At 38.2% G+C, this 57,671-nt stretch carries 55 protein-coding genes and 2 tRNA genes (1 of these 57 only partly in view); 26 read left to right on the top strand and 31 right to left on the bottom strand.

Annotated elements, in window-relative coordinates; translation table 11 throughout:
* The 4 genes in view from FKZ43_RS02655 to ahcY are tightly spaced (at most 44 nt apart) and all read left to right on the top strand, a layout consistent with a single transcriptional unit that may run on beyond the window.
* Positions 1 to 204: the final stretch of an LOG family protein gene (locus FKZ43_RS02655; protein ID WP_140944333.1), read on the top strand. 345 nt of this gene lie to the left of the window's left edge; the window shows 204 of its 549 coding nt (coding positions 346–549); its start codon lies off the left edge, out of view; it ends in the stop codon at positions 202 to 204.
* A gap of 44 nt (positions 205 to 248) precedes the next feature.
* Entirely contained in the window at positions 249 to 1,244 is a 996-nt protein-coding gene (locus tag FKZ43_RS02650) for a sugar nucleotidyltransferase (protein WP_140944332.1), read from the top strand.
* A 25-nt stretch (positions 1,245 to 1,269) separates the two neighbouring features.
* On the top strand, positions 1,270 to 2,439 hold the full coding sequence (gene metK / locus FKZ43_RS02645; protein WP_140944331.1) for a methionine adenosyltransferase: 1,170 nt from the start codon (positions 1,270 to 1,272) through the stop codon (positions 2,437 to 2,439).
* A gap of 26 nt (positions 2,440 to 2,465) precedes the next feature.
* Positions 2,466 to 3,743 carry an adenosylhomocysteinase gene (gene ahcY / locus FKZ43_RS02640; RefSeq protein WP_140944330.1) on the top strand — a complete coding sequence of 426 codons (1,278 nt, stop codon included), beginning with the start codon at positions 2,466 to 2,468 and terminating at the stop codon, positions 3,741 to 3,743.
* A 29-nt stretch (positions 3,744 to 3,772) separates the two neighbouring features.
* Here the strand turns inward: ahcY and FKZ43_RS02635 are convergent, their stop codons facing one another.
* The 5 genes from FKZ43_RS02635 to rpmH are packed head-to-tail and all read right to left on the bottom strand — an operon-like array spanning position 3,773 to position 6,956.
* Entirely contained in the window at positions 3,773 to 4,387 is a 615-nt protein-coding gene (locus tag FKZ43_RS02635) for a M15 family metallopeptidase (protein ID WP_140944329.1), read from the bottom strand.
* Positions 4,384 to 6,180 carry a membrane protein insertase YidC gene (gene yidC / locus FKZ43_RS02630; protein WP_140944328.1) on the bottom strand — a complete coding sequence of 599 codons (1,797 nt, stop codon included), beginning with the start codon at positions 6,178 to 6,180 and terminating at the stop codon, positions 4,384 to 4,386. The genes FKZ43_RS02635 and yidC overlap by 4 nt, the downstream gene beginning before the upstream one ends.
* A gap of 23 nt (positions 6,181 to 6,203) precedes the next feature.
* A complete protein-coding gene (yidD, locus tag FKZ43_RS02625; RefSeq protein WP_140944327.1) occupies positions 6,204 to 6,428 on the bottom strand; it encodes a membrane protein insertion efficiency factor YidD in 225 nt (74 codons plus the stop codon).
* On the bottom strand, positions 6,425 to 6,820 hold the full coding sequence (rnpA, locus tag FKZ43_RS02620; protein ID WP_140944326.1) for a ribonuclease P protein component: 396 nt from the start codon (positions 6,818 to 6,820) through the stop codon (positions 6,425 to 6,427). Before rnpA ends, yidD begins: the two co-directional genes overlap by 4 nt.
* Positions 6,810 to 6,956, bottom strand: a complete 147-nt coding sequence (gene rpmH, locus FKZ43_RS02615; RefSeq protein ID WP_140944325.1) for a 50S ribosomal protein L34 — start codon at positions 6,954 to 6,956, stop codon at positions 6,810 to 6,812. The genes rnpA and rpmH overlap by 11 nt, the downstream gene beginning before the upstream one ends.
* A gap of 117 nt (positions 6,957 to 7,073) precedes the next feature.
* On the opposite strand from rpmH, the gene FKZ43_RS02610 reads away from it, so the two are divergent.
* Positions 7,074 to 7,157, top strand: a tRNA-Ser gene (locus FKZ43_RS02610).
* Positions 7,158 to 7,160: 3 nt separating this feature from the next.
* On the opposite strand, the gene FKZ43_RS02605 is transcribed toward FKZ43_RS02610, so the two are convergent.
* From FKZ43_RS02605 to FKZ43_RS02595, 3 genes are all read right to left on the bottom strand, one after another.
* Positions 7,161 to 9,641 carry a M1 family aminopeptidase gene (locus FKZ43_RS02605; protein ID WP_140944324.1) on the bottom strand — a complete coding sequence of 827 codons (2,481 nt, stop codon included), beginning with the start codon at positions 9,639 to 9,641 and terminating at the stop codon, positions 7,161 to 7,163.
* A 58-nt stretch (positions 9,642 to 9,699) separates the two neighbouring features.
* A complete protein-coding gene (locus FKZ43_RS02600; RefSeq protein ID WP_140944323.1) occupies positions 9,700 to 10,839 on the bottom strand; it encodes a trans-sulfuration enzyme family protein in 1,140 nt (379 codons plus the stop codon).
* A gap of 61 nt (positions 10,840 to 10,900) precedes the next feature.
* Positions 10,901 to 12,370, bottom strand: coding sequence for a tetratricopeptide repeat protein (locus FKZ43_RS02595; RefSeq protein ID WP_140944322.1), 1,470 nt, complete (start codon positions 12,368 to 12,370; stop codon positions 10,901 to 10,903).
* 175 nt (positions 12,371 to 12,545) lie between these two features.
* Here FKZ43_RS02595 and FKZ43_RS02590 point away from each other — a divergent pair, with 175 nt between their 5' ends.
* Entirely contained in the window at positions 12,546 to 13,292 is a 747-nt protein-coding gene (locus tag FKZ43_RS02590) for a class I SAM-dependent methyltransferase (RefSeq protein WP_140944321.1), read from the top strand.
* A 9-nt stretch (positions 13,293 to 13,301) separates the two neighbouring features.
* The gene (locus tag FKZ43_RS02585; RefSeq protein WP_140944320.1) at positions 13,302 to 14,099 is read left to right on the top strand and encodes a YwiC-like family protein; all 798 of its coding nucleotides are present in this window, start codon (positions 13,302 to 13,304) and stop codon (positions 14,097 to 14,099) included.
* On the opposite strand, the gene FKZ43_RS02580 is transcribed toward FKZ43_RS02585, so the two are convergent.
* The 7 genes from FKZ43_RS02580 to FKZ43_RS02550 form a co-directional block, all read right to left on the bottom strand.
* On the bottom strand, positions 14,055 to 14,642 hold the full coding sequence (locus FKZ43_RS02580) for an archaemetzincin family Zn-dependent metalloprotease (protein ID WP_140944319.1): 588 nt from the start codon (positions 14,640 to 14,642) through the stop codon (positions 14,055 to 14,057). The two genes, FKZ43_RS02585 and FKZ43_RS02580, sit on opposite strands and share 45 nt — an antisense overlap.
* A 6-nt stretch (positions 14,643 to 14,648) precedes the next feature.
* A complete protein-coding gene (locus FKZ43_RS02575) occupies positions 14,649 to 15,998 on the bottom strand; it encodes a sigma-54-dependent transcriptional regulator (protein WP_140944318.1) in 1,350 nt (449 codons plus the stop codon).
* The gene (locus FKZ43_RS02570) at positions 15,982 to 17,589 is read right to left on the bottom strand and encodes a sensor histidine kinase (RefSeq protein WP_140944317.1); all 1,608 of its coding nucleotides are present in this window, start codon (positions 17,587 to 17,589) and stop codon (positions 15,982 to 15,984) included. Before FKZ43_RS02570 ends, FKZ43_RS02575 begins: the two co-directional genes overlap by 17 nt.
* A 142-nt stretch (positions 17,590 to 17,731) precedes the next feature.
* Positions 17,732 to 18,325 (bottom strand): glycine cleavage system protein H, encoded by a 594-nt coding sequence (locus FKZ43_RS02565; RefSeq protein ID WP_140944316.1) that lies wholly within the window; start codon positions 18,323 to 18,325, stop codon positions 17,732 to 17,734.
* Positions 18,322 to 19,500, bottom strand: coding sequence for an NrfD/PsrC family molybdoenzyme membrane anchor subunit (gene nrfD / locus FKZ43_RS02560; protein WP_140944315.1), 1,179 nt, complete (start codon positions 19,498 to 19,500; stop codon positions 18,322 to 18,324). The genes FKZ43_RS02565 and nrfD overlap by 4 nt, the downstream gene beginning before the upstream one ends.
* Positions 19,497 to 20,270 (bottom strand): 4Fe-4S dicluster domain-containing protein, encoded by a 774-nt coding sequence (locus FKZ43_RS02555; protein WP_140944314.1) that lies wholly within the window; start codon positions 20,268 to 20,270, stop codon positions 19,497 to 19,499. Before FKZ43_RS02555 ends, nrfD begins: the two co-directional genes overlap by 4 nt.
* A 15-nt stretch (positions 20,271 to 20,285) precedes the next feature.
* Positions 20,286 to 20,957: a glycine cleavage system protein H gene (locus FKZ43_RS02550; protein WP_140944313.1), complete on the bottom strand. Its 672-nt coding sequence runs from the start codon at positions 20,955 to 20,957 to the stop codon at positions 20,286 to 20,288.
* Between the two features lie 319 nt (positions 20,958 to 21,276).
* On the opposite strand from FKZ43_RS02550, the gene FKZ43_RS02545 reads away from it, so the two are divergent.
* Together FKZ43_RS02545 and FKZ43_RS02540 are read left to right on the top strand one after the other, a co-directional pair.
* Positions 21,277 to 22,383, top strand: coding sequence for a C-GCAxxG-C-C family (seleno)protein (locus FKZ43_RS02545; RefSeq protein WP_140944312.1), 1,107 nt, complete (start codon positions 21,277 to 21,279; stop codon positions 22,381 to 22,383).
* Positions 22,384 to 22,480: 97 nt separating this feature from the next.
* Positions 22,481 to 22,552, top strand: a tRNA-Gln gene (locus tag FKZ43_RS02540).
* A 6-nt stretch (positions 22,553 to 22,558) separates the two neighbouring features.
* On the opposite strand, the gene FKZ43_RS02535 is transcribed toward FKZ43_RS02540, so the two are convergent.
* From FKZ43_RS02535 to FKZ43_RS02525, 3 genes are read right to left on the bottom strand one after another with little or no spacing between them, the layout of a single operon-like run.
* A complete protein-coding gene (locus FKZ43_RS02535) occupies positions 22,559 to 23,479 on the bottom strand; it encodes a branched-chain amino acid transaminase (protein WP_140944311.1) in 921 nt (306 codons plus the stop codon).
* A 3-nt stretch (positions 23,480 to 23,482) separates the two neighbouring features.
* Positions 23,483 to 24,610: an N-acetyltransferase gene (locus tag FKZ43_RS02530; protein WP_140944310.1), complete on the bottom strand. Its 1,128-nt coding sequence runs from the start codon at positions 24,608 to 24,610 to the stop codon at positions 23,483 to 23,485.
* Between the two features lie 18 nt (positions 24,611 to 24,628).
* Positions 24,629 to 25,774, bottom strand: coding sequence for an aminotransferase class I/II-fold pyridoxal phosphate-dependent enzyme (locus tag FKZ43_RS02525; RefSeq protein ID WP_140944435.1), 1,146 nt, complete (start codon positions 25,772 to 25,774; stop codon positions 24,629 to 24,631).
* Between the two features lie 195 nt (positions 25,775 to 25,969).
* On the opposite strand from FKZ43_RS02525, the gene pyrR reads away from it, so the two are divergent.
* The 12 genes from pyrR to nadD are packed head-to-tail and all read left to right on the top strand — an operon-like array spanning position 25,970 to position 36,753.
* Positions 25,970 to 26,509, top strand: a complete 540-nt coding sequence (pyrR, locus tag FKZ43_RS02520; RefSeq protein WP_140944309.1) for a bifunctional pyr operon transcriptional regulator/uracil phosphoribosyltransferase PyrR — start codon at positions 25,970 to 25,972, stop codon at positions 26,507 to 26,509.
* Between the two features lie 57 nt (positions 26,510 to 26,566).
* Positions 26,567 to 27,490, top strand: coding sequence for an aspartate carbamoyltransferase catalytic subunit (locus FKZ43_RS02515; protein WP_140944308.1), 924 nt, complete (start codon positions 26,567 to 26,569; stop codon positions 27,488 to 27,490).
* 20 nt (positions 27,491 to 27,510) lie between these two features.
* Positions 27,511 to 28,815: a dihydroorotase gene (locus tag FKZ43_RS02510; RefSeq protein ID WP_140944307.1), complete on the top strand. Its 1,305-nt coding sequence runs from the start codon at positions 27,511 to 27,513 to the stop codon at positions 28,813 to 28,815.
* Positions 28,816 to 28,866: 51 nt separating this feature from the next.
* Positions 28,867 to 30,090: an ABC transporter permease gene (locus FKZ43_RS02505; RefSeq protein WP_140944306.1), complete on the top strand. Its 1,224-nt coding sequence runs from the start codon at positions 28,867 to 28,869 to the stop codon at positions 30,088 to 30,090.
* A 51-nt stretch (positions 30,091 to 30,141) separates the two neighbouring features.
* A complete protein-coding gene (gene trpD / locus FKZ43_RS02500) occupies positions 30,142 to 31,164 on the top strand; it encodes an anthranilate phosphoribosyltransferase (RefSeq protein WP_140944305.1) in 1,023 nt (340 codons plus the stop codon).
* Between the two features lie 3 nt (positions 31,165 to 31,167).
* Positions 31,168 to 32,349 carry a hemolysin family protein gene (locus tag FKZ43_RS02495; protein WP_140944304.1) on the top strand — a complete coding sequence of 394 codons (1,182 nt, stop codon included), beginning with the start codon at positions 31,168 to 31,170 and terminating at the stop codon, positions 32,347 to 32,349.
* Positions 32,346 to 33,137: an indole-3-glycerol phosphate synthase TrpC gene (trpC, locus tag FKZ43_RS02490; RefSeq protein WP_181180220.1), complete on the top strand. Its 792-nt coding sequence runs from the start codon at positions 32,346 to 32,348 to the stop codon at positions 33,135 to 33,137. The genes FKZ43_RS02495 and trpC overlap by 4 nt, the downstream gene beginning before the upstream one ends.
* Positions 33,128 to 33,754: a phosphoribosylanthranilate isomerase gene (locus tag FKZ43_RS02485; protein ID WP_140944302.1), complete on the top strand. Its 627-nt coding sequence runs from the start codon at positions 33,128 to 33,130 to the stop codon at positions 33,752 to 33,754. The genes trpC and FKZ43_RS02485 overlap by 10 nt, the downstream gene beginning before the upstream one ends.
* Complete coding sequence (gene trpB / locus FKZ43_RS02480; protein WP_140944301.1) at positions 33,751 to 34,944, top strand: tryptophan synthase subunit beta; 1,194 nt, start codon at positions 33,751 to 33,753, stop codon at positions 34,942 to 34,944. The genes FKZ43_RS02485 and trpB overlap by 4 nt, the downstream gene beginning before the upstream one ends.
* Positions 34,945 to 34,957: 13 nt before the next feature.
* Positions 34,958 to 35,464 (top strand): hypothetical protein, encoded by a 507-nt coding sequence (locus FKZ43_RS02475; RefSeq protein WP_140944300.1) that lies wholly within the window; start codon positions 34,958 to 34,960, stop codon positions 35,462 to 35,464.
* 21 nt (positions 35,465 to 35,485) lie between these two features.
* On the top strand, positions 35,486 to 36,169 hold the full coding sequence (locus FKZ43_RS02470; protein WP_140944299.1) for a hypothetical protein: 684 nt from the start codon (positions 35,486 to 35,488) through the stop codon (positions 36,167 to 36,169).
* Positions 36,169 to 36,753, top strand: a complete 585-nt coding sequence (gene nadD, locus FKZ43_RS02465) for a nicotinate-nucleotide adenylyltransferase (protein WP_140944298.1) — start codon at positions 36,169 to 36,171, stop codon at positions 36,751 to 36,753. The genes FKZ43_RS02470 and nadD overlap by 1 nt, the downstream gene beginning before the upstream one ends.
* On the opposite strand, the gene FKZ43_RS02460 is transcribed toward nadD, so the two are convergent.
* Positions 36,750 to 37,619: a hypothetical protein gene (locus FKZ43_RS02460; protein WP_140944297.1), complete on the bottom strand. Its 870-nt coding sequence runs from the start codon at positions 37,617 to 37,619 to the stop codon at positions 36,750 to 36,752. The genes nadD and FKZ43_RS02460 overlap by 4 nt on opposite strands.
* 143 nt (positions 37,620 to 37,762) lie before the next feature.
* Here FKZ43_RS02460 and FKZ43_RS02455 point away from each other — a divergent pair, with 143 nt between their 5' ends.
* On the top strand, positions 37,763 to 38,896 hold the full coding sequence (locus FKZ43_RS02455) for a PQQ-dependent sugar dehydrogenase (RefSeq protein ID WP_140944296.1): 1,134 nt from the start codon (positions 37,763 to 37,765) through the stop codon (positions 38,894 to 38,896).
* A gap of 1 nt (position 38,897) precedes the next feature.
* Here the strand turns inward: FKZ43_RS02455 and FKZ43_RS02450 are convergent, their stop codons facing one another.
* The 9 genes from FKZ43_RS02450 to FKZ43_RS02410 are packed head-to-tail and all read right to left on the bottom strand — an operon-like array spanning position 38,898 to position 48,919.
* The gene (locus FKZ43_RS02450) at positions 38,898 to 40,499 is read right to left on the bottom strand and encodes a PP2C family protein-serine/threonine phosphatase (protein ID WP_140944295.1); all 1,602 of its coding nucleotides are present in this window, start codon (positions 40,497 to 40,499) and stop codon (positions 38,898 to 38,900) included.
* On the bottom strand, positions 40,483 to 40,935 hold the full coding sequence (locus FKZ43_RS02445; RefSeq protein WP_140944294.1) for an ATP-binding protein: 453 nt from the start codon (positions 40,933 to 40,935) through the stop codon (positions 40,483 to 40,485). Before FKZ43_RS02445 ends, FKZ43_RS02450 begins: the two co-directional genes overlap by 17 nt.
* Positions 40,913 to 41,305, bottom strand: coding sequence for an STAS domain-containing protein (locus FKZ43_RS02440; protein ID WP_140944293.1), 393 nt, complete (start codon positions 41,303 to 41,305; stop codon positions 40,913 to 40,915). The genes FKZ43_RS02445 and FKZ43_RS02440 overlap by 23 nt, the downstream gene beginning before the upstream one ends.
* 11 nt (positions 41,306 to 41,316) lie before the next feature.
* Positions 41,317 to 43,329, bottom strand: coding sequence for a GAF domain-containing SpoIIE family protein phosphatase (locus FKZ43_RS02435; protein ID WP_140944292.1), 2,013 nt, complete (start codon positions 43,327 to 43,329; stop codon positions 41,317 to 41,319).
* Positions 43,326 to 45,194, bottom strand: a complete 1,869-nt coding sequence (locus FKZ43_RS02430; RefSeq protein ID WP_140944291.1) for a S8 family peptidase — start codon at positions 45,192 to 45,194, stop codon at positions 43,326 to 43,328. The genes FKZ43_RS02435 and FKZ43_RS02430 overlap by 4 nt, the downstream gene beginning before the upstream one ends.
* Entirely contained in the window at positions 45,191 to 46,258 is a 1,068-nt protein-coding gene (gene thiL / locus FKZ43_RS02425) for a thiamine-phosphate kinase (protein WP_140944290.1), read from the bottom strand. The genes FKZ43_RS02430 and thiL overlap by 4 nt, the downstream gene beginning before the upstream one ends.
* Position 46,259: 1 nt before the next feature.
* On the bottom strand, positions 46,260 to 46,679 hold the full coding sequence (locus tag FKZ43_RS02420) for a secondary thiamine-phosphate synthase enzyme YjbQ (protein ID WP_140944289.1): 420 nt from the start codon (positions 46,677 to 46,679) through the stop codon (positions 46,260 to 46,262).
* On the bottom strand, positions 46,676 to 47,527 hold the full coding sequence (locus FKZ43_RS02415; protein WP_140944288.1) for a DUF4905 domain-containing protein: 852 nt from the start codon (positions 47,525 to 47,527) through the stop codon (positions 46,676 to 46,678). Before FKZ43_RS02415 ends, FKZ43_RS02420 begins: the two co-directional genes overlap by 4 nt.
* Positions 47,528 to 47,533: 6 nt before the next feature.
* The gene (locus FKZ43_RS02410; protein WP_140944287.1) at positions 47,534 to 48,919 is read right to left on the bottom strand and encodes a cation-efflux pump; all 1,386 of its coding nucleotides are present in this window, start codon (positions 48,917 to 48,919) and stop codon (positions 47,534 to 47,536) included.
* An 88-nt stretch (positions 48,920 to 49,007) separates the two neighbouring features.
* On the opposite strand from FKZ43_RS02410, the gene truA reads away from it, so the two are divergent.
* Positions 49,008 to 49,790, top strand: coding sequence for a tRNA pseudouridine(38-40) synthase TruA (gene truA, locus FKZ43_RS02405; RefSeq protein ID WP_140944286.1), 783 nt, complete (start codon positions 49,008 to 49,010; stop codon positions 49,788 to 49,790).
* Here the strand turns inward: truA and FKZ43_RS02400 are convergent.
* Genes FKZ43_RS02400 through FKZ43_RS02390 form a run of 3 tightly spaced genes read right to left on the bottom strand, consistent with a single transcriptional unit; the run spans position 49,735 to position 51,730 of the window.
* Complete coding sequence (locus FKZ43_RS02400; protein WP_181180218.1) at positions 49,735 to 50,268, bottom strand: redoxin domain-containing protein; 534 nt, start codon at positions 50,266 to 50,268, stop codon at positions 49,735 to 49,737. The two genes, truA and FKZ43_RS02400, sit on opposite strands and share 56 nt — an antisense overlap.
* Before the next feature lies 1 nt (position 50,269).
* Positions 50,270 to 50,923 carry a DsbA family oxidoreductase gene (locus FKZ43_RS02395; RefSeq protein WP_235894665.1) on the bottom strand — a complete coding sequence of 218 codons (654 nt, stop codon included), beginning with the start codon at positions 50,921 to 50,923 and terminating at the stop codon, positions 50,270 to 50,272.
* Positions 50,924 to 51,730 carry a dioxygenase family protein gene (locus FKZ43_RS02390; RefSeq protein WP_140944284.1) on the bottom strand — a complete coding sequence of 269 codons (807 nt, stop codon included), beginning with the start codon at positions 51,728 to 51,730 and terminating at the stop codon, positions 50,924 to 50,926.
* Between the two features lie 83 nt (positions 51,731 to 51,813).
* Between FKZ43_RS02390 and FKZ43_RS02385 the strand changes: the two genes are divergently transcribed.
* The 3 genes from FKZ43_RS02385 (at position 51,814) to FKZ43_RS02375 (ending at position 57,487) form a co-directional block, all read left to right on the top strand.
* Positions 51,814 to 52,731 carry a serine hydrolase gene (locus FKZ43_RS02385; protein WP_140944283.1) on the top strand — a complete coding sequence of 306 codons (918 nt, stop codon included), beginning with the start codon at positions 51,814 to 51,816 and terminating at the stop codon, positions 52,729 to 52,731.
* Entirely contained in the window at positions 52,722 to 56,273 is a 3,552-nt protein-coding gene (locus FKZ43_RS02380) for a hybrid sensor histidine kinase/response regulator (RefSeq protein WP_140944282.1), read from the top strand. Before FKZ43_RS02385 ends, FKZ43_RS02380 begins: the two co-directional genes overlap by 10 nt.
* A gap of 74 nt (positions 56,274 to 56,347) precedes the next feature.
* Positions 56,348 to 57,487 carry a 2-oxoacid:acceptor oxidoreductase subunit alpha gene (locus tag FKZ43_RS02375; RefSeq protein ID WP_140944281.1) on the top strand — a complete coding sequence of 380 codons (1,140 nt, stop codon included), beginning with the start codon at positions 56,348 to 56,350 and terminating at the stop codon, positions 57,485 to 57,487.
* The last annotated feature ends 184 nt before the right edge of the window (positions 57,488 to 57,671 follow it).

Here is a 57,671-nt window from a genome sequence, read left to right as displayed (position 1 = left end):
GCGTGGGAGCTTATAAATAAAAATTTTATTTCACGAAAGCCACTCATCGCTGTTAGCTTTTGGACGCCGATAATCCAAACTATTTCCAAGCAACTTTTAAGCGAGGGCTCTATTGAAGGTGCAAGCTTAGTCAGAATTATTGATAGCGTTGATGAAATAGTTGAACATATAAAAAATGCACTTGCCATTGGAAATAAGCAGTAATTTTTTTATATTAAAACGGCAGTTTAAAAAAAGGGTTCTTAACAATGAAAGCAGTTATTCCAGTTGCTGGAGTAGGGACGAGATTGCGTCCTCATACTTATACGCAACCGAAAGTTTTGTTAAATGTCGCAGGTAAACCGATTCTTGGACATATAATTGACATGCTCGTTTCAAATTCAATAAAAGAGATCGCTCTCGTAATCGGCTATCTTGGGGAAAAAATCAAAAATTATGTTGAGTTAAATTACCCCGAGGTAAAATTTAACTTCGTTGAGCAAGATGAACCGCTTGGTCTTGGGCACGCAATATATCTCGCAAGTAGATATTTTGAAAACGAAGATGAGATTTTGATAATACTTGGAGATACTATTTTTGACTTTGATCTTTCAAAGTTTTTGAACAGTGAATTCACCACGCTTGGGATAAAGTCTGTTGAAGACCCGAGGAGGTTCGGAGTCGTTATGCTTGACGGTGATAAATTCGTGAAAAAACTTGTTGAAAAACCAAGTCAACCTGAAAGCAATCTTGCAATTGTCGGCATATATCTGATAAAAAACCCGAAACTTCTGAAGGAATCACTTGAAGAGGTAATAAAGTCAGAAATTAAAACAAGGGGTGAATATCAGCTCACGGACGCACTTCAATTAATGATCAACAAAGGCGAGAAGATAGTAACTTTTGAGATTGATGGATGGTATGATTGCGGAAAGCCAGAGACACTTTTACAAACAAATCGTTTTCTACTTGAAAGAAATGGAACCAACTTGAAAAAATTAGGGAGATTTGAAAATGTCCTCATCATCCCACCGGTTTATATCTCATCAACAAGCAAAATTGAGAATTCAATCATAGGTCCTTACACAACCATATCAGATGGGGTTGAAATTTCATCTTCAATAATTAGAAATTCAATTATCGGAGACGATGCAAAGATTTATAACGCCTTACTTGACTCATCAATCGTTGGAATTGGGGCGATGGTCAAAGGGGATTATAAAAAGGTCAACATTGGGGATTCCTCTGAAGTTGAATTTTACTAAAATCAAAAACCAAAAAGGAGGATAAATGGGAAGGCTATTCACCTCTGAATCAGTTGCCGAAGGACATCCGGATAAGATTTGCGATCAAATATCCGATGCTGTTCTTGATGCTTTCTTGACATATTATCCCGAAGCAAGGGTAGCCTGTGAGGTCTTTGTAACAACGGGGCTTGTAGTGATCGGTGGGGAGATAAAAGCGCCCGAAGATGTTAGAGCTAAAATTGATTTTGATGACATTGCAAGAAATGTCATAAAAGATATTGGCTACGACAAATCAGAATATCAATTTGATTATCGCTCTTGTGGTGTTATAGTTACTGTAAAATCGCAATCACCGGATATAGCGAAAGGTGTTGACAAGGGCGGGGCTGGTGATCAGGGGATGATGTTCGGTTACGCTTGTAAAGAGACACCTGAACTGATGCCGATGCCTATAATGTTTGCGCATAAACTTATGAAACGACTTGCATATGTCAGAAAGAAAACAGACCTTATGCCATATCTTCGCCCCGATGGGAAATGTCAAGTTACAATTGAATATGACAACACAGGGAAACCAGTCCGCGTTGATACAATAGTTTTCTCAGTTCAACACGATGAAAAATACAAGGGTAAAAAATTAACTCCGAAAGATATCGCTAAGGACTTACAGGAATTCGTGATAAAGGATGTAATTCCGGAGGAATATCTTGACAAAAGGACAAAATATCACATAAATCCAACTGGTTCGTTTGTGATAGGAGGTCCGCATGGAGATACTGGTTTAACAGGAAGGAAGATAATAGTTGACACTTATGGAGGTAAAGCACCGCACGGTGGAGGTTGCTTCTCGGGGAAAGACCCAACAAAAGTTGATAGAAGCGCAGCATATGAAATGAGACATATTGCCAAAAACATCGTCGCAGCAGGGCTTGCTGATGAATGTTTAATTCAAGTTGCTTACGCAATTGGGGTTAAAAAACCCGTGGCTATATATGTTGATACAAAGGGAACAGGAAAAGTGCCTGATGAAATTATCGCCGACTTCATTTTGAAAAACCTTGACCTTTCACCAAGGGGAATCATTGATAGATTGAAACTTCAAAGACCGATCTATCGGAAAACAGCAGTATACGGGCACTTTGGAAGAAACGAACCCGAATTCACTTGGGAAAAACTTGATTATGTCCCGATGTTCAAAGAGCTCTTGAAATAAATTAAAAACAAAAGGAAATTTTCTAAATGGACGAACTTAAAGGCGTTTATAAAGTCAAAGACCTCAAACTTGCAGACGAGGGGCTTAAGCAAATAAGCTGGGCTGAAAGCAGGATGCCTGTTTTAATGGCTTTAAGAGAAAAGTATAAAAAGACAAAACCATTTAAAGGATTCAGAATCGCTGGATGTCTTCATGTCACAAAGGAGACAGCCGTTTTGATCAAGACATTTGTTGAATGCGGTGCCGAGGTTAGCTGGAGCGGTTGTAATCCTCTCTCAACACAGGATACAATAGCAGCAGCTCTTGCAAAACAAGACATATCAATTTTCGCTTGGAATGGTATGAGCGTTGATGAATTTTATTGGGCAATTGAACAAACACTTCATATAAAACCAAATTTAACTCTTGATGATGGAGCTGACCTTATTTTCACAATTCACAGCAAGCACCCTGAACTTATACCTGATATAATTGGTGGAACCGAAGAAACTACAACAGGCGTGAAAAGATTAAGGGCAATGGCTGAAGCTGGCGCTTTGAAATACCCAATCATAGCTGTAAATGACGCAGAGACAAAGTGGGACTTTGATAATGTCTACGGAACTGGGCAATCAACCCTTGATGGTATTTTAAGAGCAACAAGCATTTTAATAGCGGGGAAAAATGTCGTCGTAGCTGGTTATGGTCATTGTGGTAAAGGTGTCGCAATGAGAGCAAGAGGACTTGGCGCAAATGTCATAGTCACCGAAGTCAGACCTATAGCTGCTTTAAAAGCAGTCCTTGATGGCTTCACCGTTATGCCAATGAAAGAAGCTGCTAAAATCGGTGATGTCTTCATCACTGCAACCGGAGTAAAAGATGTGATCACAGAAGAACATTTCAAAGTCATGAAAGACGGCGCTATAGTTTGCAACACAGGACATTATGATGTTGAAATAAACCTTGTTCATTTAAAGAAAATGGCAAAAGGTGTAAGAGAAATAAGAAACCATGTTGAGGAATATCTCTTGAAAGATGGAAGAAGAATTTTCGTCTTGGCAAAGGGACGACTTGTGAATCTCGTAGCTGCAGAAGGTCACCCATCAGAGGTTATGGACATGTCCTTTGCAAATCAATTTATGGCTCAACTTCGTCTCGTTGAAATGTTCAAAAAGGGGAAGAAACTTGAACCAAAAGTATACGATATACCTCCTGAACAAGATGAAGAAATAGCGGAATTGAAATTGAAAACTATGGGGATCAAAATTGACAAACTGACGAACGAGCAGAAAAAGTATATAAAAGATTACAGCGCTGGTACATAATAAAAAGCCCCGCATTATGCGGGGCTTTTTCATTTAATCTCCTCAAGCGGAATATCAAGAATTGAAAACTTCTCCCACCCTTCACAATCAAAATGCCACCATTCCGTCGGAAGAGGTATAAACCCATATTTTTTCATAACATTCTCAAGAATAGTTCTGTTTTTTATCAAGGTATCGGGTAAGTTGTAATAATCTCTGTGCGCTTTTTCAGTGAAATCATCGTAACCCGTTGGCATTGGCAATTCGTTACCGAGCGAATCAACAAGTGTCAAATCAACAGCACAACCGCGATTATGCCTTGAACCTTTAGCTGGATTTGCAACATATCTTTCATCGGGAACGATTGACCATAAAATTTTTTGAACAGAAAGAGGTCTATAACAATCCCAAACTTTGAGCCCAAGCCCGAATTTCTCAAGATCGCGCTGAACAGAGTCAAGCTTCATCGCAACAAATTTTCTCAAAAAGCACTTTTCAACATTGTAAAGCTTTCTTCCCGTAAAGTTATTCGTCGTCGCATACCTTATCTCAACCTTTATCCTTGGATTTATCTTTTGAATATCAACAAGGACTGTGTCCTCAGGGAGAAATTGGGCAAACGCCAACCCATTGAAAGTAAAAATTAAAAACCACTTTATCCTCATTTGCTTTTCCTTTTTTTCTTCCCTGTTAGTTCGCTCATCGTCGGGATGTCAAACTTTTTAAAGATACCGCCTCTGAAAGGTCGCTTTTTATCTTGCGATGGCTTTAGATCAACCTTCGTGTACTTGTTTATATACCATTGATGAGCTATTGAAAGGACATTGAATGTGAAATAGTAAAGATTCAAACCGGAAGGTAAATTATTGAAAATAAGAAAGAACAGAACTGTCATTATAGTTGCTGTCACCTTCTGCCTTTGATCTGCGGTGGTTGAAAACATCCACTGCTGGATGAACATAGTAATAGCCATCAAAAGTGCAAGCCCACTTATTTGATGAACACCGAATATCGGAATATAAAATGGAAGCTTGATAATTGTATCCGGGACAGATAAATCCTTTATCCAAAGGATGAAGCCAGCTTGCCTCAATTCAATTGTCACCCTGAAAAGTGAAAACAAAGCATATAATATCGGCAATTGAAGAAGCAAAGGCCAACAACCGCTGAACGGATTAACACCATATTCACGATAAACTTTCATCACCTCTTGGTTCAACTTCTGTGGATTATCTTTATATTTCTCCTGGAGTTCCTTTAAAATTGGCGCTATCGCCTGCATCTTTCTCACTGATTTCATCTGAGTCAATGTCAAAGGAGTTAGAAGTATCTTTATCAAAATGGAGAAAATTATAATCACAACGCCATAATTCGGTATAAAAAGATGCAAAAACCTGAACAATGGAAGAAGAACAAACTCAGCAATAGGTCTTATCAACCACTTCAAACCCAAACTTATCATTTCTTCAAGACCTATGCCATATGATTTCAAAATCGTGTAGTCAAGTGGTCCGATGTAAACTGTAAAATAATTTTTTTGATATTTTTCACCCCTAAAAGGAACTTTCAAAGCGATGAGATAATTTTCTTTCACTCCATTATTTGGCAACGGGACTCTCCACCCCTCAAGGTATGCGCCATCTGCGATATCATTTGAAATTAAAGCGACCGCAAAATACTTGTTATGCGTTCCAACCCACCGAGTTACACCAGAATAAGAGCGAGAAACCCTCTCGCCGAACTTGCTTGCGTCAATGTTCTCATAAACATCACCAACTTTCGCCCAAGCATTAGCAAAGTATGATTCCTCAACGCTGTTCTCCTCTGTCAACTTTATCCCATTCTCCCAAACGAGTTGATATTCAAAATTAGCAATTATCTTCTCCATGTTCATGAGCTCAACTTCCGTGTCAAAGGAATACTTCCCGTTTTCAAATATAAATCGCTTCAAAATCTTACTTGTATCATTTATGTTCAACACAAACTCAATTTCCTTTTTCTCCCCTTTTTCCTTCAAAATCAAATTTTCCCAGTTTCTCGCTTTCGTATCAAAGTAAAAATCCCTTGTGTTGATTATTTTCCCATCCGTTGTCATAAAAACAACCGACAAGTCACCGCCCTTCTCCATCTCAACGAGTTGAACAGGATAACCGTTCCAAGTTTTAAATCTTTTCAGTTCAAATTTCTCAACAAGTGCTCCCTTTGACGAAATCACACAAGTATAAAAATCCGTTTCAACAAGTATTTTCTTTTCTTCTCCCTTTACAAGATGTGAGAAGTAAATACCAAGCGTATCTTCTCTTGGTTGCGCCTCGGCTATGTTTGAACTCTTTACCTGTGTTTTAAGCGTATCATTTTTTTTCTGTGGTTGTTGAGGAACTCTAGGCGCATTATACCACATCCAAACTAAAAGGACAAGCGTTATTAAAATCATCCCCAAAAGCGCATTTCTATCCATAGGGTCAAAATTTTTGTTTTTAATTATGGAACTTCATCAATTCCACCCGGATTGAAGGGATTACATCTTACAATTCTTTTCATCGTTAGCCAAAGCCCTTTTAAAAAGCCATACTTTGAAAATGCCTGAATGGAATAATCAGAACAAGACGGATAAAACCTACAACTCGGTGGAAAAAGTGGTGAAATGAAAAATTTATAAAACTTCACAAGGTGAATCGCTAATTTTGCGCCAAATTCAAATTTCATTCATTATACTTCAAAATTTTTTCAATCAAAGGCAGAAAATCACTTTCAAAATCAGCATACTTTAATCTTTTCAACATTTCCGCTTCACCGATAAAAATTAAAACCATATCAATCGCCATATTTCTCAAAGAAAGAAGGTCTATCAGCCGATGTTTGTTCAGCCGATAGACCTCACGCAGTAGTCTCTTTGCCCTATTTCTCAAAACAGCTTTTTTAACTTTTCGTGAGACAGCAAACGCAACCCTTGAAACGACATCACGAGCTGGACCGAAACGGAAATAAATTTTAATTAAGTTACCCGCCACTGAATTTGAATTTTTTATTATCTGAGTTATCTCAGCCGATTTTTTTATTATTTCTTTCTTTGAAAGCCCGAACCTTTTATCGCTCATCGCTAACAGTTAATTTCCATCTTCCTTTTGCTCTTCTTCTGGCGAGAATTTTCCTACCGCTTTTCGTTTTCATCCTCGCCCTAAATCCGTGGGTTCTCCTTCTTCTGGTATTGTGCGGTTGATAAGTGCGCTTCAACTTTTCCTCCGCTTTTTGTTTTCCTTGTGAAAATTCGCATTAAAATTACAAAAATTTAAAAAAAGAACAAAAACTTGATTTTGAACCCCGATTTTGATAAATTTATAACCGAAATTCGGAGGGTTAGCCTAATTGGTAAGGCGGCGGTCTTGAAAACCGCTGGGCTTCGCGCCCTTGGGGGTTCGAGTCCCTCACCCTCCGCTTCTACTTACTAAACTTTTCTTCCAACCTCGCTATAGAATCCCATATCGCTTGAAGCATCCGACCATCAAGCTCACGTGTCTGCGCAACTTTAAGATAATCAAGCTCTCTTTTATCACCTATATCACCAAGGACATTATAAACCACCATTCTAACAAAAAATTCAGGCGTGTTAACCATCCCGAAAATGAAATCCTTTATCCGCGGGTCTTTATCAGCAAAAAGAGCAAGTGTTGAAATCGCCGTTATACGAACCGATGGATGATTCCCGCGCATTGAGTATCTTTTTAAAATTTCAATCGCCTCTTTTTCAAACTTCGTATTCTTCATATCACTTAACCTTCTCAAAGCAGTAGTCCTAATAACCTCTTGATGAGAATCCATCCCAAGCGCATTCTTTATATACTTCATTCCATTTACCGAATCAATCGCAACAAGAGAATTAATTGCCGACGCAATCACATAATAACTCTTTTCACTTTTAACGACATCGTTTAAAAAACTGACAACGAAGTTAAACTTGAAATTTTTCAAAGCGTCAACTATACTTCTTCTAATTCTTGAATCGCCTTCATTTTTATAAAGTTCAATTAAAAATTTCGCCACATCTTCACCTTTCAACTTTCCAAGATTATTTATCGCCTCTTGCTTTATAGCATAAAATTCACTGCTCCTGCTTATTTTCTTCATAAGTTCAACAACATCAGCCTCATCAATCATTTTCCCAAGCTCCTGCACTGCAAGAAGACGGTCTATCATCTCGCTTGCATTTTGCGCTTGATAAATCAATTCCCCTTTTGATTTTTCAAAATACAACTCCTTCAAAATCCAATTCCCCTTATCAAATATAACCATCAACGGTTTATCATTAACCTCAAACTCAAAACTTTCCTTTCTCTTGTCAATGAAGATTCTAAAAATTTTACTCTCGTTTTTAGTTACTATCTCAACATCAACCGGTGTTTTGAAAACCTCCGGAGTTAAAGAGTCCGCTGGATGAATTTGCTCAACTTCAAGTTTTACAACCTTTTTTGAATCGTCATAGGTATATTTAACCTCAAAGCTCGGATACCCAGCTTTATAAAGCCACTGGTCAAAGAACCATTTCAGGTTATATCCTGTTGCTTCTTCAATTGCGATTTTAAAATCGTCGGTTTCAACATTTTGATAAGCATATTTATGCGCATAATAATTTATCGCCTTCCAGAAGAGTTCATCGCCGAGGATAAACCTTATCATGTTAAGAATAGCGCCACCACGCTGATAAATATGGGGTCCGAAAAGGTCTGTCGGGTCAAAATACCTGTTCCAAACGGTTGGTCTCTTATTTGTCATATCAGCAAATTTTGCGCTCCTTTGCATGTTGTATAAACTAAATTGAAATTCATCCTTCCCCCTGGCATGTTCAAAATAAAGCGCGGTGAAATAAGTCGCAAACCCCTCGTTTAACCAAGCGTGTTCCCAACTTCTACAAGTCAAAAGGTTTCCCCACCATTGATGAGCCAGCTCATGCGCAACAAGACCATCACTTGAAAAATCAAGATGAGCCCTCTCATCGTGTATCGTTGAACTCGTTAAAGTGGTTGCGGTCGTGTTTTCCATTCCCCCATAGATGAAATCTTCAACTATCGTCTGAGCATATTTGCTGTATGGATATTTATAGCCGATCTTCTCTGAGAAAAACTTCATCATATCTGGTGTCTTTTCAAACGAAAGTTTAGCGTATTTCGCATTTGATTTATAAACATAATATTCAAGCGGAATGTCAAGATAATAATCTTGAAGTTTAACATATTCTCCAACGACGATTGAAATCAAATAAGTTGAATGCGGTTTATCCATAAACCAGTGATATGTCTTCAAACCTTTTTTGACATCCTCATTTACGGATAAAAGTTTCCCGTTTGAAATCACAACAAAATTTTTCTTCACCGTTGCTATCAACTCACTTGTCGCCTTGTCGTTTGGGAAATCATAACAGGGAAACCAATAATGATTATCTTCGGGTTGACCTTGTGACCATATTTGATACGGCTTATCCGGATAAGCTGAATCTGGCTGGATGAAATACAGACCTTTGCGGGGATTTGAAACGAAATACTCAACAACTACAGAAAGAGTATCCTTGAAAGAATACGCCTTATCAAGATAAATTTTCAACTTTTGTGCAAGTGAATCAAAGTTAAACTTTAATTCCTTCCCATCGGGTAAATAAACTTTCTTTATTTTCATCTCAGCAGCGTCAAGAACAAATTCATTTAAATTGGGTCGCAAAGGGGCAAATTTTGTCGTAACCTTTCCGTCAACCGTTTTCTGCTTCTCGTCAAGATTCAGCTCAAGCTTGATGTGTATGACATCATAAGTTCTATCCCTGGTGAAATGTTCCGGTGGCGGGGTTGGTGACTTGTAATAAAACCTCGGTCTTTGAGAAAAAGCAGAAATTGAAAATAAAAGGACAAGTAAAATGACAAAAAATCTTCTCATAGTTTTGCCCGAAATTTATTTTTTTGAATGGTTTGACGGGATGATTTGAATTAATGTTTCAAATTTTTTCAAGCGCTTGTTCAAGGTCAGATATCAAATCCTCAACATCCTCAATTCCAACTGATAATCTTACTATTCCTTCAGTAAGTCCAAGCTCTCTTTTTTCCTCTTCGGGGACTGATGAATGGCTCATGCTCCAGGAATGGTTTACCAAACTTTCAACTCCCCCAAGCGATTCAGCAAGTGTAAAAATTTTCAAATTTTCAACAAATTTTTTGACATTATCTCTTGAACCAAGGTCTACCGTTACAACACCGCCGAAATCTTTCATCTGTCTTTGTGCGAGCTCATATTGCGGGTGTGAGGGTAGCCCAGGGTAAAAGACCCTTTTAACTTTGGGATGAACCGAAAGAAAAATTGCTACTCTTTTAGCGTTTGAACAATGCTGTTTAATTCTGACGGCGAGCGTCTTTATAGACCTCAAAAGAAGCCAACAATCAAATGGGCTCGGCACAGCCCCAAAAGCACGCTGTATATACCAAAGCGGTTTTTGAAGTTCATCCCTATTTGTTACAACAATGCCACCGACGACATCACTATGCCCGTTTAAAAATTTCGTACTGCTATGTATAACTATATCACAACCCAGTTCAAGGGGTCTTTGCAAATACGGCGTCATAAAAGTATTATCAACAGCGATCAAAATTTCACGATTAAATGAGTCGCGAAGCTCAGCTAACCTTTTTAAGTCAGTAAGATAAAGGAATGGATTTGAAGGAGTTTCAGCAAAAATTAGTTTCGTTTCATTTTTGAGTTCTCTCTCAACATTTTCAACCTGTGTCATATCAACAAAAGAAAACTTTATCCCCCATTTTTGCATCTCTTTGAAAACCCTTAAAGTTCCTCCATAAATGTTTTTTGTCGTGATAACATGGTCACCGGGTTTAAGAAGTTGCATTACCGCCGTTACAGCAGCAACACCAGAGGAAAAAGCGAAACCATACTTTCCATTTTCAAGTTTAGCGATGTTTTCTTCAAGCATTTTCCTATTCGGATTTTGTGTCCGAGAATAAACAAAGGGAGCCTCTTCATCAAATTTACGAGCGTAGGTTGTAGCAAGATATATCGGCGGTATAACCGAGAACGATTCTTTATCTGGTTTTTGCCCCCAATGGATTGCATCGGTTGAAAATCCCATTTTCAAGCCCACATTTCTTATAAAAATCGGGCGGGCGAAAAATCACCCGCCCAAAAAATTTTCATTTCTTATTCCTCAGCTCATCCGCTTTCTTAAAAGCTGCTTCTGCCTTCTCAACATCTCCAAGATTAGCATAAATCTTCCCTATCAAATCCCAAATGAAAACATCATCCGGATCAATCTCTGTTAACTTCTCAAGATAAGGCAACGCCTGTCTGAACTTATCTTTCGCCATATCTTCATACTTTTTCTGCTCTTCAAGATTTTGCTTTAAAGCGAGGTCCTCAGCTTGTTGTTTCAACTTAACCCCCCAGTTAACATACGAAGCCCCGAGGTTATATATCGCCTCTTTATAATTTGGGTCAATTTCAACAGCTGAGCTGAACTCTTTTATCGCTTCCTCAAATCTTTCCGCTTTAAGCAACAAAACACCATAGTTATAATGGAAATACTTGTTTTCGGGATGGGCTTCAACTGATGAACGAAACGCCTCAAGTGCCTCATCGCTTCTTCCAGCGTTTATGTAAGCATTTGAAAGAAAAGCAAGTGTCTCCTCATCCGTTGGTTCAAGATTTCTCACTTTGTTAAAGATATCAATCGCTTTGTCATACCACTCTCTGGCTGCGTAAAATTCAGTTGAATCTAAAACAACCGAAACACTCCCCTCTTGATATGTTTCGCCAGCATAAGTGATTGACTTTACAACATCGTTTTCAAGTTCAACTGTAAGTCCATATTTTTGATAAATCCACTTTTCAACCTTCGGCTGTGACGGTGCTGGTCGTCTGGGTCTTTTCTCCCTTGGCTGTGGTTGTTCCTGTTTAATCACATTCACAACATCGGGATTCCCAAACGCTGACCTCACAACATCTGCATTAACCCCTACACTTATGCTCTTCCTGTTTTCAGGGTCTTCAAACTTCATCGTATGACGATACGCAAAATCATAATAAATTTTTCCTAGCATCTTCATAGCATCGGTATCTTTTTCCCCCGAAAGCTCAACCGCCTTTTGCAATGGCTCAACTGCCGACGGAATGTCCTCCTTTGAAAGATAACTATAAGCGAGATTCTTATAAGCAGAAGCACTATCAGGGATGATCAATGTTGCGGTCTTGAACGCCTCAATCGCTTTCTCAATATACTGAACAGAGTCACGATTGTTCTGGAACCTTCCAAAATAAACAACACCAGCATTAAAGTTATCAACCCAATATTTCAGCTTGAAATTAGCTATATCCTTTTCAAACCTGTTTGAAATTTCAAGCGACTTATTGAACGCTTCAAGCATCCCTTCGTAATTTTTTTGCTCACCCCTGACATATCCAAGCAAAAACCAGGCTTCGTCATTTTTGGGATTGTTTTCAACCTCCTTCAATAACTGCTTCTCAGCATTCACCCAATCCTGCCTTTGAATGTAAACCTTAGCCCCAGTGACTTCAGCGCTTGCGCACTGGAAACCGGTAACCGATATGTAAATTAAAACAAGAGCGAAAACGGACAAAACCAAAATTGACTTTACTTTTGACATGTTTGAGTTCGCAAATTAATTTTTAAAATTTCTTTGTTTCAAATATATTAAAAAACAAGCGATTTTTCAAGAAAAGTGACACATAACCTTGACCCAAAACGGAAAATTTGAAACACAAGAAAACATTAAACCCGTATCAGAATTTTATGATGAATTATCTCTGGAATATGCCGATATGACCGAAATTTCAAAAAGAATTGAAAGTGAAACGAAGGTCTTTGAAAAGATAATATTTGAAAAAAACATCAAGAAATGCCTTGACGCTGGATGCGGAATTGGGCTTCACTCCATAATCCTGTCAAAACTTGGCGTAGATGTCGTTGGAATTGACCTCTCCAAAGGGATGATTTTAAAAGCACAGGAACTTTCCGAAAAGTTTAACTCAAAAGCAAAATTTGAAACGCTTGATTTTCTCCAAACGAAAGACAAATTCAAAGACGAATTTGATCTCGTTATCTGCCTTGGAAACACTTTGCCTCATCTCTTAAACGAAAGGGACTTATTGCTTGCACTGAGAAATTTCCACAATGCGCTGAAAAAAGGCGGGCTGTTAATAGTTCAAATTTTAAACTATGACAAAATCATCCAGAACGAGGAAAGAATCATAAACATCCGTGAAACGAAAGATAAAATTTTCATACGGTTTTATGATTTTGAGCCCACTATTATTGGCTCACCAAGTTTGAAGGTATTTGAAATAAGGAGGGACTTTTTGAAATTTAATGTGTTGATCATCAACAAACTTGAAAACTACTCGCACAAAATTATAACAACTCGGATAAAGCCAATAAAAAGCGAAGAACTATGCCGAAAACTCAGCTTGGTTGGCTTTAAAGATGTTGAAATCTTTGGAAATCTTATGAAGGACCCTTTTGAAGCTAAAAGTTCTAAAAACATCGTCGCATTTGCAAACAAAATTTAATTACAAACCATGGTGATTTTCCCTAAGGAACACGGCTCTTGGGCGATCTTATTAGTTCCATTTGTCATAGGTGCGGAAATCGGCGGTGGCTTTGATATAAAAACTGCTCTTTTCCTTATTTCTGTATTATCAATTTTTCTATCTTACCAGCCAGCAACAATGATAGCAAAATCAAAATTGAAAATCTCAACTGAAAATCTCAAGGACGCTATAAAATCGCTCTTTTTATTTTCTCCATTTGCCCTGATTCCCTCATTCATTTTGATCTTTTACTTCAAGCTCTACGGACTTCTAATTTTCGGGCTTATCGGCTTGCTTGGATTTGCAGTGCAACTTATCCTTTCAAAAAGGAACCTTGACAAAACGCAGGGCGGGCAAATCTTCGCTATGTCCTTACTCGTTCTCACAGCACCATCAGCTTATTATGTTCAAGTGGGAAATTTTGATTTAACAATGTTACAACTTTATCTATTGAATTTGATTTTCTTCGGAAGCGGAATAATCTATGTCAGAATGAAAATTTTGGCTCTCGCAACGAAAAAGGATAAGTTTTCCCTCTCAGAGAAACTTTTCATAGGAAGATACAACATAGCATATCACATTACAATTTTAATCCTTCTTGCAACTCTCTTGATCAAGGGCTCAATTGGTCCTTTGATATTTGCATCTTTTTTGCCCGTTATAATCCATTCAATAATGGGAACTCTCTTACTTGAAAGAAAAGTTAAATTCAAACGGCTTGGTTGGATTGAGACGATTTATTCAGTTTTGTTCGCCGTCTTGATGATAATTGAACTGGGAAGATAAAGCGAGATCTACCTTATGCTTGCAATTTCTGCAAAATCTATCACTTTTTAAATCAACCTCCTCAACCGTGCTTGAAGAGTGCATCACGCAAAGATAATCTTCACAATGCAAAAGACCAAAATTGTGTCCCAATTCATGGAGGACTTCCTTAATTAATCGTTCCTGCGTCAATTTTTTATTCTCTGGTAACCCATAAGCGATTTCATTCAATCTGAAAGTTGAAACTACAGAAACCTTACCACCAAGTTGCGCCTCACCGAAAACATAAGTTAAAACTGGAATAAACAAATCAACTGAAATTACCCCAACGACTTTGCCGTTAAAATCTTTGAACCTGTCGGAAAGTAAGGAGATTATCTTTGTTGAGTTGAACTGTCCGCGTGAATTATCATAGGCAAAAGAAAGATTGATATGGTTTGTATTTTCAAGCAGAACATCACAAAAAAACATTTCCTTGAGCGCTGGAAGTAGCCCCAAGACAAGTGAAAAATCAACGGGATATATTGGGACGACCAAAATTTTAAGTCTATCAGCCGAAGGCATAAAATTTTAATTGACCCTGTTTCGCTTTAAACTATACTTTTCAATTTTATGATACAGTGTCACGCGATCTATTCCGAGTATTCTCGCCGAGCGTGATATATTCCAATTTGTCTTATTCAAAATTTTCAATATATGTGCCCTTTCAACTGCTTCAAGAGTTTCGTCTTCCGGTTCTATTTCATCACATGGACGAATTGGTAAATCCTCGGGTCTTATAGCTGGGGGTTTTGCTAAGACCATCGCCCTTTCTATAGCATTTCTAAGCTCGCGGACGTTCCCGGGCCAATTATATCTAATTAATAAATCCATCGCCTCTGGCGAAATCTCCGTCACCGGCTTGTGCATTATAGCAGAGAACTTCTTAAGATAATAATTTGCTATCAAAGGTATATCAGAACGTCTTTCCCTAAGCGGTGGGACAAATATCGTGAATACATTGAGACGATAATAGAGGTCTTCTCTGAACTTTCCTTCCTTGACCAGGTTTTCAAGGTCACAATTTGTGGCACATATAACCCTGAAATCGCTTGTGATGACCTCATTCCCCCCAACCCTCGTAAATTGTTTCGTCTCAAGAACCCTTAAAAGTTGCACTTGCATTTTCAAACTTATAGTTCCAACCTCGTCAAGGAAAACTGTCCCACCGTCTGCAATTTCAAATTTCCCTTTCCTTCTGTAAAGCGCGTCCGTAAAAGCTCCTTTCTCATGCCCAAACAATTCACTCTCAAGCAAAGTATCTGGAATTGCGCCACAATTAACTGATATAAACGGGAAGTATCTCCTATGACTATAAGAGTGAATCAACCTCGCTATCAACTCTTTACCAACGCCACTTTCCCCTCTAATCATAACAGTTGTATCAGTTGGCGCAACTGCTTTTGCAAGTTCAATCACCCTTTTGATCTCCTGGCTTTCGCCAACAAGTTCATCTGGCATCATAAGTTCAGAGACCTGTTCTTTCAGCTTAACGTTTTCATTCATCATCTTCTTTTGCTTTATCACATTCTTAACAAGATGAGAAAGATAATCGGGGTCAATTGGTTTAGTTACATAATCGTAAGCTCCCTCTTTCAACGCCTTGACAGCTGAATCAACTGAAGCAAACGCCGTTATAATAATTATGATCGCCGTTGGGTCAATTTCTTTTACTCTTTTCTGAAGTTCAAGTCCATCCATCCCTGGCATTTTTATATCAATGAAAATCACATCCCAAGGACCTTCATTCATCATTTTAAGTGCCTGCGCTCCATTTTCCGCAACCCCAACCCTATAACCATCTTGAATGAACCATTTTGAAAGTGAATCTCTAACTATAAATTCATCATCAACAATTAAGATGCTAAATTTCTCGTTCATATTCAGGGTTTAATTTTTTTGGCAATACAATTGTAAAAGTAGTTCCAAAATTTACCTTTGATTCAACCGATATTTGCCCGCCATGCCTTTCAACGATTCCGTAAACCACAGCTAAACCAAGCCCTGTTCCCTTCCCCTCTTTCTTCGTCGTGAAAAACGGCTCAAAAATGTGCGGTAACACATTCTCAGGAATCCCCACCCCCGTATCAATTACCTTTACCTGAATTTTATCACTGTTAACTTCTTTTAACTCAATCCTTAAAGTTCCTCCCTCTGGCATTGCCTCAATTGCGTTTATCTCCATTGCTAGAAGCATCTGCTCTATTTGTTGTGCATCACAATAAACGATAACAGGATGCTCTGGCATATCCAACTCAAGCCGGACATTGTTCATTTCAAGATGATGCGAAATCAACGCGATACTTCTTTTGATAATCTGTCCGATATCTTCATCTTTAAACTCGCCAACTCTCTGCTTTGAAAACAAGAGTAAATTTTTAACTATATTTCCACACCTTGATGTCTCATCAATAATTATTGATAACTCGCTTAAAATCTCATCTCTTTCCTCTTCAATTTTAGAATTATTCTCCAAGCGCCTTTTCAAAAGTTTCGCATAAGTTAAGATACCTTCAAGTGGATTGTTAAGCTCGTGTGCGACCGTAGCTGCAAGTTTTCCAAGCGAAGCCATTTTTTCAATATGCACCATATAAGCATAAGCCCTCTGAAGCTCTGCTGTTTTTTCATTCACCTTTTGTTCAAGAAGTTTAGCCCAGCCCAAAAGTTCCTCATGTGCGCGCTTCAATTCCTCCGTCATCTTATTGAATGACTTCGCCAAAGTCCCAATTTCATCGCTTGTATCTATATCAATCCTGTGATCAAGATTTCCGCTCATTATCTCAAGAGTCCCTTGTATTAACTTTCTTAATGGAGCATTAACGAATTTCAAAGTGAAAATAAAAACAAGCAATGAAATGGCAAGAAGCATAAATAAACCACTTGCATATTGAATCATGCTTAATTTGACTGCATTAGCTTTGGCACTCTCAAGGGAAAAAATCACATCAAAAACGCCAAGTATTGTCTGCTCCTTTTTATGAACATGACAATCAGATGTATAACATGATTCTTCATTTCGTATGGGATTTATCGCCCCTAGAATTTCATGTCCTGTCCGAGAGTGAAAAACCCGTGTAAGTTGCGATGATTCAGCTGGAACTTTAATTTTATCACCGATATGACAGACATTACATGCCTCGCTTTCCATAGAGACAACTTTCCCAACTTCAGTAGGTATGGTTGAAAATGTTATCTCACCTTGCTTGTTGTAGATTCTAATTGCTTCAATCTCTGATTGCTTCCCAAGCATATTTATAATTTGGTAAATATCTTCCCTTTTGTTATGTAACATGCTATAATGGGTTGCTCGCTTTATAAGGTCGCTTGTCATTAAAGCATTTTTCCTCACTATGGACATGTATTGACTTAACTGCCATCTAACGATCAAAATTGAAGAAATCACCGTGACCCCAAAAACAATTACAAAAATCAAAAGAAACAACTTAAAGGTAAGTGAATGAAAAACTTTCATTTTCACTAAAAATTATTTTCACTACCATCTAAATTTATTACAACCCTTATGCCATTAAAAAATCAATAATTTTCAATCAAATTTTAATGTCATATTGTGACTTTATTGTCATATACCGAATCATTTTGTCTCGAAATTCACCTTAAAACTCAAAAACCTTCCGGGCTATTAAAAGATATCTTTTTGGACCAAGCAAATCTTTTAATGTAACTATCGCCACACCGCCATTTTGAACCATCATCTCGTCACCGCAATGCCTGTCAATAAATCTCATCACTTCCCTTTTGAATTTATCAAGTTTATTATTGAAAAATTCAGCAAACTCAATACTATCCATCAACCATTTCAAATTTTCCCCTTTATCAAGTTCAATCTCAAAAAGCCAACCGTCAACATATGGGTCTTTATTTAAAATGTCTGGCTCAGTTAGAATTCTTTCATTTAATTTAAACAAATTTCCCTTTGCTGGGGAACGAATTGAAAAAATGCCATCCCTGTGTTTCACCCAAGCACATGGCGTATCAACACCAACTCTGACCGGAATATTTGGATAGATCACCTCAATTAAAGGAAAGAAAAGACAAACGAACGGCTCGCTCAATCCAACACTTATTATATCACCTTCAACCTTCACCCAAGTCAACAACCTCGTATAATACCTATCCTCCGGAAACTTCTTATTTTTTAAACTTTCAACACAATTAAAAACGATATTTTGCACTTGTTCCGAAATCATTCTTTGAAGACCTCCTTTATCGGTATTACGAAATATCCCTCAAATCTTTCTTTCTCTTTAACCTCTTCCGGGAAAACCGGCAAAGTTTTAGCTATAAATCTAAATGCAGCAAAACCAAGTGAAACCATAAACATAGTTATCACTATCTCAGTCCACTTGGGGAAATATCTAGCTTGTGTATAACTTTCAAGTGCGGTAATACTAACATTTAATCTATTAAGGATAAATCCGAGAACTGTTGTCAGCTGAGCGTAAAACAACCATTTTTTACTTTCTCTGACTTTTGAATTTGCCAATAAAACTATCGGCAGAATTACCCCAAGCAAGAACTCAAGCCAAAACATCACCGATTCATAATTGAATGCGAAAATATACTTGAAAAGTTTATAATTGACTATATCCTCCACCTTAAGCACAAAATAGACCATCAACGCCACGGCGCTGACTTTACCTAGCCTTGACAAAATGTGAATTTCAATTTCTCTTTTAAAAGCCCTTGAACTTAAATAAGATTCAATTGTCACCATCGCTGGACCAACAGCGACAGCAGATAAAAAGAAAAGATACGGCAAATTGCTTGAATACCATATGGGATGCAGTTTTTCAGGGACTATTAAATAAAGCGAGCCAAGTGATGATTGATGAAGGGTTGAGAGAATAACCCCAGCTACAACAAGAGGTATTGTCAAGTTATGTATTATCTTTTTAGGCTTTACGAGGCGAAGTTTTTGGAACAACATCGGGCTAAACTCAAGGGCAAGCACTGTTGTGTAAAGCATAACACACCAAGCAACTTCAAACATCACCGATTCTGGATTCCACATAATTATCGGATGCCATATATTCCATGGTTTGCCAAGGTCATAAATTAAAGCGACGATAACCAAGATATAACCAAGGAAAGCGGTTAAAATTGCTGATGGTAATATGCTTTTATAATCCTCAAGGTTAAATATATAAACAGCTGAAGCCATTACAAAACCGCCAGCTGCAAGTCCTACCCCACAGAGAACATCAAAACCTATCCATAATCCCCATGGGAAATTATCACTTAAATTTGTCACCGCTCCAAGTCCTTTTGTGAATCTGACAATCGTAACATAAATCCCAAGCGCTAAAATTATCCAAAAAACGACAGTCCAAAATTTTAATTTTGGTGGTTTTACTTCTTTCATTTTTCATCCTCTTTTTTGTTTCCTTCTTCCATCTCCTTTAGCTTGCGTTGTAGCTTTTGAACTTCATTCCTTCTTTTCGTTATCCACCATATACCAAAGAGTAAAGTTCCGCCCCAGAAGATATAGTTTGGAATTTTAGTCATAATCTGTTCTGTGAAGTGTGAGAGTGGAATCTCGGGCAAGTTTGGATTAAAGCCAAACTTATGCATCGGTCTATCGGCAATATAAAGCACAGATGTTCCACCCACTTCTTTGACCCCGAAAATATGAGGATAATAAACTTCGGGATTTTCCTTTATTCTTCTCCTTGCTTCTTCAATTAAATCATCTTTTAAACCAAAAACCCTTGCCTCTGCTGGGCATGCTTCTACACAGGCAGGAACCCTTCCTTGCTTCATCCTATCATAACACATATCACACTTAGTAACCCTTGGGTTAGGTTTGTTCCATTGATACTTCGGTATATTAAATGGACACGCCTGCATACAATATCTACAACCAATACACTTCGTTGCATCATAAATGACAGGTCCAATGTTAGTTTTTTGGAAAGCTCCAACAGGACAAACAGACGCGCAAGTGGGTTTCTCACAATGCATGCACAAACGTGGAAGGTAAACACCATTATGGTCTTCAACAGCGGTATTTTGAATAGCCGAAAGCTGGTGTGACTCTGTTAATGGATTACCCCAGCGTTCAGCACACGCTTCTTCACAAGCATAGCACCCTATACAACGAGTTACATCAACAAGGATTCCATATTTTTGCATTTCAAAAACTCCCTTTTAATTTTTAAACTCAATAAATTCCCTCTTGAATTTTTCCCATACATCGTTATCAAATCCCTCTAAGACACCTTTGATAATAAGTCCACCGTCAGCAAGCGTTGGTTCAACGGTTGGAGAAAACCTTGGTGCTTCACGGCTAATGAATTCCCTGAATCTTTTTAACTCACTCCTCAACCATCGGCTCGCTTCACTACCCACAAAAAGATTTTTCAATTCCACTGCTATATCATCTGGCTCAATCATAACGATCCAACCTTTAAGATACGGGTCTTCCAAAATTTCACTTGGTCTTTCAAGAACCTCAGTATTTACAGCTGTAATCTTACCGCTAATTGGCGAACAAAAAGTCAACTCCCTCCCATCTTGTCGTATTTTAAACAAGGCATCTCCACTTTTTACCCTTTCCCCAACTGGTAAAACTTCAATTGAATCCACCCTACCTAGAACCTTCGCTATAAAATCATCAACGCCGATATAAATTTTACCCGAGAAAAGAAGCTCAATCCAAGTATGAAACTTGCTAAAAAAGTAACCTCTTGGAAGAATAAAACTATCGGGACTTAATACAACCTCCCGAATAAGGGCTTCGCGTTTTCTTTCAGCCCTTTGAACAAAGTAGTCAATCATCAAACAGACCAAAATTGTTGCTATTACAAAAAGTGCTACCATGGTTTAATCCTGATTTTGTTTTTTCAATAAGTTATTTATGCAAAAGATATGCCACTGTTTCTTCGTTCGTAAAATCAATAAATAAACAACACCCAAGAAAGGGTCCCGTTGATTTATTCTACATACCACGAAAAGATGTTAAATAAATCTTTGATAATTAATCAAAAAATTTATGTTAAAAAACTCAACATATCTGATAAAAAAGTCAACACAAAAACTCCCTACTTTGTATAAAAACAAAAGAAATTCAAAAAATTTCCATGGCATAATTTTTGCAATTCAGATGAGTGCATTTAAAACAAAAATAGTTTAGTTCGCAATGAAAGGGAAATTAACACGTAAAAAATTTCTTGAACTCACAACAAAAGGGGCAATCGGAACTGCACTTGCGGTTTCAGCTGTTAAGTTGTCAAAAGCTGAAACTAAACAAACTTGGCCCTACCCATATCAACAACTTGACCCAGAGTATGTAAGAAAACTTGGACATCAATTCTATTGGACAGGAAAGGGTTGTTCCTACGGGGCATTTCACGCGATTGTGAAAGCATTGGCTGAAAAAATTGGCGAACCATTTTCATCCTTTCCAACCGATATGCTAATCTTTGGGCATGGTGGAGTTGCGGGATGGGGCGGAACTTGCGGAGCGTTGATAGGAGCTGCTGCTGCAATTCAGCTTGTTTGTGACAAAACAACCGCTGATAAACTAATCCATGAGCTTCAAGGTTGGTATACCCAAACGCTCTTCCCGTCGGACATAAGCAACCAATATGCCCAAAGTGGACAATTTTTCGTTCATAAATATGATAATCCACTACCTCAATCAAGTTGCGGTTCTGTGCTCTGCCATATTTCAGTGACCAAATGGTGCGACGCCTCGGGTTATAACTCAAGCTCAACTGAAAGAAAAGAAAGATGCGCTCGCTTAACTGGAGATGTTGCTGCTTACGCTGTAAAACTTTTGAACGACTGGTTCTCGGGTCAATTCCAAGCAACATATCAAGAACCGGGTACAATCTCCGGCTGCATGGCTTGCCATGGGACGGCTTATAAAGATGATGTGAAAGCAAAGATGGAATGCACCCAATGCCATAAACCGAACTGGGCTCACCCCCAAACCAAAGTTGAGCAACTCTCAGAGGTCGCATTTATGTTCCGCCTCGGTCAAGCATATCCAAATCCATTTAATCCAACAACAAACATTGAATTTTCAATACCGAAATCATGTGATGTTCGGCTTGAAGTCTATGACTTGAGCGGAAAGATAGTAAGACGCTTAATTGATGGCATAAGATATGAACCCGGCGTTTATAAAGTAACTTGGGATGGAACGGATGACCACGGAAATCGTGTAGCAAGTGGAGTTTACATCTATAGAATGACCGCTGGAAATTACACAGCAGCTAAAAAGGTTGTTTTAGCAAAGTAAGGGGATAATGTAAAAACTAATTAGCCCCGACATATGTCGGGGCTTTTTTATTAACTTGAAAATTTAAGCCCTTTTGATTATATTTTTTAATGAATACTGCCCCGTGGTGTAACTGGCAACACGCCTGACTCTGGATCAGGTAATCGAGGTTCGAATCCTCGCGGGGCAGCTTCCCTTATTCAACCCAAGTTAACCATCCATATTTATCGTTTCCATTTTCTACTATGTCAAAGAAAGCGCCTTGAATTGCCTTTGTCACCTCACCTGGCTTTCCACATCCAATTTTAATTCTATCAACACTTACAACAGGGGTTATTTCAGTTGCTGTTCCAGTCATAAAAATTTCATCGGCGATATAAAGCATCTCCCTCGGTATAAGCGCTTCACGGACCTCAAAGCCGAGGTCTTTAGCAATTTGAATTACAGACATCCGTGTTATCCCGGGCAATATCCCAGTTGAAATAAATGGCGTGTAAATTACACCATCCTTAACTATGAAAACATTTTCACCGCTTCCTTCACTTACAAAACCATGATAATCAAGCGCAATTCCCTCTGCATATCCATCTACAACCGCCTCCATTCTGATAAGTTGAGAGTTCATATAGTTTGCCCCAACCTTTGCCATCATAGGCAGTGTATCGGGCGCAGGTCTTCGCCAGCTTGAAACTTTAACATCAACACCATTTTTTATTGCTTCCTCTCCAAGATATTTACCCCACTCCCAAACAGCTATGACTACATCAATTGGACAATTCAGCGGATTAACACCAAGCTCATAATAACCGCGAAACACTATCGGACGAATATAACACGCTTTCAATTTGTTAACCTTGATTGTCTCAATAACAGCTTGCATGAGTTCATCAAGTGTGTAAGGAATTTCAGCCCTGTAAATTTTCACTGAATCATAAAGTCGCCTCAGATGTTCTCTAAGGCGAAAAACCGCCGAACCTTTTTTCGTGTTATAGCATCTTATGCCTTCAAACCAACTTGTCCCATAGTGAATGACATGGGACAGAACATGGATTTTTGCATCATCCCAATTGACAAATTTTCCATTCATCCAGATCTTCTCTACTTTTGGTAGTGGCATGGCTTATTTGAGTTTTTTTGTGTATATGCGGTATTTTTTATAGGGGGTTGACCCCAAATTTTCTGCAACTCTTTTCATCGGTTCATTATCTTCAAGAACCCAACCAAGCTCAGCAGCAGTGTAACCAAGAGCAATGCCATTTTTAATTGTATAGTAGTAAAACGCTGCATCTATCCCCGAGAAACGGTATTCGTGAATTAACCCCATTATCAGAACGCGAATCATTGTAATTTTTTTCATATATCTAATCAATTTGAAAATCCCAAACGGGAACAATCTTCCGTTGAGATGTTTCAACGCTTGATTTATATCTGGAATTGAAAGCGAAAAACCAATCGGTTTGTCGTTCACCTCGGCAAAAAGAGCGATTTCAGGGACAACTATTTGTTTCAAGCCCTTTGCAATATGATTTATCTCATCGTCCGTTAGAGGAACAAATCCCCAATTTTTACTCCAGGCGTTGTTGTAAACCTCTTTAACTTTTTTGACCTCTTCATCAAAATTTTTCAAATCAACTTGTCGTATTTTCGCATTTCTCCTTTTCAAGACGAGTTCAACCCCTTTCTCAAGCCTTTCCATAACTTTTGGTGTCAACATCTCTTGTGAAATGTAATAGGAATACAAATCCTTTGCTTTCTCAAAACCATAACTCTCGCAAAGTTCAGGATAATAATCATAATTGTAAGGCATCATAACACAGGGTGGCTTGTCAAACCCTTCAATCAAAATACCACAAGAATCATTCGTTGATGGATTTACAGGACCCCTTATCTCATCAAGACCTTTTTTAATTGCCCATTTCTCAACTGTTTCAAAAAGTCGTGAAGATACCTCTTTATCATTCACGCTCTCAAAAAATCCAAAAAAACCGATATTCTCGTTATGAAACTGATTATGATTGTGATTTAAAATTGCAGCTATTCTTCCGACAACCTCACCATTTTTGTAAGCAAGGAAAAATTCCGCCTCGCTATGTTTATAAAACGGATTCTTTTTAATATCAACAAGGTCTTTTTGTTCAATTAAAAGTGGCGGGACCCATTGGGGATGGTTTTTGTAGAGTTGGTAGGGGAATTTGATAAATGTTAAAATATCTTTCCGGGTCAAAGCCCGGCGTATTTCAATTGCCATTTTTTCACCTTTTATTTTTTAATCAATCAAAGCTAGTTCTTTCCCAACCTTTTCAAATTTTTCAATTACTATGTCAAGGTGCTTATCCTCATGAGTTGCCATAAAGCTTAACCTTAAAAGTTGCATCCCTTGTGGGACCGCTGGACTTATGACCGCATTGACAAAAACGCCGTTATCAAAAAGTAATCTCCAAAACTTAAATGTCAATAGGTCCTCACCTATGACGACCGGGACTATCGGTGTCTGCCCGTCAAGTACTCTAAAACCAAGGTTCTTCAGCTCACGTCTTACCTTATTTGCATTGTAATGAAGTCGTTCAATTCTTTCTGGTTCGGACTTTATTATCTCAAGTGCTTTCAAAACAGCAGCGACTTGTGCCGGGGTCATACTTGCACTGAAAATTAAAGCAGGGGAGTGATGCTTAATGTAATCAATCACTGGCTTTTCACCAGCTATGAAACCACCCAAAGAGGCGAAACTTTTACTGAAAGTTCCCATTATAATATCAACTTCACTATCAAGCCCGAAATGATTCGCGGTTCCGCGTCCACCCTTGCCAAGGACCCCAAGCCCGTGAGCATCGTCAAGCATTATTCTCGCGTTATACTTGCGAGCTATTCTGACAAGCTCTGGCAAATTAACTATGTTCCCACTCATACTGAAAACCCCATCAGTGACTATCAATTTGCCAGCTTCAAGAGGAAGTTTTGAGATGACTTCCTCAAGATGTTGCATATCGTTGTGCCTATACCTAACTAAAACATCACTACCCCACAAACCCTTTGATATCAAGGTTCCCTGAACTATGCTTGCGTGATTATCCTTGTCTGATAAAACATATTCATCTTTTCCGATCAACGGAACAATTGCGCCTTGATTTGTTTGAAAGCCAGTGCTGAAAAGAAGAGCCGCTTCTTTCCCGACAAACTCAGCAAGTTGCTCTTCAAGTTTGATATGAATATCAAGCGTCCCGTTTAAATATCTTGACCCCGAGCATCCAGTTCCATATTTTTTAATTGCTTCAATTGCTGCTTCTTTAACGCGAGGGTCTGTTGTCAAGCCGAGGTAATTGTTTGAGCCAGCCATAACTATCTCCCGACCGTCCATCTTAACAATCGGACCGTAATTCTCATAAATCGGCTGGAAATAAGGATAAAGCCCCATCGCTTTAACTTCTTCGTGCCTTTTGAAGGCATAACATTTGTCAAAAAGATCCAATTTCTACCTCCATAATTAATTTTTCTCCTTCAATTTTACTTTAATATAACTCAAGCGATGGAAAAAATCAATGGGTTTTGGGGAGTTTGATTTTTTATTTGCAACTTTTTATCTTTACAAAAATTTTTATGGAGACGGTAGATGCGGGTGAAGGAAAAAATCATGGATGAAAACGATATTGAAAGAACTTTAAACCGCCTAGCTCACGAAATAATAGAAAGAAACAAAGGCACGAAAAACATCGCCATCGTAGGAATAAGGACAAGAGGTGAATTTTTAGCTAAACGTCTGGCGGAAAAAATCTCAAAAATTGAAAAAACACAAATCCCCGTCGGCGTCCTTGATATAACATTCTACAGAGATGATGTCCGACTAAAATTAAGACAGCCAGAGGTTAAAACAACAGAAATAAATTTCACAATTGACGACAAAGACATAATACTTGTTGACGATGTGTTATTTACTGGAAGAACCGTAAGAGCTGCGCTTGATGAGTTGATTGATTTTGGCAGACCCAAAACGGTTCAACTTGTCGTTTTGATAGATCGCGGTAACAGGGAACTCCCAATTCAACCCGATTTTGTCGGTAAAAAAATTAAAACGAACTTAAACGAGGAGGTAAAGGTAAGCCTACGAGAAGTGGACGGAGAGGACTCCGTCCTCTTAATTGAACACGATTAAGCCGAAACCGTTTGGTTTCGGCTTTTTTGTTTATTATAAACAAAACTTGGAAAAACTATGCCTCTTAAGAGTCGCCATCTTCTGGGTCTTGAAGGTATGCCGAAGGAAGATATTGAACTCATTCTCAATACAGCGGTCTCATTTAAAGAAGTTCTTGAAAGACCCATTAAAAAAGTCCCAACCCTGCAAGGGAAAACCATTGTAAACTTATTTTTTGAGAGCTCAACGAGGACAAGGATTTCATTTGAACTTGCTGAGCGAAGATTATCAGCCGATGTCGTCAATTTCACAACCGCTGGAAGCAGCATAGCAAAGGGAGAAACCTTTAAGGATACGATTAAAAACATTGAAGCGATGAAAATTGACATGGTTGTGATAAGGCATTCATCTTCAGGTGCTGCACATTTTCTTACAAAGATAATTGATGCGAATGTCATAAACGCTGGAGATGGAACTCACGAACATCCAACCCAAGCCCTTCTTGACATATTCACAATAAGAGAGAAGCTCGGTAAAGTTCAAGGCATAAATGTCTGCATAGTTGGAGATATACTTCATAGTCGCGTTGCAAGGTCAAATATATTCGGTCTTAAAACGCTTGGGGCAAATGTTTCAGTATGCGGTCCAGAGACGCTAATACCAAAAGAGATTGAAAAACTCGGCGTTGAAATTTATCATAACATTGAAGATGTGATTCCAAAAGTTGATGTCTTAAATGTCCTACGACTCCAACTTGAAAGACAAAATTCTGCCTTCATCCCATCGCTTCAAGAATATCACAAACACTTTGGCATAACCCGGGAAAAGCTTGAAAAAGCAACGAAACCAATTCTGATAATGCACCCAGGACCGATAAATCGCGGAGTTGAACTATCTTCAGATGTAGCCGATAGTGAACATTCTGTCATACTTGAGCAAGTAACTAATGGTGTGGCTGTGAGAATGGCAATTCTTTATCTGCTTGGGACGATGGGAAATTAAAAATAAAATTTCTCTACAAGATGAAAATTCTTTTCAAAAACGCACGCATAATAAACCCTGCACAAAAACTTGATGAGATTGCGGACATTCTCATAGTTGACGGAAAAATTGAAAAAATAGGTAAAATTGAGGAAAACGAAAATTTTCAGGTCTATGACTTCACCAACAAGATAATTTCGCCTGGATTTATTGACATGCATGTTCATTTGCGCGAACCCGGCTTTGAACATAAAGAAACAATTAAAACGGGGATTGAAGCTGGTGCGAATGGTGGATTTACAGCCCTTTGTTGTATGCCGAACACAAACCCAACAGCTGATGACCCAAGCGTAATTGAATATGTTAAGAAAAAATCAAAAGAAGCGCTCGGTGGAATCGTTGATGTTTATCCCATCGGAGCGATAACAAAAAGAATTGAGGGACTGGAGCTCGCACCCATTGCTGAACTTGTTGAAGCTGGTGCAATTGCTTTCTCTGATGACGGAAACTGCGTCCAAAATTCAAGCGTTATGAGAAAAGCATTTGAATATATCAGCATGTTTGACAAAGCTATAATCCAGCACTGTGAAGATAAAACGCTTAGTGGAAATGGACTTGCTAATGAAGGATACTGGTCAACAATTTTAGGTTTAACTCCATATCCAGACATAAGCGAAGAAATAATTCTGTATCGCGACTTGAGATTGTTAAGTTATCTCAAACCAAAGATAAAGAAAGAAAAATATCACATCGCACATATAAGTAGCCGTGGCTCCATTGAACTTCTAAAAAAATTCAAAGATGCAGGTTTAAACATCACCGCTGAAGTTACCCCCCATCATTTACTTTTGACAGACGAAGATATCTGGAAATCCAACTATGACACAAATCTAAAAGTTAACCCACCTCTCAAAAGTGGAGACGATGTTGATGCCTTGGTTGAAGCTCTTAAAGACGGTACAATAGATGCGATCGCAAGCGACCACGCTCCGCATGCGCCCGAGGAAAAAGAATCCGACTTTGCTTCAGCTCCATTTGGAATTATAGGACTTGAAACAACCGTTGGATTAATTTTAAGTGAATTTGTAAATAAAGGGATAATCACAATCCATAAAATGATTGAGCTTTTAAGCATCAACCCGAGAAAAATTCTAGGTCTTGAACCAGTAAAAATAAGTGAAGGCGAGAAAGCAAATTTAACTTTGCTTGACCCAAATTTAGAATGGATTGTGGACGAAAGAAAATTCAAATCAAAATCAAAGAATTCCCCTTTCATCGGCTGGAAATTGAAAGGCAAACCCCTCGGAATAATAAACAACGGTAAAGTTTTTTGGTCATCACTTTGAAACTTTTAGCTTGATTTTTTCATCTAAATTAAAAAAAGTTGGTGGTAAGCTATGAATATTGAAGATACAATCCTTTCAGCATATCACTCAATAAAGAGCAACCCGATGCGCTCTTTTTTGACGATTCTTGGGATAATAATCGGTGTTGCAGCTGTAATAGCTATGGTCGCTGTCGGTCAAGGTGCTCAATATTCCGTTCAGAAACAGATTGAGTCCCTTGGGACGAATGTTCTCGTTGTATTTCCAGGAGCTCAAACGCAAACGGGAAGGGTCAGAATGGAAGCTGGCTTCACAAGTAGATTAACTATAGAAGATGTTGAAGCGATAAAAACACAATGCGATGCGGTTGCATTTGCAACTCCTATAGTCAGAACGATGAGTCAAGTTATCTACGGAAACAACAATTGGCGTACTGGAATTTACGGGGTGAATACGGATTATTTTCAGATAAGGGCTTGGGGACTTTCGGCTGGGAATTATTTTACCGAACAAGATGTGAAAGCAGGGGCAAAAGTTTGCGTCATAGGACAAACGGTTAAAAATGCACTTTTTGGCGATGAAGAAGACCCCGTTGGAAAAATAATAAGAATAAGAAACGTCCCAGTTAAAGTTGTTGGCGTCCTTGAACCAAAAGGTCAAAATGTTATGGGACAAGATCAAGATGATATAATTGTTGCGCCATACACAACCGTAATGTCGCGACTTTCAAGATTTTTCTTCATCGGATCAATCCTCGTTTCAGCTGTAAATCAAAGTTTAATCCCGGTTGCACAACAGCAAATCACCCAAGTGTTAAGAGAAAAACATAAAATTCAACCTTGGCAAGAAGACGATTTTACCGTTAGAACGCAAACCGAAATCGCCTCAGCTGCAGAGGAGACCTCAAGGATTATGACCATTTTACTTGGAAGCATTGCCTCGGTTTCTTTAATAGTTGGCGGTATCGGTGTGATGAACATTATGCTCGTCTCTGTGACAGAAAGGACAAGAGAAATCGGCATAAGAATTTCAGTTGGGGCAAGGAAAAGAGATATACTTTTCCAGTTTTTACTTGAATCTGTTGTTTTAACTGCTACAGGCGGAATTTTCGGTATAATTTTGGGGGTGGTTCTTTCAAAGATAATATCAGGTTTTGCTGGCTGGCCTGTTTTCATTTCAGTTGGAGCGATTCTCCTTGCATTTGGATTTTCAGCTGGGGTTGGGATTTTCTTCGGTTTTTATCCCGCAAGAAAAGCAGCAAACCTTAACCCGGTGGAAGCGTTAAGATACGAGTAAATTTGATATTTTCCGTTTTGAAGTTTAAATTTTTGCAAAAAAGATTCCCTAATGATAAAGAATGCAATAGCCAAGCTTGTCAGTGGTGAGGATTTAACTTTTGAAGAGTCCTATTTCACGATGAAACAAATAATGTCGGGGGAAGCAGAGCAAGCGCAAATTGCCGGTTTCCTTGTTGGATTGCGCATGAAGGGGGAGACGCCTCACGAGATAGCTGGCTGTGCAAAAGCAATGGTTGAGAAAGCAGTAAAAATTGATTTTGACGACGAAAATTTAATTGATACATGTGGGACTGGGGGGGATGAAGTTGGAACATTTAACATTTCCACTGCATCGGCAATAGTTGCAAGCGCCTGTGGCGCAAAAGTTGCAAAACATGGAAACAGAGCCGTTTCAAGCAAATGCGGAAGCGCTGATGTCTTAAAGGAACTTGGCGTAAATATTGAACTTTCCCCACAAGAAGCAAAAAAGTGCCTTGAAGAAATAGGCATTGCTTTCATCTACGCCCCGCTATATCACACCGCAATGAAATACGCCGGACCAGTAAGACAAGCGCTTGGGATAAGGACAATCTTCAACATACTTGGACCTTTAACTAACCCCGCTCAAGCAAAAAGACAAATAATTGGCGTATTTTCTGAATCACTTACGGAAAAAATAGCGCTTGTTTTAAAAGAGCTAGGGAAAAAACACGCACTTGTTGTACACGGTGCCGGTGGTATTGATGAAATCTCAATCTCAGGGCATACGAAAGTAAGTGAGTTGAAAAATGGTGAGATAAAAACTTATGAGATAAAACCCGAAGATTTTGGATTTAGAAAATGGGATTTAAATCTTATCCTTGGTGCAGATGCGAAAACAAACGCAGAAATAATCAAGAAAATTTTTGACGGCGAAAAAGGACCGCAAAGAGATGTGGTACTTTTAAACTCTGGAGCTGCTGTTTATATCGCTGGTCTTGCTGATTCAATTCAAGAGGGGATAAAAATAGCTCAAGAGGCGATAGATTCAGGAAAGGCAAAGAAAAAACTTGAAGAACTTGTCAGCATAACAAACAGCTTCAAGAAATCGTAAATCATGCTTTTAATCTCAATAGCATTTATCACAATTGGAATCATAATCTCGTCCATTGAACACGCTGTGATATCCATTGAAGATGAAGATAGGTTGAAACAAAAAACGATTAACAAAATTGAAAAATTTAAAAGAAACCCGCTCCACTTCTCCTTCAGCTCTCTCATATTAAAATTTTTTTTCTTCTTGCTTGGATTGATAATTTTGATGTTAAGTGCAAATGAGGATGTTTTATCTTTAATCGTCATAGCGATCCTCCCAATTTTTGCAATTTCGCTTTATCAAATTCTTAAAAAATTTTCAACCGAAAATCCAATTCTGATCTTGCGAACCTTTGAACCCCTTCTTTTTCTTTTATCCTTGTCGTTTAAGTTATCCTTCTTATTTAGTGAAAGCTTTGTCAGAAAAATTGTGGAATCGGATTTAAATCTTGCAAAGCGAAAATTTGAATTTCTCCTCGGCACATCTGGACAAGGTGAGATATTGGATGAAAACCAAATGTTAAAAAATGTCCTTGAGTTCAAAGACAAAACCGTTCGCGAAATTATGGTTCCAAGAACAAGGGTTGTAGCGCTTGATATAAACGCACCGAGAGAAAAAGTTATAAAGGTTGTTTTAAATGAGGGATATTCACGACTTCCTGTTTATAAAGATAACATTGACAACATAATCGGAATCGTCTATGCGAAGGACTTGATCAATTACATTGAAGAGCCGAATTTATTTGTGCTTTACGATTTGTTAAGACCTGCGTATTTCGTCCCAGAGACGAAAAATATAAGCGAACTTTTGAGGGAGTTGCAAAAAAACAAAATACATATGGCTATTGTAGTTGATGAATACGGGGCTTTCAAGGGAATTGTAACGCTTGAAGATATACTTGAGGAAATCGTCGGAGAGATACACGACGAATATGATAAAGTTGAGAAAAATTACGAGATCTTAAGTGACGGTTCAATAATAGCGGACGCTGGAATGTTGGTAAGTGACTTTAATAAAAAATTTGGCGAAGACATACCAGAGGGGACTGACTATGAAAGCATTGGCGGTTTCGTATCAAAAATCGCAGGGAAAATCCCAAACGAAAACGAAAGAATTAGATACAAAAACCTCGTTTTTGAGGTCACCAAGAGAACGAAGCAAAAGATAACTGAATTAAAAATCACAAGGGAGAGAGAAAAGTGAACTTCATTGAGAAGATCGTTGAAAGAAAAATTTATGAGCTTAGTAAAGCGAAAGAAAACTTGCCGTTAAAAGACCTGATCAAAATATCTTCTTCATCAAGATATGAAAAGAGAAATTTCGCAGAGACGATAAAACGAAATTGCGAGATAAAAATTATAGCGGAGATTAAAAAATCGTCACCGAGCGCTGGAAATTTATCGGACGATAATTTCAATCCCATTTCAATCGCAAAAGATTATGAGAAATCGGGAGCAAACGCCATATCAGTTCTCACTGATTTTGAATTTTTCAGGGGACGGAAACAATACCTTCCGCAGGTGAAAAATGCTGTTGAAATCCCTGTTTTAAGAAAGGATTTCATCATTGATGAGTATCAAATTTATGAATCAAAATATCTTGGCGCGGATGCAATCCTTTTAATCGTCAGAATAATTGATGATGTTCAACTTGAAGATTACATTTGGCTTGCAAAGGAACTTGGGCTTGATGTATTGGTTGAGGTTTACGACAAACACGACCTTGCCAGAGCATTGAAAATATCTCCATACCCCAAAATCATAGGGATAAACAACCGCAATCTTGCAACTTTCCAAACCGATATAAACATATCACTTGAGATGTCAAAATACCTTCCCGAAGATGTCATAAAGGTAAGCGAAAGCGGTATCAAAACGAGAGATGATGTGTTGAAAATAAGCGATGCTGGATTTGACGCAATCCTCATCGGTGAGACGCTAATGCGAGCAACGGACAAAAACAAAAAAATGAAAGAACTTCTATGTCTGTAATTGTAAAAATTTGTGGTATCACAAATTTTGATGACGCAATAAACGCTGTTGAATCTGGCGCAGACATGCTCGGATTTGTATTTTATCCCAAGAGTAAAAGATACATTGAGCCAGAAAAAGCAGCGGAAATCATCCGCGAGGTCTCATCGTTTGTAAATTGTGTGGGCGTCTTCGTAAATGAAAACATTGAGAGAATAAAAGAGATAATTGAAATCACAATGATTGACCTTGTTCAATTAAGCGGGGACGAGACAATCCAAATGTGTCTTGAACTTAAAAATTTCATACCCGTTATGAAATCATTTAAAGTCACTGATTCTTTTTCCTCAGATGCGTTAAGCAGTTTCAAAGTTGATTACTTTCATCTTGATTCATATTCTGATGGACTTTACGGTGGCACTGGCAAGAAATTTAACTGGGAAAATGCAATTGGTTTAGATAAGTTCGGTAAAATAATTTTAGCTGGTGGTTTAAATCCTGAAAATGTCCAAGAGGCGATTTCAATAGTTAAACCATACGGTGTTGATGTGTCAAGCGGAGTTGAAGATTTCCCCGGGAGGAAAAATCACGACAAGGTCAAGCTATTTATCAAAAACGCAAAAAGTGTTAAGATATGAAATTAAATCTCCCTGACTCAAGAGGATACTTTGGGAATTACGGAGGTAAATTCATCCCTGAGACGCTCATCCCAGCGGTTGAAGAGCTTGAGATGTGGTATATGAAGCTAAAAAACGATGAAAGTTTTCAAAGGGAGCTTGATTATTATCTCAAGCATTATGTTGGGAGACCGACGCCGTTATATTTTGCCGAAAGATTAAGTAAATATCTTGGTGGGGCGAAAATTTATCTAAAGCGTGAAGACCTTTGCCACACCGGGGCACATAAAATAAACAACACAATCGGACAAGCTCTGATAGCTAAGAGGATGGGAAAACGGAGAATAATTGCCGAGACAGGCGCTGGACAACATGGTGTTGCAGTTGCTACTGTTTGCGCGATGTTCAATTTTGAGTGCGTGATATACATGGGCGAAGAAGATATGAAAAGACAAGAGATAAATGTCTTTAGAATGAAACTACTCGGCGCCGAAGTTAGATGCGTTTCGTCAGGGAGCAAAACGCTCAAAGATGCAATAAACGAAGCAATAAGGGATTGGGTTACAAATGTGAAAAATACATTTTACATCATTGGCTCTGTCGTTGGAATGCATCCCTACCCTATGATAGTTAGAGACTTTCAAACGGTCATTGGTAAAGAGACGAAAAGACAAATAATTGAAATGGAAGGGCGACTTCCTGATGTTATAATCGCATGTGTCGGTGGAGGGAGCAATTCAATTGGGATTTTCTACCCGTTTATTGAAAATGTCCCTGATGTCAAGTTAATTGGAGTTGAAGCTGGTGGTAAAGGAATTGAAACCGGATTACACGCAGCAACCCTGAACGCTGGAAGACCAGGTGTCCTTCACGGGGCAATGCAATACCTTCTCCAAGATGAAGACGGACAAATCCTCAACACCCATTCAATCTCAGCTGGGCTTGATTACCCTGGTGTTGGTCCAGAGCATTCATATCTTAAAGACGCAGGTCTTGTTGAATACACTATAGCGACCGATGAAGAAGCCCTTGAAGCTTTTCGCCTTCTTTCAAAAACCGAAGGCATAATACCAGCTCTTGAAAGTGCCCATGCAGTTGCACACGCGATTAAAATTGCACCTGAAATGAAAAAAGACGAAATTATAATTGTAAATCTTTCAGGTCGTGGAGATAAAGACCTTGCAACTGCTATGAGATTTTTAAAAATTTAAACGGGACAAATAGATGATTCATTCAGGGATAATTTACAAAGAGGAACAAAATCCCCCACTTTGGTTTTATCTTATCTTCATCGCTTGGCTTCCGATTTTCCTTTTCTTCGCCCTGGAAAATCCAGATGAGATAAAAAATCCAGATATAATCTTTCTCGTCGTCATTCTTGCTCTTATCTTTGAGCTTTTGATAATTGGTTTGATTGGAAAACTGACGATTATCGTCCGATGGGATAAAATCCTCGTTCAAGTCGGCTTTTTAAAGCTGATAAAAAGAGAGATTAAAAAATCGGAGATAAAACAAGTCCGAGCGATTGATGGCTTTTCAAAAATGCAATATGGAATAAAGATCTTCGGTAGGACAATTGCATATATCTTCTGGGGGAAAGGAGCGGTTGAGATAGAACTAAACGAGACAAAACCAAATTCTCTACTTTCAAAACTTACAACCTTTAACAAAATAATCCTCACAAGCCAAAACCCAAATCGCCTTGTTGAGGCGATAATGTCAATGAGCTAAAACAAATATAGAACAAAACCGATGTTTCAAACTGAAAAAGCTCTCATAATCTTACCAACAAAGCTAAACGAAATCCACGGTGCAGATGGATTAACTGAGGAGGAAAAAATTGAAATTTACAAAGCAATACTTCACGACACCTCAAATTATTATGTTGAAAAAAGTAGAAACACAAAGGTCTATGTTTATTTCCCCGATTACGAGACATGCGATTTCCTTGTACCGGTTTTTCCACTCAGAGTTAAGGTATCAATCATTGAAAAAGAAAGTGGCGTATATGTTGAGAGCATTGATAGGGCTTTCAAAGAGGATTGTAGACTTGTGACGCTCGTTAAAATAACGGGTTTATTTTACCCACTTCCATGGATAAACAACGCTTACGAAGTTTTAACTCACAAATATGATGTGATTGTAACATCAATTTACAATGATAATCCGAATCGTTTGGTTGGTTTAAAAAAACTTCACGAGAAATTTTTATCAATGGTTGAAAATGAGAACGATGAACTTGACATTTTAAGGTCAGCAAGCCAACTTGATGTTTTATTTGTCCCGCTTAGAAGGATAGAATACGCAACCGATTTGAAATCGCTAAAGCAAATCTACCTTAACATCGTTAGCTCATCAAGAAATGAGGAATTCAAAAGGACAAAGCTTGTGATTTTAAACATATTGAAGAAAAGAAAAATACCGTTGCTGGATTGATGAAAATTGGAATTTTTGGCGGGACATTTAACCCACCACATTACGGACATTTAATCGTTGCCGAATTCATTCGGGAAGAGGTTGGGCTTGACAAAATCATATTCATACCCTGCTCAATTCCACCCCACAAACAAAACGATGAATATCTCTTCCAAATTGCAAGCCCAGAACATAGATTTGAGATGGTAAAACTTGCAACAACTGGAAATAAATTCTTTGAGGTCTCCGATGTTGAAATAAACCGGGGCGGTGTCTCATACACAATTGATACGGTTAATTATTTCGTTTCAAATTTCCCCAAGGAAAAATTTTATCTTTTGATAGGCGCGGATCAATTTGCCGAATTCCACACTTGGAGAAAACCCGATGAAATAGTTCAAAAAGTCAATCTCATCGTTTTTAACCGCCCCGGCTTCGTCATCCCTCAAACTGAATTTTCAAAGTTCGCCACATTTATAACTATACCTAACATAGAAATTTCGGCATCAACCATCAGAAAAAGAATCAAACTCGGAAAATCAATAAAATACCTCGTACCTCCAGCAGTTGAAGAATATATCTTCGCAAATAAATTATACATTTAACGGTTGATGACCTTATTAACTGCGTTGAGATATGGCGCAAACGACTTTTTGAAAATGAATATATCGGACCTTGGTTCAACATTTCGCATCGCAACTATATCAGCAGTGGGTTGCATCAACTTGTAATTAACTATCAAATTACGCTCACCTTCAAACTTCATCGTTGTATCTGCAACTAAAGGAACAACAATTCGTACTGTCATCGGATCAGTTTGATATTTAACTAAACCGATTCCTTTGTAAAAATACCAACGCTGTTTAAATGTGAGTGTCAAGTTTGACCCCGGCAGTTGATCAATCTTCCCGCTTAAATTGACATCCCAAATAAATTGCTCAGATTGAACCGTTTGATTCGTTATGCTGATCGTCTCATTTGCGCCCTTTGAAGCGTTAACACTCAAATTACCACTCACAGTAAGTCCACTTGCGGAATCAAGCACAAATTTCACCTGTTGATCAAACACATTCCAACTTTGGCTTGCAGGGTCAACCCACAAAAACCATTTGTTGGCGAGCGAATCTAACGGAGTACCAGTGCTTGGGAAATAAAAATAAACATAATACTTATCCCCATCCTTTGCGACATACATTAAACTAGAAGGTTGTGCATTTCTATACGAAGTTATCTCATACGCTTGTTTCCCCGCCATTATTCTTTGAGCTGTTACAACGCTTGAATCCTGCCAAACGCCAGCTGTTGAATCTGGATTCCCATTAACATCAAGAACGACACCTTTATAAATCCAGTAGTTGCCTACATTAAGTGGAATTAAATCTTGTACCAGCATTTGTGGTGAGGTCACCGTGTCTTCCTTTTTACAAGTTGCGAACAGAAAAATCAAAAAACTCAAGATTAAAATTTTCATCCTCATAGCGCCCTCCAAATTTTTTTGAAATTTTCAATACAAAAATAAAATCTTTATCGGCAAAAATAAAGTGAGTAAAATCACACAAACTTCATCTTGACTTTTTCCTTTTGATTTTTTAAAATTTTAAAAAAAAGTAAAAAATGCAAGCAAAAATTTTACCTTTCGGGTTTGCGCTAATACTTTTCATCTCTTGTTTTCAAATCGTCGGGCAAAAACCACAGAAAGTTGAGGATATATACCTACCTGACGGAGATAAAGTTGAAGTTAAAGTTTGGGTACAAGACCTTGAAATCCCATGGTCGCTTGTCTTTTTACCCGACGGAAGAGCCCTTGTGAGTGAAAGACCTGGGAGAATTCGCTTGATTGAAAATGGAAAACTTGTCCCAGAGCCATATATGATAATAAATGTTAAGCATATTGGGGAAGGCGGTTTGATGGGGCTTGCCGTTCATCCTGATTTCCCGAATAAACCATATATTTACGCTATGTATACATACGAAAGCGATGGCAAAATTTTCAACAGAGTTATAAGAATCAAAGATGAAGGAAGAAAGGGTGTCTTTGATAAAGTTATAATTGATAGCATTCTTGGTGCAAGATTTCACAATGGTGGCAGGATAAAGTTTGGTCCAGATAAGATGCTTTACATAACAACTGGTGAAATCTTCAAGGGTGAACTTGCACAAGACCTAAATTCTCTAAATGGGAAAATCCTTCGTCTCACACCTGATGGTGAAATTCCCTCTGATAATCCTTTCCCAAACTCACCAATTTATTCCTACGGTCACAGAAATCCTCAAGGTCTTGCTTGGCATCCGGAAACGGGAGATTTATTTGAATCAGAGCATGGACCATCTGGCGAATATGGTCGTTTTGGACACGACGAGATAAATATAATTGTGAAAGGTGGGAATTACGGCTGGCCGAAAGTTATAGGAGCTCCGGGTGAAAAAGAATACATTGACCCAATCGTTGTATGGAAAGATGCAACCCCGCCATCTGGAATGACTTTTTATAAAGGCGACCTTTTTGTCGCAACCTTGAGAAGCGAAGCTTTAATAAGGATAAAACTACAAAGGTCGGGAAAGAGCTACAAAGTTACAAAAATTGAAAGATGGTTTGCCTTTGATAAAAGGAGGGGAAAATATGGCAGGTTGAGGGATGTCGTCGTCGGTCCAGATGGCAATCTCTATGTTCTCACAAGCAACAGAGACGGGCGAGGAAATCCACAGCCAGGGGATGATAAAATTTATCAAATCATTTTTAAGAAATAATTCACTTTATCTTAAAAACAAGCACTGTTATATCATCGTTTTGCTCTACCCCGCGAGAAAAAGACGAAACCATTTCTCCAACTGAATTGATAATTTCGCCAGATGATAAGTTCCGATGTCTTTTTATAAACTCAATGAGCTTTTCAACGCCAAGCTCTTCACCCTTAACATTTATCGCTTCCGTTACTCCATCGGTGTAAAGAAATAAAAGGTCGCCCCTTTTAAGTTCAATCTTTCCAAGTTTATACTCACTTTCAATAACTCCGAGAACTGGACCTCCCTCATCAAGCAATGTAAATCTGGAATTTGAAAACAAAATCGGCAGGTTATGCCCAGCATTCACATATTCAAGAACAAAATTTTTCAAGTCAACCTTACAAATGAAAAACGTTATAAACTGTTCTGAAGATGTGTGCGCCAAAATCATCTTGTTCAAAAGACCAACAACGTTGACAAGATCGGTTGTGAAAAGTATAAAGCTGTGAAGCAAAGCTTGAAGATTTGACATAAGAAGGGAAGCCGATAAACCTTTCCCACAAACATCGGCTATCGCAAGCAAAACTTCATCATCGCTAAGATTAATAACATCGTAATAATCACCGCTAACTACTCTTGAAGGTAGAAATAACGCTCCAATTTCAAACCTTGGATTTTCAGGGAACTCCCTCGGTAATAAATTCTTCTGTATCTCATAAGCAAGCTCAACATCATGCCGTAAGTTTAACATTTTTAAATTCTCAATCGCATTCATAGACACTGTGAAAAAAGTTCTGATCAAGTTCTTTTCATCCTCGCTAAACGATTTTTTGCCATCCCTACCATCATATTCTAAAAGCAAAGCAAATCTTCCCATGTTGCCCTCATAAAAGAAAATCGGAGTATCGCTCCTTCCTCCCCGCTTTGAAATTTCTCTTAAAAACTTGGTCTTCACCTGTCCTTGCGGGTATGAAAAAATGATGTGAGCCCTCCCGTCAAATTTTACAATCACAACTCTATTAACCCTAAAATGCCCAATCAGGGTCAATGCAAGTAAATTTAAAATCCCACCCTCATCATTTTTCAAAAAGACATTTTGCATAAATTCGTTCAGCATCGTCAAGGTATAAACATTCTTCTTTAATGAATCTATTGAAAGCATAACTTTAAGCGAAATTGCTGTAAAGTTTGCAACAAAATTAACATATTCAATCTCCTTATTCGTAAGCTTTCCCCTTCCCCCAAGAAAGATTAAACCAAGATTTTCACTTCCGCCTTTGTAAGACCAAATCACCGGGACAAGATAATCAAAACGATTTCGCCTGATGAAACTTCTCAAATCGCGACCAAACTTTCTAATCACACTGTCATTCAATCTCGTCAAACCGTGGGGAATAAATCGCGGGTTGATTTTCATAACCGTAACACCTTCTGAACAACAAGAATAAATCGGTTTTAATTCATTTTTATCAATTATAAAGCCGACCGCTTTAGCCATTCTCAACTTCCCCATCAAAGATAGGAGAAAAACCTTAAAAACTTCATCAATTCCTTTTGCAACACTTAACGCTTTCCCCAAATTGAAAATTGATTCAAGCGTGAAAATCACTTCATCTTCGCTTCTCATCTCTACCCAAAAATTTTATTAAAACTACAACATTTTCATCTCCCTTGGATTCATATTTAACATCATCCATAAAACTATGGACTATAAACATCCCCAATTTCCCTCTTTTAACTTTTCCAGTCCGCTTGAACTTCTCAACTGGCGATTCAATTTTAACCTTTGAAGGATCAAACGGCAAACCACCATATGAGATGATGATGACAAACCTATCTTTTTCCTCTTTAACTTCAATTTTAATCTCACCGTCTGGCTTATTTCTATATGAATGCTTAATAGAATTCGTGCACACTTCATCAACCGCCAAGACAATTTTTTCTGCTTCAATCTCATCAAATCCGAATTTAATTGCATTCTTTCTTATAAATTCACGAACCTTGTGAAGGTTTTCAAGCCGGCTGTCTATTTTAAGCTCTTTATTTTCTCCTCTTTTTGGCATCCCTGCCCCTCACTTTCTCAAAAGATTTTATCGCCTCTTCATCACTTTTATAAACCTCAAATATATGCTTAAATCCGAGAAGGTCAAATATCTCATCTATTTTTTCAGACAGACAGGAAAACTTTATATCACCTTTATTTTTTCTTGTCTCGTCAACAAAAGCCATAAAAACTCCAAAGCCAGCACTACTTATGTAAGATAAATCCTTCATATTCACAACGAACTTGAAATTTCCAGAATTTATAAGGTCTCTGAACATCTGCTCAAGCTGTAGCGAGGTATAAGCGTCAAGATAGCCCTTCAACTTCAAAATCTTGATTGAATTCTTATCACTTACAAGAACATCAAAATTTTTTTCTCTTTTTCTCATTTCTCCCTCAATTATTTTTTCCACTTGATTGCCAAAATCGTCAAATCATCCGCAAATGTTTGCTCACCTTCCCGATATTTTTCAATTTCTTCAAAAATCAACCGTGTTATTTTTTCCGTTTCTTCTTTTGAAATTTTCAAAACAAAATCAGCGAACCTGTTATAGCCGAACTCCTCCCAACTTTTATTCATCGCCTCAATAACACCATCGCTATAAAAAATAAGCAAGTCGTCCTTTTCAAGTTTTAATTTAACCGGTTTTATATACCTTTCAAACATCTTCGTCTCCATAAGACCAATTCCAGGTCCTGGTGGCTTAAGAAATTCAACTTTCTTTCCTCTGACAAATATCGGGGGAAGATGTCCCGCCCTTGCAATTTGAATTGAACCGTTCTTCACATCAAAGTAAGCATAAATCAAGGTTATGAAAAACTTTTTATCAACATGACCATATACTGCATCGTTGAACGCAAGCAAGAACTCGGTCGGATTCTTGTAAATTTTTGAAATTGACTGAAAAATCCCTTTTATCTCAGCCATATAAAAAGCTGCCGAAACCCCTTTGCCAGAAACATCTGCAACGATAAAAGACAGGTTTCCATCACTGTGAATAACGAAGTCGTAATAATCACCGCCTACTTCAAAAGCGGGCGAAGATAGCGCCGACATCTCAAACTTATTTGACTTTGGGAGAACCGCAGGAAGGAGCTTCTTCTGAATCTGCCTTGCAAGTTCAAACTCCCTCAGCAATCTTTCTTTCTCAATTGATTCCATGACAAGCTTATAATTCTCAACGCCTATAGCGATTTGATCTGCAAAAGCAAGCGCAAGGTTTAGAGTATCAGCGTCAAATCTACCTTCCTTTTTCATCAAAGATAAATAACCGGAGGTTTTCCCGTGAGCGATAAGAGGGGCAATCAAAATATCCCCATCCTCAAAACTAACGACGAGATGTTCATCAAGATTTTTATCCGCTGTTATTTCTTTCAGCTTTTCAGTATCAGTTCCGATTCCATTGCAAATTATTTCGTTTTCAGCAAGTTTAATTTCAATCAAAGCCGATTTTGAATTTGTCATCTCCATAGCGATTTTTAAAGCTGTCTCAGAAAACTCCCTGATGTCAAGCATTTGTGCGACGAGTTTGCCGATGTTTTGCAAAGTTGAAAGTTCCGCAACCTTTCGCTCGTAAATTTCAGTTGTTGGAAGATGAAAAATTGTGCTTATGAAAACAAAAAAAGAATAAACCCCTACAAATGTGTCAAAATAATAATGAGCGAAAGAGAAAAACAGCGGTGAATAAAAACGCAACGCCTCAGCACCTCCGCCAGTTATTAGAGGGCTACCGTGAAATATGACAAAGATAAAAGTAAGTGAAGAAAACAATAAGACGAGATATTTTTCACGCTTTCTCAAACTTATCACCCATGGAATCCTGATGGAAATCCACATAAATAAAAAGAACTGGATAATCATCGCAATTCCCGGCTCAAAGACAACCACTCTTAACATTTTGCCTAGCGATTCAAATAAATCGGTAAAAGATTGATAAAAGGCGAAAAAGGCAAGCGTTAAAATGAATTTAACTTTAACTTCTCTTCCTCTGCCAAGGAACAAAACCTTCATAAAAATTGAAAAAATGACGGCAACCAAAAAAATGTAAATAACACTGAACAGGTTAGTCATTACAACATCGCTGTAACGCGATGGAACCACGATGTTATTTTGTCTTGTGACATTGATCAGGTTTTTGAATACAAACGAAATCAAGATGAGTGAGAATAAAAAAGCGCTGATGAATTTCAGAGCTTCAACCGGGTTCCCCTCAAACTTCTTCGCAAACGGTTGAACAATTAACATAAATGTTATCAGAAGGGCAACCAACAAAATCTCTGATATAAAGTCAAAAGGTGCCCAAGGCCAAACCTTTTTAATTAGCGTCACAGCGAGGAGAACGAAGACGAGAAAAGAAGCAAATAATATCTGCCCAAGCCCCAAAAATTTTGTTTCGGAGTTTTCTCCCTTCATCTCATCAAAACAACCTTTCGGACAGTTTTAAATTTCTCCGACTCAAGCCTGCAAAAATAAACACCACTTGGCAAATTTCTCCCTTCCTCATCTTTCCCATCCCAAACTATCCTATAACCTCTGATAGGTTGCGAAAAAAATCTATTTTCAAGCGTCCTAACCTTTTGACCGAGGATATTATAAATTGAAATTTCTACCTGAACTGGCTCAGATACATCAAGAAGAAAAATCGTTTTGGAGTTGAACGGGTTGGGAAAATTCTGGGAAAGATAAAACTTGTCAGGCGGTTTTGACTCAAGATATGTCGTCAAGATGTTGGTCTTATTTTGATTGTCAATGACAAAAATTGAAAATTGAGGCGGTAGCGAACTTAACACGCCAGCGAATTTATTTTCGGAAACAGGGTACATCGGAACTTTTTGATTGTTTGCCATTATGAAAATCTCCTTTATCCCGCTTTTGGACATAGCATAAACGGATATCTCATAACCATTTACGTTTTCCTTTATTTCCGGGAAATTGCTCAAAATTGGTCCGTGATACAAAGCAGATGAAAGAGCATCAACAACGCCCCAACCGTAGTCATTATCTGGGTTATTCGCTCTGCTTGCGGTGTTTCTTATTGCATCCCTTACATCAAAAGAGTTAAGTTCGGGATGAGTTGATAAAATTAAAGCAGCGATTCCAGCTACAATTGGACAAGAAAGCGATGTCCCAGAAGCATAAACATAACTTGAAGTTGAACCAGTTGAAGCACCGAAAACAGAAACGCCAAGCGCACAAACATCTGGTTTTATTCTTCCGTCATAAGTTGGCCCCATAGAACTAAAAGAAGCAACTCTCCCAGTTGAATCAACAGCGCCAACAGCTATCACATATTTCCCATCCGCAGGAGCAACGATATACTTCCATGGAGTGTTCCTTTCGTTCCCGGCGGAATTAACAACAACAATTCCCTTTTGAAATGCGATGTCCGCAGCTTTTGTTATTTTTGCCGTGTTCCCATCCATATCCTTGTAGGTATACCAATCAATATATCCAAGCGAACTTGAAACAACATCAACCCCGAGTGAATCCATCCACTCAATAGCTCTGACCCAGTTATCCTCTTCTACTGGCGTCTCGCTTCTCACATCCTCCGTTTTAGCAAGTACAAATTTAGCCCCTGGTGCGACACCATAAATCTTGCCCTCCTTCTTTCCCCCAAGAACCGATAGAACAAGCGTACCATGAAAATCCTGATTTGGTGAATCTTGAGGTGAATTTGCCGTCGTTGAATCGTTAAATATAAAATCATACTCAGCCAAAACATCAACATTTACAAGCGACTCATGCGATAGTCTAAAACCAGTATCCATAACTCCAACGATAACATCCTTTCCAACGATGTTCATCTCGTGCAACTTCTTAACCCCGGATAATCTTATCTGTCGCTCTGACGGTCCATAGTCATAAACATCAACATATGTCCTAACGCTTTTTGCAACTGGGCTTACAGACGCTACAAAAGGCAGTGACTTAACTATGTTAATTTTTTCGCTATCAAGAAATGCGCTCACAGCGTTGAGCCACTTTGAGATTACATTTATCTTTATACCAAGCGACTTAATTCTATTCACATATTCCTCATAAACTGGAATGTCATAATAATCAAAAACCTTTGACTCATCCTTAACGACTTTCAATCTCCTTTCAAAAGCCCTCCTTGAAATTGACCCCTTTAATCTTTCATAAACAACGCTTCCCTTTGCAAGCGAAACATTCTCATAAATCCCTTTATCTTTAAAGACAATCCAATACTTTTCTTCACCTTCATAAGCGAAAAGAAACGACCAGAAAAAAATCAGGATGAAAATTTTCTTCATAAACTTTGCGACTTTATTTTAAAATGGTCCCATCCCCCGGCTTCAAGGTCTCTTTGGCTATTATCTGACTTTATCAACTTTATCCCCTGCTCACGATCAAGGATTCTTCCAATTACTTTCACATCATCAGCAAGAGCATCAAGTTTCTTTAACTCCGACTCGGAAACAGTAAATAAAAGTTCATAGTCCTCGCCACCATAAAGAGCGTAATTCAAATAATCTTCTCCGAATTCTTCCGCGACCTTCTTCACCATATCATCAATCGGCAAACTTGTTTCGTAAATTTCAGCTCCAACGCCACTTTGCCGACATATATGCAACAAATCCGAAGACAAACCATCGCTTATATCAATCATTGCGTTTACTTTCACTTTTTCATTTATCATTTTATTGACGACATCAAATCTCGGGATGGGTTTAAGATGTTTTTCAATTGCTTTCAAAAATGGTTCAAAATTTGGTTTGAAATTTTCCTTATCTTCCGATTCAAGAAATTTTTTCTTTTCGCGTATAAGTATCTTCAATCCTGCATACGATAAACCTGGTTTTCCTGTTACGCAGATATAATCACCGACTTTCGCACCGCTACGATACGGGATAAAGTCTTTTTCCGCCTCACCTATCATTGTTACTGAAATAGCCATATTTCCGAAGGTCGTTGTTGTATCTCCACCAATTACAGCAAAATTAAATTCATTTGAAGCCGACTTCACGCCTAAATAAAAATCCTCAATCATCTCAACCGAAATCTTCCTCGGGATGGCAATAGTAATTAAAGCATATCTCGGAATAGCAAGCATAGAACAAAGGTCACTTAAATTAACCGCCATTGATTTCCACCCAAGATTTCTCATTGACACATATGTCAAGTCAAAATGAACCCCCTCAATTAGTGCATCCGTTGTCACGACTTGAACTTTTCCATCCGCTGGGATATAAACAGCAGCATCATCACCAATGCCCTTTACGATTAAAGTATCACGATACGGTTGAACTATCTGACTTAACCTCGCAATTAACCCGAACTCACCAATCATTGAGATATCTGTGAAGTTGCTATCCATTTTATTCACCAATTATTTGAATGACCAAATTCCTCGTCCTTGGGCGATTGTCAAAATCAACAACGACAATTTGTTGCCAAGTGCCAAGGAGCAATTTCCCATCCGAAAATGGAACTGTTAAAGATGCTCCAAGAATTGAAGCTCTCACATGAGCGTAACCATTATCATCTCCCCAGCGTGAGTCATGATGATAACGCCTTCCCATTGGAGCGATTCTCTCAAATGCCTCAGGAAGGTCTTTTAAAAGACCGGGTTCATATTCAATGGTAGTTACCCCAGCAGTTGAACCTGAGACAAAAACCGTCACATTACCATTCTTAACTTGATGTTTCTTGACTACAGATTCAACTTCGCCTGTTATGTCAATTATATCGTTAAAACCACGGGTTGAAACGGTTATTCTTTCGGTAATGACTTTCATATTTGATGTGGCAATTTTATTGCTATAAGTTCAATTTGTTCTCGTACATAGAAAACAAAGTCATCCTTGCAAAAGAAAGCATCAGGTATGAAGAAAGACAAATCATCATAAAGGACATCTTGATAGAGAAGTTTCCCAGTGTTAATTTCAACTATCTTCAAAACATTTTTGAACCTCTCTGAACCTGCTTTAACTCCACGCGCAATGTGGTAATTTATCAGTGAAATGTTCTCCTTTACCAAAACCTCGGGGGGAAATCTCGGGTCGCCATCATTTACAAAAGAATCAACCAGTCCCTTCGCTGTTTCATAATCAGGATGATACTCATCAAATGATATTGATGTCTCAATGAATTCCATACTTTTGATTTTCTCGTTTCTCAATTCGTTTATCTCTTCAGCTTTTTCATCACCATATGTCTCTAATATCTCGCCAGTTCTTGCATCAACCACAAAATAAAATCTACTGTCAATTAAATTTCTAACGCCATAAACCCTCCCGTCCAAAGCGAACATAAAGTCAAATTCGTCATCCTTCCATAAAACTTCCCCACTTGATGAACTAACAGCATAAGTTTTACCTTGGGCTGGTAAATCAGGTCTTTTAAACTCGCAAAGGAAGAAAATATCATCGTCAACATCTGCAATTTGAATCCACCACGGCTCTTCAAAGTCGGACTTTTCCCAAATTTTATTGCCATTATAAATTGAAAGACAAACAAAACTTGTGACCCTCTTGTTCAAATCCCTAAGCTCGCAAAGAATTTTATCATGCCTTGTTGGGAAAATCTTCCAAATTTTATAATCCTTATATGACTTGAAAACCCACATCGGTTTGATTTTTTTCATCACTCTTCAAGTTTTATTTTCTGGCTCGGCATGAACTATGACCTTTGAAACTTCCTTTATATCAAGATAAATTTGATTTTCAATCGTCGTTGCAATCTCATGCGCCTCGGAAAGGGTTAGCGACTTATCAAGGAGGCAATTCATCGTAACTTTATATTTACCGTCAATTTCCATCACGGTTATATCTTTACAGTCAATGACGCCCTTATGTGACCTCGCAATTGAAACTATCCGCTGAACCATATCCTCGCACCTGTCATTAACGATTTTCGTCTCCTTTATCATATCGCTTTCCTCATCAATATGGATTGAAATTCTCTCAACATTTTCAATTTTATTTTTAATTGCGTCTTCAATTTGATTGGCGATCTCGTGTGCCTCTTCAAGTGTTTGCTTTTCCTTACATTCAAGATGTAAATCAACGAAATATCTATCTTTCACCTTTTGGACCTCAATGTTATGCGCCGACATCCCAGAATGTATAAGTATCATCCTTATTTTGTCAATCACTGTCTCGTCATCGGTTTCAATCGGTTCAGCGTGAATAACTATGTCAACATTTTGCATCATCTTTTTTATCCTCTCCTCAATCAAATTCATTATCTGGTGCGCCTGTTCAAAAGGTATCGTCCTTTTTATATCAACGACCATATCAACGAATGATTTTGAGCCTGCTTGTCTTATTCGTATGTTTCTGCAGTTGACGACACCATCAATCTTTAAAACCTCCTCTCTTACCTTATCAACCAAACCGACATCAGGGATTCTATCGGTGAGCATGTCAATTGTCCTTTTTCCAAGGCGAAAACTTATCCACATCACTATACCAGAGACGACAAGAGCAGCAAAAGCGTCCGCCTTGTGGAAACCAAAACCAGCCCCAATTAGACCAACTATAACGACCCCTGAACTTAAAATATCCGTGCTAAAGTGTAAAGCATCGGCTTCAAGCGCTTGACTATTATATTTCTTCGCGGCTTTAAAAAGAATCCTTGACCTTGAATAATCAACTATTATCGCAGTGACTATGACAGCGAAACTCCAAAAATTAACTTCTATATGAACCTCGTGGAAGAAAATTCTATTTACGGCTTCATAAATTATCCATCCACATGTCACAACAAGGAGCAATGTCTCAAAAAGCGCTGATAGATTCTCAAACTTTCCGTGCCCGTAGGTATGTTCCCTATCGGCGGGTTTATCTGCGATTTTGACAGCAAAGTAAGTTAAAGCAGCAGCGACAAGATCAAGACCGCTATGAGCAGCCTCAGATAGTATTCCCAGACTTCCCGTCATCAAACCAACAATTAGTTTTAAAACTGTAAGAAAAACCGCAGCGATGACGGAACTTATCGCTACTTTTTGCTTTTCAAGGCTTGCAATGGCATCCATCTTTTGAAGTCAAATTTTGTGAAATTACTTTTTAAATTTATTCAAGAAAAGACCCATTTGCAAACTTTAAAAACAAATTCCTTATCCTATGCGAAACATTAAACTTGTAATTGAATACGACGGAACGAACTTCGTCGGCTGGCAAATTCAACCAAACGGTAGAAGCGTCCAAGGTGAGATTAAAAAAGCGATAAAAGAAATTACAGGTGAAGATGTGAATTTGATAGGGGCAAGCCGAACAGATGCAGGTGTCCACGCTCGCAGTCAAGTCGCTAATTTTAAAACAAACTCAAAAATTCCAACCGAAAACTTAAAAAAAGCCCTAAATTCAATCCTCCCAGATGACATCACAATAATATCAGCAGAAGATGTCCCACAAAGTTTTCACTCAAGATACAGCGCACTTGAAAAAACATACAAATACTTCATAACAACGAAAAAGGTTGCGATAGGAAGAAATTACATTTGGTTTGTCAAATACAAAATTGACTTTGAAAAACTTCAAGAATGCGCAAAATTAATTCCCGGGAAACATGACTTTGAGGTCTTCGCTAAAAAGGGTTCAAATGTCAAAAACTTCGTCTGTGATGTCAAAGAAGCAAGATGGGAAAGAGAAGATGATAAAATCATATTCAAAATAACCGCCGACAGATTCCTCTATGGGATGGTCAGAGGACTTGTCGGCGCTATGATTGATGTCGCAAGGGGAAGAATTGAAATTGAAACATTCAAAAAAATGCTATTTGAAAAATTTAACCAAATTAAAATAATGCACGCCCCGGGATGCGGGCTGTTCCTTGAAGAAGTAAAATACGCTACTTCAACCCAGAAAGAACTTTCTTCAACTCCTCAAAATGTGATTGATCCCTGACATTATATCTCCAATTTATGTAAGCGATTTTACCCGACTTATCAATGACAAAAACAGTTCGTTTATTAAACCCGGAGTTCTCATCATACGAATTGTAAAGCTTAGCGACCTCGTGTTTGTGATCGCTCAAAAGTTTGAATTGCAAATTAAGATGTTTTGCCCATTCACGATGAGAAAAAACATAATCACCGCTTATCCCTAAAACTTCAGCATCAAGTTTTGAAAGTTCCACAAAATTATCCCTAAAGGTGCACATTTGCGTTGTGCAACCACCACTCCAATCGGCTGGGTAAAATGCAAGAACTATATTCCTTTTACCTATCAAATCTGAAAGACGAACCCCTTCAAAAACGATCGTGTCTTTAGTGGCATACGGAAGTTTAAAATCGGGCGCCTTATCTCCAACCTTTAAAGTTTGTGACTTTAAGCCAGTAAAAAATAAAATGGATAAAAAGAGAACACATATTTTTTTCCCCATTTTAACCTCCATTTGCTTGTTTTTCAAGCTCACTTCTTACTTTGTTAAGCCATCTTTCAAGTGTTTCATATTTATGAGCCCCGATGATTCCATACCTTCCATTTGCAACAAGCGCAGGGACACCATTTATCCCGTAGTGTTTTGCAATCTCAATGTCATAAGCCAGATTTCTAAAAACAGTTTCAGAATTATAATCCTCCTCCCACTTTTCAACATCAAGCCCAATATCTTCAGCGCACTTTTTCAAAACATTGAAATCAGCAATGTTTAAACATTCAACCAAATGTGCCTTTTGAATCCTATCAAACATCTTCCAATGCATTTCCTGTCCACCTTGTAATTCAGATGCTTTACAAGCCAAAAGCCCAGGGATTGAATATGGATAGTCAAATTCTCTTTGTTCCATAAGGTCAGCGTTTATCCTGTGTTCATCGTCGTTTTCGTTAGCCATTCGCCAGTGATTTAAAATCTCACGCTTACCGTTTTCCTTTGACCCGAAGATTTGAGCTATTGCATCTGGATTTGGTGCAAGAGCAAAAGAGCGATGAATTATTTCAACATCTGGATTTTCCTGTGCTAAGCGATGAACCCTTGGTGAAATTGCGAAACACCAAGCGCACAAAACATCATGAAAAAATTCAATTTGAATTTTCATTTATTTCACCTCCGTCAATTTTTTAAATTTAACTGCGGTCATACTTACCCCGTAAGCCCAACCCCCGTAATATAAAACTTCACCTTTTGTATTTTCTCCGGCAACTCCGATTGTCAAAAATAATGTCAAAAGCCCACCCTCTGGCATAGCATCGTAAAAAATCTCTTTCCCAGGCAAACGCAAAACCTCATCATATTTGCCAGCTTTTAAAAGTTCAAGCAGATATCTGTCAAATTTCTCACCTGGCGGATAAACAAGCGCCGTATTCATCCCCCACCTTATCATATCAAGTCGGTGTGTCGTTGAGCCAGTTCCGATAAATAAAATTTTTCTTCCTGTTTTCTCAGACAACTCTCTGATAAAATTTCCCCACTTGAAATGTTCCTGGGGCAACTGTCCAGCAGAAATTGAAATCGGGATAACTGGAATATCACGCTCCGGGAACATAAAATAGAGAGGAACCCAAGCCCCATGGTCAAGTCCCCAATCAAGCGTAGCCTCGACAGGAAAGTTATATTTCTTAGCCTCCTCAACAAGCTTAACAGCAAAATCAAGGTCATTCTCAACTTCATACTTGAACTGATAAAGTTCATCCGGAAAACCGTAATAATCCTGAATGCACAGTGGCTTTGGCGAAACCTGAACATAAAAATCTTTATGCGAAATCCAATGCGGTGATGAAACTATGATCAAATCTATACCTTTACTTTTATATTCACGACCGAGTTTCTTGAGAAGTTCAACATATTCTCCATCTTCAACGAGCAGTGTCGGCGATCCATGTGAGACGAAAATTGCTTCAATCATTTTAAAATACTCCTTGATTTTGAAACGAAAAATCTTGATTAATTTAAACAAAAAAATTAACTTTCAATAAAAAACGCGCGCAAATGAAACGGGTTTTACTTCTCTTCACAGCGATTCTTTTCATTTCTTGCTCATCATCAAAATTAACAATCAAACAAGATGAAGTAGTTTCAAAAATTCAAAAGGTCGCTAAAAAATATGGCGTCGGTCGGCTTGGCTTGAGCGCCAAAAACTTCGTAACGGGGGAAACAATCCAAATAAACGCAGACTCTTTATTCCCAACGGCAAGTGTGATAAAAGTCCCAATTCTTGTTGAACTGTTCTACAAATTTGAAGAGGGAAAACTAAAGAAAGATACATTGGTATCACTTGATGATTCGCTCAAATATGGTGGGGCTGGCGTGTTGCAATACTTCTACAATGGGGCTAAATTGAAATTAATTGATGTCGCTGTTTTGATGATAATTTTAAGCGATAACACGGCGACAAACCTTGTGCTTGATTGCTTTGCGAACGAACACGACGCAAAACTTGAAGCTGTAAATTCAAGGATGAAATCACTTGGGCTTGAAAACACGAAAATTTTAAACAAGCTGATGTCATTTAAAACAAAAAAGAACACACCTGAAGCTTTAAAATTCGGCGTCGGTTATACAACACCGAACGATATGTTAAAACTTCTTGAAATGCTCGCAAATGGAAAAATCATAAACCCGTCGGTTTCCGCCGAGATAATTAACATAATGAAAAATAATCAAGATTACGAAATGATGAAAAGATACCTCCCTGAAAAAGTCGCCGTTGCGAATAAAACAGGTTCAATTGACAGAATGAAAGCAGATATCGGAATTGTCTATTCACAATGCACAACATACGCAGTTGCGATCTTCTGTGACCAATTATCAGAAGTATCATACGCCGTTGATAACAAAGGTCACCTCGCTATAGCTGAAATCTCAAAAATTATATTTGACTATTTCACCAAAGGAAAATGCGATTAAAAATAAATTTAAAAAAAGCAATGAAACAACCCCCACCAAAACTCAATGAGTTTTCCGATTTTGCGTGTGATTACTCAGTTAAAGCAAGAGCGATCGCTTCAGTATCAATTGCCATAACTTTCATCGTTCTTGATAGGATTTTCAAGTTTGGTTTACCCGTTAATGTTTACATTGCCCTTGCGATTTTTGAGGCGCTAATAAACCAGCCGTTCAAATTTTTAAGAAAATTGTTCAAGGCGAAAGATAAACTTTTACTTGCGACAAATTTAATTGATATAATCGTTATCAGCATCGCTGTATATTTTGCTGGCGGGATAACTTTTCTCTTTTCCGGTTTCCTTTACCTTATAGTCATTACATTCAACGGCATCACAACTGGAAGCGCACGGGCTTTTCTGCTTGCCGTTGCAAGTTCAATAGCAGTTTCAACTTTATTCCTACTTGAAAAGTTTGGGATAAAATACACAACGCCTTTTACTCTTTCAATCCCCGAGGTTATTCAAATTGTTCTGCTCGCATCGTATATATTAATCTTTATGCTCTTTGCTTCGCTTGTCCATATCCCGTCAAAAAAGTTGATAACCGAGGTTGAGGAAAGAAAAAAAATTGAAGATAAATTAACTAGACAACTTCTGGCGGTTGAATCACTTTACAATTTGACAAATTTAATTTTTAGAACCGAAACAACCGAAGAGTTTTATCGGCAGGTGGTGTCTGAAATCGTGAAAATTTTAAAAGTTGATAGAGCATCTATTCTAACGATTGACCCAGACGGTGTGATGAGATTTAAAGCTTGGATCGGTCTTTCTGAAAATTACAGAAAAGCCGTTGAAGGTCATTCTCCTTGGAAACCAGATGAAGCAAATCCACAACCGATTTTAATTGCAAATGTCAGAGAGGATAAAACACTGGATGAAAATTTAAAGAAGGTAATCTTGACCGAGGGAATAGAAGCAATAGCTTTCGTTCCGCTTGTGTATGGGGGGAAATTGTTCGGCAAGTTTATGCTTTACTATAATCAACCTCATGAATTCACATACGATGAAATAAGTTTGGCGCAGACGGTAGCAATTCAAATCTCGCTCACTTTGTGGAAAAAATTAACTGAAATTGATCTTTTAAATTGGAAAAGCAAGTTTGAAAAAATTATTTCAGCGACGAAGGAAGTGACATATGAATGGGATATTGAAAAAGACGAAACGATTTGGGAAGGAGATGTTGAAACAATTTTCGGTGTAAGTAAAGATGATATAAATCTCGGAAAATACCGTTGGCGTGATTTCATACATCCAGACGATATAGGAGCCTTAACTCTAAAAATCAAAGACGCATTGGAAGGAAATTTATCTGTATTTGAAGCCGAATATAGAATTAAAACGCGAGATGGGAGGGTCAAATACTGCCTTGATTACGCATACATAACACGAGATGAAAAAGGCAAAGCGATAAAAACATTTGGGATTATATTTGACATTTCTCAGATAAAAGAAGCGGAACAAAAACTTTTGAAGCGAGAACAAGTTTTAAAGGCGATAAACTACTCCGCTGGTGTCTTACTGAAAACGATAAATTGGGAGAGCGAAATAGATAATTTGCTTGGTGAAATTGGAAAGGCGCTTGAAGTGAGCTCTGTTTTCATTTTTAAGAATCAACAAAATGCGGATTTGATAACTGGATTGGCTTTCAAATGGTATTCGTCGGATTTGATGAGGAAAGTTGAAGATGTGCAACTTCAAAACATATCATATAAATTGGCGGGCTTTGATAGATGGGTCAATGTGCTCGCAAACCATGGGTTGATATATGGTGTTGTCAAAGATATGCCATTCAGGGAATATCTTTTCTTGAGCATACTCGGGGTCAAATCAATAGCGGTTGCGCCGATTTTCGTCGGTGGCAAGTGGTGGGGCTTTGTTAGCTTCAACGACTGTGAAAATGAAAAAACATGGGAAATCACGGAGATTGACGCAATAAAAACATTTGCAGATATACTTGGGATAGCAATTCAAAGGAGTGAAACGGAAAAATTTTTAAGGGAATCAGAACAGAAATACAGAAAACTTTTTGAGGACTCAAAAGACCCAATTTATATTTCTACACCCGAAGGTAGACTTCTTGATGTCAATCAAGCATTTGTTGAATTATTTGGTTATTCATCAAAGGAAGAAATTTTAAAAGTTGATATAGCAACCGAACTTTATCAGAATCCCGAGGATAGAAAGAAAAATCTTGAAGCGGTTGAAAAGCAGGGATATGTGAAGGATTATGAGCTACATTTGAAAACGAAGGATGGGAAAAAACTCATCGTCTATGACACAGCAACACCAATATATGACGAGAATGGGAACATCATTGCTTATCAAGGGATATTGCGAGATGTTACAAGGGTTAAGACGCTTGAACAACAGCTTATACATTCACAAAAGATGGAAGCGCTTGGGAAGTTATCAGCTCAACTTGCGCACGATATAAACAACGCTTTGACAGTTATACTCGGGAACACACAGCTTGCAAGGCGACTCTTGACACAGGACATTGAAAAGGCGAAAGAAAAGCTAAACGAGGTTGAACAGACGATAAGGAAAACCGCTGATTTCACGAAAAAGTTTTTGATATTCAGCCGTGAACAACCAACTGAAATGAAGGTAATTGATTTAAACACTGTGGTCAATGATTTCGCCAAAGTTATGCTAAAAGCTTTGCGTGAAAATATAAAGATGGAACTCATCCTCGCACCGAAACTTCCAAATGTAAAAGTTGATCCGGCCCTTATAAATCAACTGCTTTTGAATCTAATCCTGAATGCTCAAGAAGCCATATCAGATGCGGGCAAGATTATCGTTGAAACATACCATAGGGTAATTGACGAAGAGTACTGCAAATTTAACATTGAAGCTAAACCAGGTGAGTATGTTGTTTTATCTGTGACAGATACCGGCGTAGGAATTGACAAGAGCATAATTAATAAAATTTTTGAACCCTTTTTCACGACGAAACAAGGGGGAACAGGGCTTGGGCTTTCAATAGTTTATGGGATTGTCAAAGCACATAACGGTTTCATCAATGTTTATAGCGAAGTTGGGCAAGGGACTACATTTAGAGTTTACTTGCCGGCGGTACATGAAGAAGAGCAGGAAGAACAAGCAAAGATAGAGAAACCCGCTGAAATAAGGGGCGGGAACGAAACAATTCTTGTCGCTGAGGACGAGGAAAAATTAAAAGCAACTGTCTATGACATATTAACCGGTCTTGGATATAAAGTTTACACTGCTGGAAATGGACTTGAAGCGGTAGAAATCTTCAGAGAAAAATCAGAAGAAATAGACCTTGTCTTGCTTGATATTGTTATGCCGATTTTAAGCGGATATGATGCGATGAAGGAAATCGTAAAAATTAAGCCGGGCGTTAAGATAATTTTTGCAACCGGATATAGTTTGAACGGATTAAATGTGAATGTTGAGGGATTTGACCTGATACAAAAGCCATATTCATACGAGACGATAGCGATAAAGGTCAGAGAGGTCCTTGACCGAAAGGTTTAAATTCGCTGAATTTTTTATTTTAAAGTTAAAGCGATAATTTAAAGTGCAAGTAAAACAAAACCAGTATTTAAAAAATGATTGAATTCATTGACGGGAACGAAGCGATTGTAAAAGGTGCAATTGATGCCGGATGTAAATTTTTTGCTGGCTATCCGATAACTCCAGCAACCCCAATTTTACTTGGTATGATGCAAGAACTCCCAAAGGTTGGTGGCTTCGCAATTCAAGCTGAAGATGAAATTGCCTCAATTGGTTTTTGCATCGGCGCATCAATGGCTGGGAAAAAAGCTATGACAGCGACAAGCGGTCCCGGGATTTCACTTTACAGCGAAAACATAGGGCTTGCGATAATGGGCGAAACTCCGCTCGTGATAGTTGATGTCCAGCGACAAGGTCCAGCAACTGGCTCAGCGACAAAAGATGGACAAGGCGATATTCAATTCATCAGATGGGGAACTTCTGGTGGTTATCCGATAATTGCTATATCCCCAACGACAGTTGAAGAATGCTATACTTTCACAATTTACGCTTTTAATCTCGCTGAAATTTTCAGAGTCCCAGTTTTCCTTGTCTCAAGTAAAGAACTCTCAATGACGCGAACGAGGGTAGATTGGTCAAAGGTTGAAAAACCCGAAATTATTGATCGTAAATATCCCCCTGAAGACACGCCGGATTACAAACCATATTACTTTGAGAACATTGACGATGTTCCTCTCTTTTCCCCATTTGGCGGAAAACACATCATAAGATACACAACATCTACGCACGATGAATATGGGAATTTGTTGACCGTCCCGGAGAAAATTCAAAAGATGATGGAACACCTTGATAAAAAGATAAATGAAGAAAAAGTCAAAAAATACTTCCCTTACGCTGTGAGGTTTGATGAACAGGAAGGAGCTGAAACACTTATAATTTCATATGGAATTACGGCAAGAAGTGCGATTGAGGCGGTTGAACGAGCTCGTGAAAATGGTTATAAGGTCTCGCATTTGATTATAAACCTGCTCTGGCCTGTTCCAGAAGATGAGATTAAAAAAGCAACAAGAAACATTAAAAGAATAATCTTCCCAGAGATGAACAACGGACAATATGTCCTTGAAATTGAAAGGATAGTTGACAAATCAAAAGTTGAAATCGTCCGGATAAACCAGATGGATACGACATTGATAAATCCACAAAAAATTTTAAACGAGATTTTAAAAAGCAAGTGAGGAACTAAAAATGGCGACGATAGAAAACCTTGAGCAGAGGGTCACGAAGATTGAGATGTTCATCTACGAAATAATAAGAGAGAAGTTCAATGATATTGATAAAAAGTTTGAGGACATTGACAAGCGGTTGCTACTTTTATATGAAAAAACAGAAAAGGATAAGACAGAATTAATTGAAAGGATT

Source organism: Candidatus Thermokryptus mobilis (assembly GCF_900070205.1).
Classification (GTDB): domain Bacteria; phylum Bacteroidota; class Ignavibacteria; order Kryptoniales; family Kryptoniaceae; genus Kryptonium; species Kryptonium mobile.
This window is presented reverse-complemented; position numbering and strand designations above follow the sequence as displayed.

What these genes read in the sequence shown, in the direction of transcription:
- FKZ43_RS02635 (WP_140944329.1), bottom strand. Translation starts at nt 4,387, where the DNA reads ATGAGGATAAAGTGGTTTTTAATTTTTACTTTCAATGGGTTGGCGTTT.
- FKZ43_RS02605 (WP_140944324.1), bottom strand. Translation starts at nt 9,641, where the DNA reads ATGAGAAGATTTTTTGTCATTTTACTTGTCCTTTTATTTTCAATTTCT.
- trpD (WP_140944305.1), top strand. Translation starts at nt 30,142, where the DNA reads ATGATAAAGAATGCAATAGCCAAGCTTGTCAGTGGTGAGGATTTAACT.
- FKZ43_RS02595 (WP_140944322.1), bottom strand. Translation starts at nt 12,370, where the DNA reads ATGTCAAAAGTAAAGTCAATTTTGGTTTTGTCCGTTTTCGCTCTTGTT.
- FKZ43_RS02535 (WP_140944311.1), bottom strand. Translation starts at nt 23,479, where the DNA reads ATGCCACTACCAAAAGTAGAGAAGATCTGGATGAATGGAAAATTTGTC.
- FKZ43_RS02400 (WP_181180218.1), bottom strand. Translation starts at nt 50,268, where the DNA reads ATGGGGAAAAAAATATGTGTTCTCTTTTTATCCATTTTATTTTTTACT.
- ahcY (WP_140944330.1), top strand. Translation starts at nt 2,466, where the DNA reads ATGGACGAACTTAAAGGCGTTTATAAAGTCAAAGACCTCAAACTTGCA.
- FKZ43_RS02470 (WP_140944299.1), top strand. Translation starts at nt 35,486, where the DNA reads ATGTTTCAAACTGAAAAAGCTCTCATAATCTTACCAACAAAGCTAAAC.
- FKZ43_RS02530 (WP_140944310.1), bottom strand. Translation starts at nt 24,610, where the DNA reads ATGGCAATTGAAATACGCCGGGCTTTGACCCGGAAAGATATTTTAACA.
- FKZ43_RS02515 (WP_140944308.1), top strand. Translation starts at nt 26,567, where the DNA reads ATGCCTCTTAAGAGTCGCCATCTTCTGGGTCTTGAAGGTATGCCGAAG.
- nadD (WP_140944298.1), top strand. Translation starts at nt 36,169, where the DNA reads ATGAAAATTGGAATTTTTGGCGGGACATTTAACCCACCACATTACGGA.
- FKZ43_RS02380 (WP_140944282.1), top strand. Translation starts at nt 52,722, where the DNA reads ATGCGATTAAAAATAAATTTAAAAAAAGCAATGAAACAACCCCCACCA.
- FKZ43_RS02590 (WP_140944321.1), top strand. Translation starts at nt 12,546, where the DNA reads ATGACCGAAATTTCAAAAAGAATTGAAAGTGAAACGAAGGTCTTTGAA.
- yidD (WP_140944327.1), bottom strand. Translation starts at nt 6,428, where the DNA reads ATGAAATTTGAATTTGGCGCAAAATTAGCGATTCACCTTGTGAAGTTT.
- FKZ43_RS02585 (WP_140944320.1), top strand. Translation starts at nt 13,302, where the DNA reads ATGGTGATTTTCCCTAAGGAACACGGCTCTTGGGCGATCTTATTAGTT.
- FKZ43_RS02375 (WP_140944281.1), top strand. Translation starts at nt 56,348, where the DNA reads ATGATTGAATTCATTGACGGGAACGAAGCGATTGTAAAAGGTGCAATT.
- FKZ43_RS02445 (WP_140944294.1), bottom strand. Translation starts at nt 40,935, where the DNA reads ATGCCAAAAAGAGGAGAAAATAAAGAGCTTAAAATAGACAGCCGGCTT.
- trpB (WP_140944301.1), top strand. Translation starts at nt 33,751, where the DNA reads ATGAAATTAAATCTCCCTGACTCAAGAGGATACTTTGGGAATTACGGA.
- metK (WP_140944331.1), top strand. Translation starts at nt 1,270, where the DNA reads ATGGGAAGGCTATTCACCTCTGAATCAGTTGCCGAAGGACATCCGGAT.
- pyrR (WP_140944309.1), top strand. Translation starts at nt 25,970, where the DNA reads ATGCGGGTGAAGGAAAAAATCATGGATGAAAACGATATTGAAAGAACT.
- FKZ43_RS02525 (WP_140944435.1), bottom strand. Translation starts at nt 25,774, where the DNA reads ATGGGGCTTTATCCTTATTTCCAGCCGATTTATGAGAATTACGGTCCG.
- FKZ43_RS02555 (WP_140944314.1), bottom strand. Translation starts at nt 20,270, where the DNA reads ATGCAAAAATATGGAATCCTTGTTGATGTAACTCGTTGTATAGGGTGC.
- FKZ43_RS02430 (WP_140944291.1), bottom strand. Translation starts at nt 45,194, where the DNA reads ATGAAGAAAATTTTCATCCTGATTTTTTTCTGGTCGTTTCTTTTCGCT.
- FKZ43_RS02420 (WP_140944289.1), bottom strand. Translation starts at nt 46,679, where the DNA reads ATGAAAGTCATTACCGAAAGAATAACCGTTTCAACCCGTGGTTTTAAC.
- FKZ43_RS02575 (WP_140944318.1), bottom strand. Translation starts at nt 15,998, where the DNA reads ATGAACGAGAAATTTAGCATCTTAATTGTTGATGATGAATTTATAGTT.
- nrfD (WP_140944315.1), bottom strand. Translation starts at nt 19,500, where the DNA reads ATGAAAGAAGTAAAACCACCAAAATTAAAATTTTGGACTGTCGTTTTT.
- FKZ43_RS02460 (WP_140944297.1), bottom strand. Translation starts at nt 37,619, where the DNA reads ATGAAAATTTTAATCTTGAGTTTTTTGATTTTTCTGTTCGCAACTTGT.
- yidC (WP_140944328.1), bottom strand. Translation starts at nt 6,180, where the DNA reads ATGGATAGAAATGCGCTTTTGGGGATGATTTTAATAACGCTTGTCCTT.
- FKZ43_RS02580 (WP_140944319.1), bottom strand. Translation starts at nt 14,642, where the DNA reads ATGCCTTCGGCTGATAGACTTAAAATTTTGGTCGTCCCAATATATCCC.
- FKZ43_RS02395 (WP_235894665.1), bottom strand. Translation starts at nt 50,923, where the DNA reads ATGAAAATTCAAATTGAATTTTTTCATGATGTTTTGTGCGCTTGGTGT.
- FKZ43_RS02505 (WP_140944306.1), top strand. Translation starts at nt 28,867, where the DNA reads ATGAATATTGAAGATACAATCCTTTCAGCATATCACTCAATAAAGAGC.
- FKZ43_RS02600 (WP_140944323.1), bottom strand. Translation starts at nt 10,839, where the DNA reads ATGGGATTTTCAACCGATGCAATCCATTGGGGGCAAAAACCAGATAAA.
- rnpA (WP_140944326.1), bottom strand. Translation starts at nt 6,820, where the DNA reads ATGAGCGATAAAAGGTTCGGGCTTTCAAAGAAAGAAATAATAAAAAAA.
- FKZ43_RS02440 (WP_140944293.1), bottom strand. Translation starts at nt 41,305, where the DNA reads ATGAGAAAAAGAGAAAAAAATTTTGATGTTCTTGTAAGTGATAAGAAT.
- FKZ43_RS02455 (WP_140944296.1), top strand. Translation starts at nt 37,763, where the DNA reads ATGCAAGCAAAAATTTTACCTTTCGGGTTTGCGCTAATACTTTTCATC.
- FKZ43_RS02450 (WP_140944295.1), bottom strand. Translation starts at nt 40,499, where the DNA reads ATGAGAAGCGAAGATGAAGTGATTTTCACGCTTGAATCAATTTTCAAT.
- FKZ43_RS02650 (WP_140944332.1), top strand. Translation starts at nt 249, where the DNA reads ATGAAAGCAGTTATTCCAGTTGCTGGAGTAGGGACGAGATTGCGTCCT.
- FKZ43_RS02435 (WP_140944292.1), bottom strand. Translation starts at nt 43,329, where the DNA reads ATGAAGGGAGAAAACTCCGAAACAAAATTTTTGGGGCTTGGGCAGATA.
- FKZ43_RS02475 (WP_140944300.1), top strand. Translation starts at nt 34,958, where the DNA reads ATGATTCATTCAGGGATAATTTACAAAGAGGAACAAAATCCCCCACTT.
- FKZ43_RS02550 (WP_140944313.1), bottom strand. Translation starts at nt 20,957, where the DNA reads ATGGTAGCACTTTTTGTAATAGCAACAATTTTGGTCTGTTTGATGATT.
- FKZ43_RS02410 (WP_140944287.1), bottom strand. Translation starts at nt 48,919, where the DNA reads ATGGATGCCATTGCAAGCCTTGAAAAGCAAAAAGTAGCGATAAGTTCC.
- FKZ43_RS02570 (WP_140944317.1), bottom strand. Translation starts at nt 17,589, where the DNA reads ATGAAAGTTTTTCATTCACTTACCTTTAAGTTGTTTCTTTTGATTTTT.
- thiL (WP_140944290.1), bottom strand. Translation starts at nt 46,258, where the DNA reads ATGGATAGCAACTTCACAGATATCTCAATGATTGGTGAGTTCGGGTTA.
- FKZ43_RS02415 (WP_140944288.1), bottom strand. Translation starts at nt 47,527, where the DNA reads ATGAAAAAAATCAAACCGATGTGGGTTTTCAAGTCATATAAGGATTAT.
- truA (WP_140944286.1), top strand. Translation starts at nt 49,008, where the DNA reads ATGCGAAACATTAAACTTGTAATTGAATACGACGGAACGAACTTCGTC.
- FKZ43_RS02385 (WP_140944283.1), top strand. Translation starts at nt 51,814, where the DNA reads ATGAAACGGGTTTTACTTCTCTTCACAGCGATTCTTTTCATTTCTTGC.
- FKZ43_RS02565 (WP_140944316.1), bottom strand. Translation starts at nt 18,325, where the DNA reads ATGATTTCGGAACAAGTGCAAAATATCGTTTTTAATTGTGTTGAAAGT.
- FKZ43_RS02510 (WP_140944307.1), top strand. Translation starts at nt 27,511, where the DNA reads ATGAAAATTCTTTTCAAAAACGCACGCATAATAAACCCTGCACAAAAA.
- FKZ43_RS02390 (WP_140944284.1), bottom strand. Translation starts at nt 51,730, where the DNA reads ATGATTGAAGCAATTTTCGTCTCACATGGATCGCCGACACTGCTCGTT.
- FKZ43_RS02495 (WP_140944304.1), top strand. Translation starts at nt 31,168, where the DNA reads ATGCTTTTAATCTCAATAGCATTTATCACAATTGGAATCATAATCTCG.
- FKZ43_RS02545 (WP_140944312.1), top strand. Translation starts at nt 21,277, where the DNA reads ATGAAAGGGAAATTAACACGTAAAAAATTTCTTGAACTCACAACAAAA.
- FKZ43_RS02485 (WP_140944302.1), top strand. Translation starts at nt 33,128, where the DNA reads ATGTCTGTAATTGTAAAAATTTGTGGTATCACAAATTTTGATGACGCA.